Origin of the sequence: Halorhodospira sp. M38 (assembly GCF_022227985.1) — a bacterium.
GTDB classification, from domain to species: Bacteria; Pseudomonadota; Gammaproteobacteria; order Nitrococcales; family Halorhodospiraceae; genus Halorhodospira; species Halorhodospira halophila_A.
This window is the reverse complement of the sequence record NZ_JAJNQP010000020.1, coordinates 1-42,720: the sequence shown is the minus strand read 5'-3', so window position 1 is coordinate 42,720 and position 42,720 is coordinate 1. Positions and strand designations below refer to the sequence as shown.

Annotated in this window: 34 protein-coding genes and 1 pseudogene; 17 read left to right on the top strand and 18 right to left on the bottom strand. The window is 70.2% G+C overall.

Annotated features, from left to right (window positions below; all coding sequences use genetic code 11):
* From LRA98_RS10860 to LRA98_RS10825, 8 genes and pseudogenes are all read right to left on the bottom strand, one after another.
* Positions 1–267: pseudogene (locus LRA98_RS10860) on the bottom strand (TonB C-terminal domain-containing protein); the annotation flags it as partial.
* Positions 268–277: 10 nt separating this feature from the next.
* Entirely contained in the window at positions 278–694 is a 417-nt protein-coding gene (gene tolR, locus LRA98_RS10855; protein ID WP_201172989.1) for a protein TolR, read from the bottom strand.
* A gap of 59 nt (positions 695–753) precedes the next feature.
* A complete protein-coding gene (tolQ, locus tag LRA98_RS10850) occupies positions 754–1,452 on the bottom strand; it encodes a protein TolQ (protein WP_201172987.1) in 699 nt (232 codons plus the stop codon).
* A 120-nt stretch (positions 1,453–1,572) separates the two neighbouring features.
* Entirely contained in the window at positions 1,573–2,613 is a 1,041-nt protein-coding gene (ruvB, locus tag LRA98_RS10845) for a Holliday junction branch migration DNA helicase RuvB (protein WP_201172985.1), read from the bottom strand.
* Positions 2,614–2,615: 2 nt separating this feature from the next.
* Complete coding sequence (gene ruvA, locus LRA98_RS10840; RefSeq protein WP_201243146.1) at positions 2,616–3,230, bottom strand: Holliday junction branch migration protein RuvA; 615 nt, start codon at positions 3,228–3,230, stop codon at positions 2,616–2,618.
* A complete protein-coding gene (gene ruvC / locus LRA98_RS10835) occupies positions 3,227–3,730 on the bottom strand; it encodes a crossover junction endodeoxyribonuclease RuvC (RefSeq protein ID WP_238634041.1) in 504 nt (167 codons plus the stop codon). Before ruvC ends, ruvA begins: the two co-directional genes overlap by 4 nt.
* 3 nt (positions 3,731–3,733) lie before the next feature.
* The gene (locus LRA98_RS10830; RefSeq protein ID WP_238634040.1) at positions 3,734–4,477 is read right to left on the bottom strand and encodes a YebC/PmpR family DNA-binding transcriptional regulator; all 744 of its coding nucleotides are present in this window, start codon (positions 4,475–4,477) and stop codon (positions 3,734–3,736) included.
* 83 nt (positions 4,478–4,560) lie between these two features.
* Complete coding sequence (locus LRA98_RS10825; protein ID WP_238634039.1) at positions 4,561–6,294, bottom strand: AMP-binding protein; 1,734 nt, start codon at positions 6,292–6,294, stop codon at positions 4,561–4,563.
* Positions 6,295–6,427: 133 nt separating this feature from the next.
* On the opposite strand from LRA98_RS10825, the gene pabB reads away from it, so the two are divergent.
* On the top strand, positions 6,428–7,756 hold the full coding sequence (pabB, locus tag LRA98_RS10820) for an aminodeoxychorismate synthase component I (protein ID WP_238634038.1): 1,329 nt from the start codon (positions 6,428–6,430) through the stop codon (positions 7,754–7,756).
* On the opposite strand, the gene LRA98_RS10815 is transcribed toward pabB, so the two are convergent.
* Complete coding sequence (locus tag LRA98_RS10815) at positions 7,740–8,585, bottom strand: HDOD domain-containing protein (RefSeq protein ID WP_201172968.1); 846 nt, start codon at positions 8,583–8,585, stop codon at positions 7,740–7,742. The genes pabB and LRA98_RS10815 overlap by 17 nt on opposite strands.
* Before the next feature lie 141 nt (positions 8,586–8,726).
* Between LRA98_RS10815 and phaR the strand changes: the two genes are divergently transcribed.
* Positions 8,727–9,257, top strand: coding sequence for a polyhydroxyalkanoate synthesis repressor PhaR (phaR, locus tag LRA98_RS10810; RefSeq protein ID WP_201172965.1), 531 nt, complete (start codon positions 8,727–8,729; stop codon positions 9,255–9,257).
* 278 nt (positions 9,258–9,535) lie between these two features.
* On the top strand, positions 9,536–10,282 hold the full coding sequence (gene phbB, locus LRA98_RS10805) for an acetoacetyl-CoA reductase (protein WP_238634037.1): 747 nt from the start codon (positions 9,536–9,538) through the stop codon (positions 10,280–10,282).
* 368 nt (positions 10,283–10,650) lie between these two features.
* Here the strand turns inward: phbB and LRA98_RS10800 are convergent, their stop codons facing one another.
* The 3 genes from LRA98_RS10800 to LRA98_RS10790 are packed head-to-tail and all read right to left on the bottom strand — an operon-like array spanning position 10,651 to position 13,995.
* A complete protein-coding gene (locus LRA98_RS10800) occupies positions 10,651–11,691 on the bottom strand; it encodes an alpha/beta fold hydrolase (RefSeq protein ID WP_238634036.1) in 1,041 nt (346 codons plus the stop codon).
* A complete protein-coding gene (locus LRA98_RS10795; protein ID WP_238634035.1) occupies positions 11,691–12,476 on the bottom strand; it encodes a poly(R)-hydroxyalkanoic acid synthase subunit PhaE in 786 nt (261 codons plus the stop codon). Before LRA98_RS10795 ends, LRA98_RS10800 begins: the two co-directional genes overlap by 1 nt.
* Positions 12,477–12,528: 52 nt before the next feature.
* Positions 12,529–13,995, bottom strand: a complete 1,467-nt coding sequence (locus tag LRA98_RS10790) for a M48 family metalloprotease (RefSeq protein WP_238640840.1) — start codon at positions 13,993–13,995, stop codon at positions 12,529–12,531.
* A gap of 97 nt (positions 13,996–14,092) precedes the next feature.
* On the opposite strand from LRA98_RS10790, the gene LRA98_RS10785 reads away from it, so the two are divergent.
* The gene (locus LRA98_RS10785; protein ID WP_201172930.1) at positions 14,093–15,190 is read left to right on the top strand and encodes an AI-2E family transporter; all 1,098 of its coding nucleotides are present in this window, start codon (positions 14,093–14,095) and stop codon (positions 15,188–15,190) included.
* 30 nt (positions 15,191–15,220) lie between these two features.
* Here the strand turns inward: LRA98_RS10785 and LRA98_RS10780 are convergent, their stop codons facing one another.
* Positions 15,221–16,555 (bottom strand): PhoH family protein, encoded by a 1,335-nt coding sequence (locus LRA98_RS10780; protein ID WP_238634033.1) that lies wholly within the window; start codon positions 16,553–16,555, stop codon positions 15,221–15,223.
* A gap of 45 nt (positions 16,556–16,600) precedes the next feature.
* Complete coding sequence (locus LRA98_RS10775; RefSeq protein WP_201172925.1) at positions 16,601–17,128, bottom strand: glycine cleavage system protein R; 528 nt, start codon at positions 17,126–17,128, stop codon at positions 16,601–16,603.
* Positions 17,129–17,288: 160 nt separating this feature from the next.
* Here LRA98_RS10775 and dapA point away from each other — a divergent pair, with 160 nt between their 5' ends.
* The 11 genes from dapA to LRA98_RS10720 all read left to right on the top strand — a co-directional run bounded on the left by dapA (position 17,289) and on the right by LRA98_RS10720 (position 35,511).
* On the top strand, positions 17,289–18,176 hold the full coding sequence (gene dapA, locus LRA98_RS10770) for a 4-hydroxy-tetrahydrodipicolinate synthase (protein WP_238634032.1): 888 nt from the start codon (positions 17,289–17,291) through the stop codon (positions 18,174–18,176).
* A gap of 20 nt (positions 18,177–18,196) precedes the next feature.
* Positions 18,197–18,772 carry an outer membrane protein assembly factor BamC gene (bamC, locus tag LRA98_RS10765; RefSeq protein ID WP_238634031.1) on the top strand — a complete coding sequence of 192 codons (576 nt, stop codon included), beginning with the start codon at positions 18,197–18,199 and terminating at the stop codon, positions 18,770–18,772.
* 2 nt (positions 18,773–18,774) lie between these two features.
* Positions 18,775–22,674: a phosphoribosylformylglycinamidine synthase gene (purL, locus tag LRA98_RS10760; RefSeq protein WP_238634030.1), complete on the top strand. Its 3,900-nt coding sequence runs from the start codon at positions 18,775–18,777 to the stop codon at positions 22,672–22,674.
* A gap of 96 nt (positions 22,675–22,770) precedes the next feature.
* The gene (gene galU, locus LRA98_RS10755) at positions 22,771–23,664 is read left to right on the top strand and encodes a UTP--glucose-1-phosphate uridylyltransferase GalU (RefSeq protein WP_238634029.1); all 894 of its coding nucleotides are present in this window, start codon (positions 22,771–22,773) and stop codon (positions 23,662–23,664) included.
* Between the two features lie 26 nt (positions 23,665–23,690).
* On the top strand, positions 23,691–24,680 hold the full coding sequence (locus LRA98_RS10750) for a quinone oxidoreductase family protein (RefSeq protein ID WP_238634028.1): 990 nt from the start codon (positions 23,691–23,693) through the stop codon (positions 24,678–24,680).
* Between the two features lie 334 nt (positions 24,681–25,014).
* Positions 25,015–26,010 carry a ubiquinone anaerobic biosynthesis protein UbiU gene (ubiU, locus tag LRA98_RS10745; protein WP_201242979.1) on the top strand — a complete coding sequence of 332 codons (996 nt, stop codon included), beginning with the start codon at positions 25,015–25,017 and terminating at the stop codon, positions 26,008–26,010.
* A 19-nt stretch (positions 26,011–26,029) separates the two neighbouring features.
* Positions 26,030–26,941, top strand: a complete 912-nt coding sequence (locus LRA98_RS10740; protein ID WP_238634089.1) for a U32 family peptidase — start codon at positions 26,030–26,032, stop codon at positions 26,939–26,941.
* Positions 26,938–27,402, top strand: a complete 465-nt coding sequence (gene ubiT, locus LRA98_RS10735) for a ubiquinone anaerobic biosynthesis accessory factor UbiT (RefSeq protein WP_201169863.1) — start codon at positions 26,938–26,940, stop codon at positions 27,400–27,402. Before LRA98_RS10740 ends, ubiT begins: the two co-directional genes overlap by 4 nt.
* Before the next feature lie 93 nt (positions 27,403–27,495).
* Positions 27,496–32,334 (top strand): NAD-glutamate dehydrogenase, encoded by a 4,839-nt coding sequence (locus tag LRA98_RS10730; protein WP_238634090.1) that lies wholly within the window; start codon positions 27,496–27,498, stop codon positions 32,332–32,334.
* Between the two features lie 15 nt (positions 32,335–32,349).
* A complete protein-coding gene (locus tag LRA98_RS10725; protein ID WP_238634091.1) occupies positions 32,350–33,144 on the top strand; it encodes an alpha/beta fold hydrolase in 795 nt (264 codons plus the stop codon).
* 72 nt (positions 33,145–33,216) lie between these two features.
* Complete coding sequence (locus LRA98_RS10720; protein WP_201169856.1) at positions 33,217–35,511, top strand: NADP-dependent malic enzyme; 2,295 nt, start codon at positions 33,217–33,219, stop codon at positions 35,509–35,511.
* Positions 35,512–35,610: 99 nt separating this feature from the next.
* Here the strand turns inward: LRA98_RS10720 and LRA98_RS10715 are convergent, their stop codons facing one another.
* From LRA98_RS10715 to hemC, 4 genes are read right to left on the bottom strand one after another with little or no spacing between them, the layout of a single operon-like run.
* Positions 35,611–36,933 (bottom strand): heme biosynthesis HemY N-terminal domain-containing protein, encoded by a 1,323-nt coding sequence (locus tag LRA98_RS10715; RefSeq protein ID WP_238634092.1) that lies wholly within the window; start codon positions 36,931–36,933, stop codon positions 35,611–35,613.
* Position 36,934: 1 nt separating this feature from the next.
* Positions 36,935–38,560, bottom strand: coding sequence for a uroporphyrinogen-III C-methyltransferase (locus LRA98_RS10710; protein ID WP_238634093.1), 1,626 nt, complete (start codon positions 38,558–38,560; stop codon positions 36,935–36,937).
* Positions 38,557–39,351 carry a uroporphyrinogen-III synthase gene (locus tag LRA98_RS10705; RefSeq protein ID WP_201169846.1) on the bottom strand — a complete coding sequence of 265 codons (795 nt, stop codon included), beginning with the start codon at positions 39,349–39,351 and terminating at the stop codon, positions 38,557–38,559. The genes LRA98_RS10710 and LRA98_RS10705 overlap by 4 nt, the downstream gene beginning before the upstream one ends.
* Positions 39,348–40,280 carry a hydroxymethylbilane synthase gene (gene hemC / locus LRA98_RS10700; RefSeq protein WP_201169844.1) on the bottom strand — a complete coding sequence of 311 codons (933 nt, stop codon included), beginning with the start codon at positions 40,278–40,280 and terminating at the stop codon, positions 39,348–39,350. The genes LRA98_RS10705 and hemC overlap by 4 nt, the downstream gene beginning before the upstream one ends.
* 220 nt (positions 40,281–40,500) lie before the next feature.
* Here hemC and argH point away from each other — a divergent pair, with 220 nt between their 5' ends.
* Together argH and rsmA are read left to right on the top strand one after the other, a co-directional pair.
* Positions 40,501–41,898, top strand: coding sequence for an argininosuccinate lyase (argH, locus tag LRA98_RS10695; RefSeq protein ID WP_201169842.1), 1,398 nt, complete (start codon positions 40,501–40,503; stop codon positions 41,896–41,898).
* Positions 41,895–42,692, top strand: coding sequence for a 16S rRNA (adenine(1518)-N(6)/adenine(1519)-N(6))-dimethyltransferase RsmA (gene rsmA, locus LRA98_RS10690; RefSeq protein WP_201169840.1), 798 nt, complete (start codon positions 41,895–41,897; stop codon positions 42,690–42,692). Before argH ends, rsmA begins: the two co-directional genes overlap by 4 nt.
* The last annotated feature ends 28 nt before the right edge of the window (positions 42,693–42,720 follow it).

Here is a 42,720-nt window from a genome sequence, read left to right as displayed (position 1 = left end):
CTCCGGTTCGGGCTCTGGTTCCGGTTCGGGCTCCGGTTCCTGACGCCGCTCCATCTCCGCCTCCACGGCGGCGCTATCCACCGCGGTGGCCTCGATGACCGGGCCGTCGAACGAGGGGGCTTCGGGGGTGCGGGTGCAGGTTGCGAAGTTCGCACCCACCACCGTGAATACCGCCACATGCCCCAGGGTGGAGTAGATCACAAAACGCGACGGGCTGCTCGCCAGCCGGCGCGGCAGTCTGGGGGTTGGCACTCTCAGCCAGCGCATGGGCAGGGCCTCATCCCGCGTCGGGGGCCGGGCCGTTGTCCGGTGGCTGACTCATCAGTCCCACACTCGGCACCCCGGCTGCCTGGAGTTCGGCCATCAGGGCCACGACCTCGCCGTAGGCCACTTGCTGGTCGCCGCGCAGTAGCACGCGTCGCTCCGGATCGTCGCTCATGATCCCGCCGACCTGCTCCAGGAGCTCTCCCCGGGAGAGGGGCTCCTCAGGGTCGTCGGCAAGGTTGAGGTAGACCCGGCCTTCGGCGTCGACACTGACGATCAGTGGCTCCGCTTCGTCCTCGTCCAGCGGCGAGCTGCTCACCTGCGGCAGATCCAGGTCGACGCCGTGGTAGAGCAGCGGTGCGGTGACCATGAAGATCACCAGCAGCACCAGCATGACGTCGATGTACGGGACGACGTTGATCTCCGACATTGGCCGCCGACGGCTGCGGCGTGTCCCGGTCGGTGTCACCCGTGCCAAGGCGTGCCCTCCTACCTGGCCGGCGCCGCGCCGGCCGCATGCGTATGCCGCTCGAGGATGCTGGTGAACTCCTCGACGAAGGTCTCGTAGCGGTTGGCGAGCCGCTCGGCGCGGTTGGCGTAATGGTTATAGGCGATGACCGCCGGAATGGCCGCGAACAGCCCCAGGGCGGTGGCGATCAGGGCCTCGGCGATGCCCGGCGCCACGGTGGCCAGGGTCGCCTGCTGTTGCCCGGCCAGGGCGCGGAACGAGTTCATGATGCCCCACACGGTCCCGAACAGCCCCACGTAGGGGCTGACCGAGCCCACCGTGGCCAGGAACTGCAGGTGGCGCTCGGCGTTGTCCAGTTCGCGGCTGACCGATACGCGCATGGCGCGATGGGCGGCCTCGACCACTGCCGCCGGCGGGGCTCCGCTCTGCTTGCGCATGCGCGAGAACTCCTGAAAGCCGGCGCGGAAGATACGCTCCATGCCGGCGTGCTCGCCGGGGCCCTCGTCGCTGAGCCGGCGGTAGATCTCGGCCAGGTTGCCGCCGGCCCAGAACTCCTCTTCGAAGCGGATGGCGGTCTGCTCGGCGCGCTTGAGGATCAGGCGCTTGTAGAGGATCAGCGCCCACGAGGTGATCGAGGCGAGGATCAGCGACAGCATCACGGCCTGCACCAGCAGGCTGGCGTCGAGGATGAGACGGATGACAGAGACGTCGGCGGTCATGGTTGTCGTTCGCGCTGGCAGGGCCGGAGGATCGAATTTAACGACAGCTAGTTACAGAAACAAGTTCCACTGGAATGACAAGTGCCGGGGCGTCGTCGCCCGGTCCGCGCTCCCGGCGAGCTACCCGAACAGGTCGCCGGAGCGGGTTGGTTGCCCGGGCACACCGAGCAGGGTGTAAGCGTGCTCGGTAGCCACCCGGCCGCGCGGGGTGCGCATCAGGTAGCCCTCCTGGATCAGGTACGGCTCGACCACGTCCTCCAGGGTGCCGCGCTCCTCGCCGATGGCGGTGGCGAGGTTGTCCAGCCCGACCGGGCCCCCGCCGAACTTGTGGACCACCGCCTCGAGCAGGCGCCGGTCCTGTTCGTCGAGGCCGTTGCGATCGACGTCGAGCAGCTCCATGGCGTCCGCGGCGACCTGCTGCGTAATCCGCCCGTCGGCCCGCACCTCGGCGAAGTCGCGCACCCGGCGCAGCAGGCGGTTGGCCACCCGGGGCGTGCCGCGGGCTCGGCGGGCGATCTCAGCGGCGCCGTGCGCCTCGGCGCTGACCCCCAGTCGGCCGGCCGAGCGCTCGACGATGCGCGTCAGCTCGTCCACCGGGTAATAGGCGAGGCGCTGCACGATGCCGAAGCGGTCGCGCAGCGGCGAGGTCAGCAGGCCGGCCCGTGTGGTGGCCCCGACCAGGGTGAACGGTGGCAGGTCGAGCTTGATCGAGCGCGCTGCCGGCCCCTCGCCGATGACGATGTCGATCCGGAAATCCTCCATGGCCGGGTAGAGCACCTCCTCGACCACCGAGGAGAGCCGGTGGATCTCGTCGATGAACAGGACGTCGCCGGGCTCGAGGTTGGTCAGGATGGCCGCCAGGTCACCGGGGCGGTCGAGGACCGGTCCGGAACTCTGGCGGAGGTTGGCGCCCATCTCGGTGGCGATGATGTTGGCCAGCGTGGTCTTGCCCAGCCCCGGCGGGCCGAAGAGCAGGGTGTGGTCCAGCGGTTCGTTGCGCCCCCGGGCGGCGTGAATGAAGATCTCCAGCTGTTCGCGCACCCCGGCCTGGCCGACGTACTCGTCCAGGCTCACCGGGCGCAGGGCGCGCTCCAGCGCCGCCTCTTCGCCGTTGCCGGCAGCGTCGATGATGCGCTCGGGCGGTCCGTGTTCGTCGCTCATGATCACCCCCCTCGCGGCACGGCGCGCTGAAGCGCACGCCGGATGATCGCTTCACAGCCAAGGCCCGGCTCGGCCGCGCCGCGGGCCATGCGCGAGGCTTCGGGCGGTTTGTAGCCCAGAGCGACGAGGCCCTCAACGGCCTCGCCCACCGGGTCATCCCCGCCTGCGGGCTGGTCGGCCTGCTGCGTGGCGGTGCCGGCGCCGCCGGAGGCGATGCCTTCGAGTCGGTCGCGCAGTTCGACGATGAGTCGCTCGGCGGTCTTGCGGCCGATTCCCGGTACCTGAGTCAGCCGTTTGGGGTCGTCGTCGCGGACGCAGCGGACCAGCTCCTCGCCGTCGACACCGGAGAGCAGGGCCAGGCCCAGCTTGGGCCCCACCCCGGAGACCCGGATCAGCCGCCGGAACAGGTCGCGCTCGGCGCGCGCGCGGAAGCCAAACAGGGTCTGCCCGTCCTCGCGGACGCTGAGGTGGGTATGCAGAATGACCTCCTGGCCGGTCTCGGGGAGGGCCTCGATGGTGGACAGCGGTGCCTCGACCTCGTAGCCGAGCCCGTTGACCTCGACCACCAGGGTGGGGGGGCGCTTCTCGAGCAGGGTACCGCGCAGTCGGGCGATCATCGCGGGGCTCCGGAGGCGGCCTGCGCCAGCGGCGCGCTGCGGTGATGGGCGTGGCAGAGGGCGGCGGCCAGAGCGTCGGCGGCGTCCTCGGCCGGGTTGGTGCGCAGACGCAGCAGCGCCCGGACCATGTAGCCCACCTGGCCCTTGTCGGCGCGGCCGCTGCCTGCGACGGCCTGCTTGATCCGCGCCGGCGCGTACTCGGCCACCGGCAGTCCGGCGTGGACGCAGGCGGTCAGCGCGGCGCCGCGGGCGTGCCCGAGCTTGAGCGCGGTGTCGGCGTTGCGGTGGACGAAGACCTGCTCGAGGGCGACCTCGTCGGGGTGGTGCTCGGCGATCAGCCCGGCCAGGCCGTCGAAGATGCGGCCCAGTCGCTCGGGCAGTCCAGACTGCCGGGGCAGGCGCAGCGTCCCCTCAGCCACCAGGCGACAGGGTCGGCCGTCGTCGACGATCCCGTAGCCGGTGACCCGCGAGCCGGGGTCGATGCCGAGGATGCGGGTCATCGCCTAGCCTTCTTCGTAGGCCTCCGCCGGCAGGTCGGCGTTGGTGTAGACGTGCTGCACGTCGTCCAGATCCTCCAGGCGCTCGATCAGCTTGGCGGTGCTGCGGGCGTTCTCGCCCTCGACCTGTACGGTCAGGTCCGGGCGCTGGGTCACGTCCGCCTGGGCCGGCTCCAGCCCGGCTTGGATCAGCGCATCGCGCACGCCCCGGTAGGCCTCCGGGGTCGTGAGCACCTCCAGCGAGCCGTCGTCGTTCTCTACCAGGTCATCGGCGCCGGCCTCCAGGGCGACTTCGAGCACTTGGTCGCTGTCCGTGCCCGGGGCGAAGATCAGCACACCGCGCTCCTGAAAGAGATAGGCGACCGAGTTGTCGGTGCCCATCTTGCCGCCGTGCTTGCTGAAGGCGTGGCGAACCTCGGAGACGGTGCGGTTGCGGTTGTCGGTCATGCAGTCGACCATGATCGCCGAGCCGCCGGGGCCGTAGCCCTCGTAGCGGATCTCCTCGTAGGCCTCCGCCTCCTCCAGGCCGGCGCCCTTCTTGATGGCAGCGTCGGCGCGGTCCTTGGGCAGGTTCACCGCGAAGGCGCGGTCCAGGGCCAGCCGCAGCCGCGCGTTCATCTCCGGGTCGGGCCCGCCAAGGCGCGCCGCGACGGTGATCTCGCGGATGTGCTTGGTGAAGATCTTGGACCGTTTGGCGTCCTGCGCCCACTTGTGGCGCTTGATGTTGGCCCACTTGCTGTGTCCAGCCATGGATCCTCTACAGGCTTGTTCGTCGGGGGGTCGCTCGAGCGCGTCAGGATACCACGCCCGCCGGGTTGGCTCCGAGGAGCCGCTTACGCCGCGGCCGGCTCGATCACGGCCCGGGCGTCCTCGCGCAAGTCGCGGCGCAGTAGCTTGCCCACGGCGGATTTGGGTAGGGCGTCGCGGAAGATCACCCGCCGGGGTACCTTGTAGTTGGTCAGCTGCTGCCGGGCGAAGTCGATCAGCTCCGGCTCGGTGAGTTCCTCGTCGCCGGGTGTGACCACGAATGCGACCACCGTTTCGCCCGCCTCGCCCCGCGGCGCGCCGACTACGGCGACCTCGGCCACGGCCGGGTGCTCGGCGAGGGCCTCCTCGACCTCATTGGGGTACACGTTGAAGCCGGAGACGTCGATCATGTCCTTCTTGCGGTCGACGATGTGGATGTAGCCGTCGCTGTCCATGTAGCCGATGTCACCGGTGTGGAACCATCCTCCGCGCAGTGCCAGGCGGTTCTCCTCGGGGCGTTGCCAGTAGCCCTCGAACACCTGCGGGCCGCGGCCGACGATCTCGCCGGTCTGGCCCTGGGGGGCGGGCTGGTCGTTGTCGTCGACGATGCGCACATCCGTGCCGGGCAGTGGAACCCCGACACTGCCCAGGCGGTTTTCGCCGTGGGGCGGGTTCACCGCCAGGACCGGGCTGGTCTCGGTCAGTCCGTAGCCTTCGAGTGGGGTGTGGCCAAGGAGCGACCGCCACTGTTCGGCGGTGCTGCGGTGCAGGGCGGTGCCGCCGGCGATGGCGAAATCCAGGTGCCTTGGCGGGTTGTTGCGGAACCACTCCGCCTGCAGCAGGCCGTGGAAGAGCAGGTTGACCGCCGAGAACTTGCTGACCGGGAACTGTTCGAAGGCCTTGCGCAGCTTGTCCACCGGTCGCGGCGAGGGGCAGAGGATGTTTCGGCAGCCGTAGTGGTGGAAGGTCAGCAGATTAAAGGTGAAGGCAAAGATGTGGTAGAGCGGCAGCGCGGTCAGGACCACGTCCTGCCCCGGGCGGATGGCGTCGCCGGCCATGGCGCTGATCTGGCCGAGGTTGGCGAGGATGTTGCGGTTGCGCAGCTCTGCGCCCTTGGGTAGCCCGGTGGTGCCGCCGGTGTACTGCAGCAGGGCGAGGTCGTCGGCGCCGCGCTCGGGCCAGGGCTGCGGGCCCAGGTGTTCGCCGCGGCTCAGGACCGCCCCGAGCCGGCGGGCGTTCGGCGGTGCTGCCGGGATCTCGCGCTTGGCCCGCAGCACGCCGTGGACCAGTCCGCGTTTGAGCCAGGGGAAGAGGTCGGCGATGCCGGTCAGCACCACTTCCTCGACCGCGGTTCCGGTCAGGGCGCCGGAGAGCTTGTCGGCGAAGAGATCGACGATGACCAGCACGCGTGCGCCGCTGTCGCTCAGCTGGTGCTGCATCTCCCGCGGGGTGAAGAGCGGGTTGATGTTCACCAGCACCGCGCCGGCGCGCAGAGTGCCGAAGACGGCGATCGGGTAGGGGAGGGAGTTGGGCATCTGGAGCGCCACCCGGTCGCCGGGGCGGATCCCGGCTTCGGCGATCAGCCAGGCGGCGAAGCAGTCGGCCAGGCGGTCGACGGTGGCGAAATCCAGGCTGGCATGCAGGCCGTTCTCCAGGCAGGCGGTGTAGGCAGGCAGCCGCGGGGTTTGCTCGGCCCGCCGCCGGGCGATGTCCGCCACCGTGGTCAGTTCCTGCAGCGTCGGGTCGGTGCCGTGACGGGTGCCGTAGCAGCGCTCCCAGGGGCGGGCATCGTAGAATGCGGCGGCGCCTTGATCGCTCATGGTTCTCCTCCGTCGACCGTAGGTTTTTTTGTCGTTGTGAGGTTAAACGATCTGATCTGTCCGGAGCACCATCACTGTGTCTGCACCCCTGCGAATCCGAACCCTGCCGTACATCGCTGATGGACCCGCGGCCATGCGCGCGCTTGGCGGCGAGGCGTGGTCGGCGTGGCTCGATTCGGGCCACGGTGGCTGCGCCGGAGCGCGCTACGACATCCTCGTCGCCCGGCCGACGGTTACCCTGGTCGCCGCTGGCGGGCAGACCACCATCCGCCGCGGCGGGCGAGTGGAGCGCCGCGGCGGCGATCCGCTGGCGCACCTGGCCGCCGAGCTCGATGCCCTCGGGCCGCTGCCGGTCGATGGCCGCTGGCCGTTCACCGGCGGCGCAGTGGGGTATTTCGGCTACGATCTGGGGCGGCGGCTGATGGGGGTGGGGGGACCGGATCCCGGCATGCCCGAGATGGCGGTGGGCATCTACGAGCAGGCGGTGATCACCGACCATCATCACGGCTGCAGCATGGCGGTGGGGCGGCGCCTCGATGAGGACTGGTTGGCCGATATGGCGCGGCGTTGGGAGGCGGGTGGCAGCGTGCAGCCGTGGTCCACGGCCGGAGCGCTCCGGCGCGAACCGGAGGCCGACGGGTACGCCGCCGCCTTCCGGCGGGTGCAGGCGTATTTGCACGCCGGCGACTGTTATCAGGTGAATCTGGCCCGCCGCTTCTCGGTGCCCTACCGGGGCGATCCGCGGGCCGCCTACCTCGCCCTGCGCGCCGCTTCGTCGGCACCGTTCGCGGCGTGGCTGCGCTTCCCCGGGGGCGATGTGCTCAGCCTGTCGCCGGAGCGTTTCCTGCATCTCGATGGCGATGGGGGAGTGACCACGGAGCCGATCAAGGGCACCCGGCCGCGGGCGGCCGATCCGGCTGAGGATGCGGCGGCCCGGCGTGATCTGTTGGGCAGTGCCAAGGACCGGGCCGAGAACGTGATGATCGTGGACCTGCTGCGCAACGACCTGGGCAAGGGGTGCGCGGTGGGCAGCGTGCGGGTGCCCTCGCTGTGCCGGGCGGAACGCTTTGCCAGCGTGCACCATCTGGTCAGCACCGTGACCGGGCGCCTGGCGCCGGGGCGGTGTGCCACCGATCTACTGCGTGACTGCCTGCCCGGCGGTTCCATCACCGGTGCGCCGAAGCGCCGGGCCATGGAGATCATCGCCGAGCTCGAGCCGGGGCCGCGCGGTGTTTACTGTGGGGCCATCGGCTACCTGGGGCTGGACGGGCGCATGGACACCAGCATCGCCATTCGGACCGCCACCTGTCGCGGCGGGACCATGACCTACTGGGCCGGCGGGGGCGTGGTAGCGGACTCCACCGCCGAGGCCGAGCTGCAGGAGACGGAGGACAAGGCCGCCGGCTTCCTGTCACTGGCCGAAGGCGGAGGGCCCGCGGCGGCGGTCAGTCGTCGCCGCTGAGCAGCTGCGCGAAGGCTGCCAGGGCCTCGTACTCCTCGCGGCAGGCGGTGCTCACGCGTTCGAGTTTGCGCTGCGGGATGGGCGGGGCGTCGGCGCACTGCTCCGGATCGAAGCCCCGTTGCAGCCACTCGTTGGCGAACCGGATGGTGGCCACCAGGTCCGCGTGGGGGCCCTCGTAGCGGTCGCGGTGGGCGTTCTCGGTGGCGACGGCGATCGGCTCGGGGATCGACCACTCGCGCAACAGCAGTGCGCCGGCCTCGCCGTAGTCGCAGCCGAGCGCCTGGTAGGTCAGTCCGGCCAGCGAGCGCTCCGGGTCCGCCTCATGTTCGGCGAGGATCTCATCCATGGTCTGCGGGAAGATGTGGACCAGCAGGAGCAGGCCGATGCTGTGCAGGACGCCGCCCAGATAGGCGGCGTCGCGGCTCTCGCGCGGCGCGGCATCGGGGGCGAGGCGGGCGGCACAGAAGGCGGTGCCCAGGGCCTCGTGCCAATAGCGCTGCAGCTGGAAGTGTGGGCACTGGGCGGTCCGGAAGAGTTCGTTGAGCAGCAGCGAGGTGGCGAGCACGCGTACCCGGTTGAGCCCGATGCGCATGATCGCCTGCTCGAGCGAGTAGACGGTCTCGCGCCGGGAGAAGAAGGCGTAGTTGGCGATGGCCACGATGCGCGCCGCCAGGCCCGGCTCGCGGGCCAGGGTTTCGGCGACATCACTGATGTTGACCTCGTTGTGGCTGGTGGCCACAAGGATGTCGTGAGCGACGTAGGGCAGGGCGGGCAGGGTCTCGGAATCACCCAGCCGCTCCAGTGTGGCCACCCGGTCGGCGTTGCCCATGAGAAACCTCGGTTGCGGTTCGGTGGGGCCAGCCTGGGGGGCGGGCCAGCGCCGCGTGAAAGTTCTCCGCCATGTTAGCAACTCGCTTGACACTCTACGCACCGCAGCATAGGGTTCGGTTGCCCGCGCCGGAGGCCCTGAATGTCAGATACCCGGATCATCAAGAAGTACCCCAACCGCCGCCTCTACGATACGGCGATCTCGAGCTATATCACCCTGGCCGACGTCAAGCGCCTGGTGCTCGAGAGTGTCGACTTCCAGGTCGTCGACGCCAAGACGCGTGAGGACATTACCCGCAGCATCCTGCTCCAGATCATCAGCGAGGAGGAGGAGGAGGGCGAGCCGATCTTCTCCAGCCAGCTGCTGGCCCAGTTGATCCGGGCCTACGGCGGCAACATGCAGAACATGCTCACCAGCTATCTGGAGAAGAGCCTGGAGCTCTGGGCGGATCAGCAGCGCGTCTTCCAGCAGCGTACCCGCGAGTTCATGGACCATAACCCCATGAACATCATGACCCAGTTCGCCGAGCGCAACCTGGCCCTGTGGCGCCAGATGAGCGGGATGGACAGCAGCCGCGACGAGGAAGGCAGCCGTGACGAGGAAGGCAGCGGCGGGTTCGAGGATCCGCCCGCCTCCAACCGGGGCCCCGGTCGCCACCGCCAGGATCAGTAAAGCGAATATCAGTAAAGCGAATAACTGACCCCGCGAAGGCTTTCCGGCTTTCCAGGGTGTCCTGTGCCGGGTGATTTCGCAGGTCTCCCGTAACCCCTCCAGATTCCGCCCTGCGCCGTCGTTGGCCGGGCTCGCCGGCCCGCGTTGACACTCGCTGCGGCGCAGCATAAGCTTCTTAGGCGCAGCGTATGCTGCGATGCACAAAAGTGGTGCAGCGCGGCATCCGGCCGTGCGCCCGCTGCGTGCAAGTCCAATGCAGAAAAGCGAGGAATACCGATATGGCAGGTCGTTTGGCCCTGGTAACCGGAGGCAACGGTGGCATCGGCACCGCTGTCTGTCGCGAACTCGCCGCGCAGGGATATCGCGTGGTCACCACCTGCGTGGACGCCAAGGCGGAGCGCGTTGAGGATTGGCAGGCGCAGCTGCGCGAGGAGGGCTACGAGGTCGGCTACGTCGAGTGCAACGTGGCGGATTACGAGTCCTGCCAGCGCATGGCCGAACAGATGAAGCAGGCCTACGGCGAGGTGGAGGTGCTGGTCAATCTCGCCGGCATCACCCGTGACGCCTTTTGCCACAAGATGGAGCACCAGGACTGGCAGGATGTCATCGACATCAACCTGGACAGCGTGTTCAACGTCACGCGCCAGTTCCTCAACGGCATGCGGGATCGCGGCTTCGGGCGCATCGTCAATGTCGCCTCGGTGAACGGTCAGACCGGGCAGTTCGGTCAGGCGAACTACTCCGCGGCCAAGGCCGGCATGCACGGCTTCACCATGGCGCTGGCCAAGGAGAACGCACGTAAGGGTGTCTCGGTGAACACCGTCTCACCCGGGTACGTGGCGACGAGCATGACGGCGGCGATCCCGGAGAACGTGCGCGAGCAGATCGTTTCGCAGATCCCGGCGGGCCGCATGGCCGAGCCCGGTGAGATCGCGCGGGTGATCGGCTTCCTGGTAGCGGACGAGTCGGGCTACATCACCGGCGCCAATGTGCCGGTCAACGGTGGTCAGTTCTGCAGCTTCTGAGCCGGTTTGGCCCGCCCCGGTGATCAGCGATTGCTCAGGGGCGGGCAGTATTTGACAGCCCAATGTGACGGGGCTATCATGTTGCGTAGCAACAATGCCGCGGCCCACCCGGCGCGCCGGACTCCGGCGGCCAGGCGCCAAGCGGGCCTGCGGTGAGGCTCCTGAAGGAGCCAAAGTTTTGTTAGCCGGTCTCCTCCTGGCGGCGTCTCCTCCCCGGAGACAATTGTCGCCAACTCCTTGCCCCCTCTCTGAGGGGGTTTTTTTTTGGGCGCAGCCCCGGCTCAACCGCACCCGGTATGGGCTGGAGATTGTGGTGACGCCGGGCGTCGGCTGCAAGCATTCTCGATGCGGCGCTGCATCATCGGCGTCTACTCCGCCAGCCAGGCCACGATCCGTGGCAGGAGTTCGGCGTGGGCTCGGCGGCTGATGAACACGCCCAGGTGCCCTCCGGGAAAGGCCAGTTCGCCGTAGTCCGTTGAGCCGATGTGGTCCCGCAAGGCGCGCGCGGCATCGGCCGGGACCAGGTGGTCCTGTTCGGCGTAGACATTGAGGGTCGGGTGCTCGATGTTGCCCAGGTGCACCGGCCGACCGTTAAGGGTCAGCGTGCCACGCAGCAGCCCGTTGCGCTGGTAGCACTCGCGGCCGAATTCGGCGAAGGCGGTGGCCGCCTGGTCGGGGCTGTCGTACATCCAGCGCTCCAGGCGCAGGAAGTCGTGGAGGGCCTCCGGGTGGCCGGCCAGCTCGGGCAGGTCCATGTAGCGCTGGGCGAGCAGGCGGTAGGGCTTGAGGGCGACAAACACGCCGTTGAGCCACTCCGCGGAGATGTTGCCGAGGGTTTGTGTCGCCTGGTCGAAGTCGACCTCCTGAGCCATGCGGCTGAGGTTGTCCCCGGGGGTGTGGAAGTCCACCGGGGTCACCAGGTTCACCAGCCGGTGGACGCGATGCGGCTGCAGCGCGGCCAGACACAGCGCGAAGACGCCGCCCTGGCAGACGCCGAGCAGGTCGGGGGAGGCGCCCTCGCTGGTGGCCACCTCTGCGGCCGCCGCGGCAAGGAACTCGTCGATGTAGTCCGCCAGGCCCAGGAAGCGGTCGGCGCCCTTCGGGTAGCCCCAGTCGAGGAGGTAGACCGGGTGGCCGGCCCGGGTCAGGGCGGCGATGAGCGAGCGGCGCTCGGTGAGGTCGAGGATGAAGGGGCGGTTGACCAGCGAGTAGACGATGAGCACCGGCCGCTGGCCGGTGCTGCGCGCCGGGGCGTACCGGCGCAGGTGCATGCCCGGCCCCGGTTCGGCGTGGAGGGTGAAGGGGGTTGCGCCCCGGGTGTCCACGGGTAGCTCGGCCCCCTGCTCGAGGGTCTCGATCAGGCGGCGCTGCCAGTCGGTCAGGCCGCTGCCGGGTGGGCTCTCGGCCATCACTGCTCCCGTCGCCCTGCTGTGCGTTCGGCCCGCAGGGCCTTCACCTCTTCGCGCAGGCGTGCCACCTCTTCGCGTAGGGCGGCCAGCTCGTCGCCCTGCGCCGTGCGGCGCTGGCCGCGCTCGAGCTCGACCAGGCGGCGCTGGGTATCGAGGAAATCATCCCGGTTGGGCAGGTCCAGGGTGCGCAGCCCGGCGTCGAGCTGCTCTTGGTAGCGGCCTACGAGTTCGGTGGTGGCGTTGGTCAGGCGGCCGAAGGCCGAGGCCCACTGCTGTGAGGCCAGGGTCTGCTCGTAGCAGGCCTCGCTGTCGGTCAGCCACCACTCGTAAAGCGCCCGGTAGCTCTCCGGCAGCGACTGCTGTGGGTCCTGTGCGGCTGTCTGCAGGTGCTGCTCCAGGGTGTCGAGCCCAGTGCGGGCCGATTCGAGCAGGATCCGGGCGCACTGGGCGTGGGCGTGCAGGTAGCGGTCCAGGGCGATCTGCAGTCCCTGGGTGCGCTCGAGGCCGTGCTGCCAGGGGCCGAGCCGGGCGAGGGTCTGCAGCCACGGCGCCAGCCAATTGGGGTGTTCGTCTTCGGGGGGGTCGCCTGTTCTGGCCGCGCCGGGCACGGTGTTCAGGCCGGCCAGGGTGGTGTCGAGCTGGGCGCGCAGGCTGCCGAAGGCGGCCGCGCAGGCCGGCCCCGGCGTGCCACCGTCGGCCTCCAGCGCGCGCCAAAGCACGCCGACGGGCGTGGCATCGCTCATGCGTAGGATCCAGTCGCTGTCGAAGGCTTCGCCGGACGCCATTAGCGCGCTCCCAGGGTGCCGCGGCAGTCTACTAAGTCCGCGGAACCACTGGCTAGTCCGCGCTGCGCTGCGTCCAGCGTTCCTTGAGCGCCTCGGCGCGGGCGCGCTGGTAGCGATCCTCGCCGGCGTGGCGAATGGCGTTGTTCAGTTGAGCCACGGCCAGGTTCTGCTCGCCGCGGGCGCGATAGTGCTCGGCCAGGGCGATGTAGCCCTCGGCCTCGCGCCCGGACGCGTGGGCGGCGTCGGCGAGCAGGCGGAGCAGCTGGGGCGATCCGCCGGACCCGCGGGCGGCGCGGGCCAGCACCCGGCGGGCCTGTTCGGCGTCGTCGGTCGCCAGCAGGGTCTCGGCCAGGCGGTAGGTGGTGGCCCAGCTGCCCGGGTAGAGGGAGCGGGCCTCACGGTAGGTGGCCAGCGCCTGCTCGGTGTCGCCGGCGGCGCGCAGGATCTCGGCGCGGCCGAGGAGCACGTAGAGCCGCTCGCCCTCAATGGCGCTGAGGCTGTCGAGCAGTGACAGGGCCTGGGCGTGCTGGCCCGACTCGCGGGAGAGTGCCAGGGCCAGGCCGTAGAGGGCGGCGGCCCGCGCGGTCGGGTTGTCGGCACTGCGCCGCAGCTGGTCCTGCATGAACGCCACCGCGCTGGTGCTGCGGTCCTCGTGGGTGAAGACCTGCTGCCGGGCGCGGATGAAGGCGTGGTGGCCGCTCTCATAGATGGCGCCACCCTCGAGGCGTTCGGCCAGGCGCTGCGCCTCGTTGAGGCGCCGCTCGGTCAGCGGGTGAGTGCTGAGATACTCCGGCGGATCCTCGGCGAAGCGGGAGGCCTCGGCCAGACGCTCGAAGAATCCGGGCATGCCGTGCGGGTCGAGACCCGCCGCGACCAGATTGTGCAGGCCGACCCGGTCGGCCTCCTGCTCGTGGGCGCGGGAGTGGCTCAGCTGCTGCTGGATGGGGGCGGCGATGCCGGCCATGGCTGCGGCGCTGCCTGCCTGAGGGTTCTGCGAGCCGACCAGAATGGCGGCCAGGACCGCGGCGGCGGTCTGCAGATTGAGCTGCTGCGACTGGGCGTACTGCCGGGCGATGTGGCGCTGTGTGACGTGGGCGATCTCGTGGGCGAGCACGCCGGCGAGTTCGCTCTCGGTGCGGGTTTCGCGGATCAGCCCGGTATGCAGCCCGATGAACCCGCCGGGCAGGGCGAAGGCGTTGATCTGGTCGTCCTCGACCAGGAAGAAGCTGTAGCCGAACCCCGGCTCGTTGCTGTGCGCCGCCAGGCGCTGCCCGAGGTTCTGCAGGTACTCGTTGGTCTCCGGGTCCTCGTGCAGCGGCAGGTGCTGCCGGACCTGGCGCATGATTTCGGTGCCGAGTTCGCGTTCCTTGTGCACGGGCAGGGCTTCGGCGCCGGGTACGCCGAGCTGCGGCAGCTGGACGCCGTCCGCCTGGGCCGGCTGCAGGGCCGGGGCGGTGAGCAGTAGCGCAGCCAGCAGCAGGGCCGAGGCCGTTCGGAGGAGGCGATCGAGCATGGTCATATGATGAGACCGGGCGCCGCGGATGCGAGTTCCCGCGGGCGCAAGGATGATCCGGCTACGTTATCATCAATGCGCGATCCGCGAAGGAGATGCGCCCTTGGAGCTGATACGTAGCTGGCTGCGCCGCACATTCAACGATCCTCAGATCGCTGCCTTCATCATCCTCATGGTGGTCGGCCTAGGGGCGCTGCTGATGCTTGGCAGCATCCTTGCGCCGGTGATCGCCGCCGTGGTCATCGCCTATCTGCTCGAGGGCGTGGTGCGGGCGTTCGAGCGCTTTGGGGTGCCCCGGATGCTGGCGGTGGTGATCGTGATCCTCTTCCTCACCACCTTCCTGATCCTGGTGCTATTCGCGCTGATCCCGCTGCTCTACCGCCAGGTGGGGCAGCTGGTCGATCAGTTGCCGGCGATCCTCGCCCAGGGGCAGATGCTGCTCCTGCAGCTGCCCGAACACTACCCGCAGCTCTTCTCCGAGGCTCAGATCCGCGAGATGCTGGATACCGCCCGGCGCGAGATCACCGATCTGGGGCAGCGGGTGGTGGCCTCGGTGACCGTGCAGTCGCTGATGATCCTCGGCACCCTGGTCATCTATGCCGTGCTGGTCCCCTTCCTGGTCTTCTTCCTGCTCAAGGACAAGCGGCTATTGCTGCAGTGGGTCAGCAACCATATGCCGCGCCACCGCGCCTTCGCCTCGGAGGTCTGGCTCGACGTCGATCAGCAGATCGGCAACTACGTCCGCGGCAAGTTCATCGAGATCGTGATCGTTTGGGCGGTGACCTACATCACGTTCTCGGTCCTCGGTCTGCCGTTCGCCATGTTGTTGGCGGTGGCCACCGGGTTGTCGGTGATCATCCCTTATATCGGCGCCTTCGTGATGACCGTGCCGGTGGCGCTGATCGCCTACTTCCACTTCGGGGTCAGTCAGGAGTTGGTCTACGTCCTGGTGGCCTACACGATCATTCAGGTCCTCGACGGCAATGTGCTGGTGCCGCTGCTCTTCTCCGAGGTGGTCAACCTGCACCCGGTGGCGATCATTGTCTCCATCCTGGTCTTCGGCGGGATCTGGGGGTTCTGGGGGATCTTCTTCGCCATCCCGCTGGCCACCTTCATCCAGGCGATCATCAAGGCCTGGGTGCGACGGCGCAAACCGCCGGATGAAGAGTCCGCGGGGGTTGAGGAGGAGCTGGTGCCCTGAGCCGGGCGGGTTCCCCGTGGCCGCGGCGGGTCAGAGGACGTCCGAGGCGTAATCGGCCAGCCGCGAGCGCTCGCCCCGACGCAGGGTCACGTGGCCGCTGTGGGGCCAGTCCTTGAGGCGGTCGACCACGTAGGTCAGCCCCGAGGTGCTCTCGGTCAGGTAGGGGGTGTCGATCTGGCCGATGTTGCCGAGGCAGATCACCTTGGTGCCGGGGCCGGCCCGGGTGATCAGGGTTTTCATCTGTTTGGCGGTGAGGTTTTGCGCCTCGTCGAGGATGACGAACTTCTCCAGGAAGGTCCGCCCGCGCATGAAGCTCATCGAGCGGATGCGCACCCGGGAGTGGAGCAGGTCGGCGGTGGCCGCCCGCGCCCAGTCGCCGCCAAGCCCGCTGTCCGGCGCGCTGAGCACCTCCAGGTTGTCCATCAGCGCCCCCATCCAGGGGGTCATCTTCTCCTCTTCGGTGCCCGGGAGGTAGCCGATCTCCTCGCCGATGGCCACGGTGGCCCGGGTGGCGATCACCTCGCGGTAGCGGCCCTGGTCCATGGTCTGCGCCAGTCCGGCGGCCAGGGTGAGCAGGGTTTTGCCGGTGCCGGCGGCGCCTAGCAGCGAGACCAGGTCGATCTCCGGATCCATGAGCAGGTGCAGGGCAAAGTTCTGCTCGCGGTTGCGGGCCCGGACACCCCAGACCGCGTTGCGTTCGCGGAAATCGGCCACCGGCGCGAGCACGGCGTGCCGGTCCTCGAAGCCGCGCACCACACCCTCGAAGCCGTCCTCGGCGTAGAGGCACTGGTTGACCCGCCACACGGTGTCCTCGGGCACCGGTACCCGGTAGCCGCGCTCGTGGGCGCGGGCCCGTTGCCACACGTCCGCCGGGATGGCCTCGACGCCCGTCGGCAGCAGATCGACGTCGTCGATGACCCGGTCGCTCTCGTAGTCCTCGGCGGCGATGCCGGCCACCTGGGCGCGGATGCGCAGGTTGATGTCCTTGGAGACCAGGACCGGGGTCTGCGCCCGGCCCTGGCGCAAACGTCCGGCGGCGGCGAGGATGGCCGAGTCGCCGCGGCCGTGGCCCTCGGTCTCGAAGAACAGCCGCCCGGACGGCTCGCCCGGGGCGCCGCTGCCCAGGGCGACGCCGTCGTGCAGAGAGCCGGGGGTGTGGCCGGCGAGCAGGTCGTCGAGGAAGCGGCTGACCTGGCGGGCGTTGCGCGCCACCTCGGAGAGCCCCTCTTTGGCGGCGTCGAGTTCCTCGAGCACCGCCGAGGGCAGGCAGACGTCGTGCTCCTCGAAGTGGAACAGTGCGGTCGGGTCGTGCACCAGGACCGACGTGTCGAGCACGTAGATGCGTTCGGCGAGCGGCTGGTTCATGGCGGTTTCATCCCCGTGCCGGGGTTGCTTGTTCCGGGGCGACGGCTACTTGGCCGGCTCCATGATGGCGTCCAGATTGAACTGGTCGCAGAAGTCCATGAACTCATCGCGCAGGCTGGCGATGTGTACGCCGGCCGGGACGTCCACGGTCAGGTAGACCGAGAACATCGGAGTGCCCGTGTGCGCCGCCGCGTAGCTGGCGGTGTTCATGTCGCGGATGTTGATCTCGCGCGTGGCGAAGAAGTTGGCGAGCTCGGCGACGATCCCCGGGTGATCGAGGGCGACGACCTCCACCGAGTAAGGCAGCAGCTGCTCACCGGTGCTAGCCGGCTCGGTGCGCTGGATATGGATCTCCAGGCCCATACGCCGCGCCGAGTGGGGCAGGCTGGTCTCGAGCTTGGCCAACTCGTTCCAGCGCCCGGAAACCATGAGGATCATGGCGAACTCGCCGCCGAGCACGCTCATGCGGCTGTCGGCGATGTTGCAGCCGGTTTCGGTAACCGCGCCGGCCAACTCGCGCACGATGCCCGGGCGGTCGTGCCCGAGGGCGGTGATGACCATCAGGTTGTGCATCGCACTGCTCGCCCTGCTTGGGTGTGCGGCGGCAGTCTAGCACGGAACTTGGCCTGGATGGGGCGCGCCGCCCGGCGTCATCCTTGCTTGGCGCCGCGCACCCCGCTTAGTACCATGAGTCCCTTGCCGATCTGACTCGAGACCGATGACGGAGGTGGTGATGTTCCGCGGCAGCATGGTGGCGATGGTCACCCCGATGAAGGCGCAGGATGGAATTCGGGACGCCGTGGACGAGAAGGCGCTCAAGCAGCTCGTCGAATTCCACGTCGAGCAGGGCAGCGACGCCATCGTGGCCGTCGGCACCACCGGCGAGTCGGCCACCCTCGATTACGAAGAGCACCGGGACGTCATCCGCGCCACGGTGGAGGCCGCTGCGGGCCGGATCCCGGTCATCGGTGGCACCGGCGCCAACTCGACCTGGGAGGCCATCGAGCTGACCCGCAGCGCGATGGAAGCCGGCTGTGACGCGGCGCTGCTGGTGGTGCCCTACTACAACAAGCCCACCCAGGAGGGGCTGGTTCAGCACTTTACGGCCATCGCCGAGGCGGTGCCGATCCCGCAGATCCTCTACAACGTGCCCGGGCGCACCGGCTGCGACATGCTCCCCGAGACCGTCGCCCGCCTGGCCGATCTGCCCAACGTGGTCGGCCTCAAGGAGGCGCAGGGTACGGTCGAGCGCGCCGAGGAGGTGATCCGGCTCTGCGGCGATCGGCTGGATGTCTTCGCCGGTGACGACTTCAACGCGCTGGGCATGATGCGCGTCGGCGGCAAGGGGGTCATCTCGGTGAGCGCCAACGTGGCGCCGCGGCAGATGCGCGAGCTCTGCGCCGCCGCGCTGAGTGGCGACATGGAGAGCGCCGAGGCCATCAACGAGCGGTTGACGCCGCTGCACCAGGCGATGTTCTGCGAGCCGAACCCGGTGCCGGTCAAGTGGGCGGTGGAGCAGCTCGGCATGGCCGACTCGGGTATGCGGCTGCCCATGACCCGCTTGACCGACGCCGGTCAGGCGCGGGTCCGGCAGGCGATGACCGACGCCGGTCTGCTGTGAGGGGAGCGACCGCCAGGGGCGTGCGCTGGCTCCCGGTGGCGCTGCTCGCCGCCGGCCTGCTTGGCGCCTGTGCCACCGACCCGCTGACCCGCGACGAGGCCGAGTACCCCGACCACCTGGTCATCCCGCCGGATCTGGTCGGTGAGCCGGATCCCGCCGCAGCGGAGCCGCCGGCCGCGGAGCCGGACGCCGACGAGGAGCTGCCGGTGGACGTCGAGCGCACCATCCCCTCGCGGCTCACCGAGGTCGACGGCGATCCGCGGCTCGCCTTGGGGATGGGGATCAATCAGGCCTGGACCGGTACCGGCGCCGCGCTCAATCGTCTGGATTTCACCGTGCTCGAGCGCCAGCGCGACGAGCTCTACTACCTGATCCGCTACGAGCCGCGGGCGGACGAGGAGATCGAGCAGCCCGGCCTGTTCGCGCGCTGGTTCGGCGGGGCCGAGCGTATCGACACCGCGCCGCAGCGCTTCCGTATCCAGATCGCCCGTGAGGACGGGCAGGTGGTGGCCAGGGTCTTCGACGAGGACGGCGAGCCGGCCGCACAAGCGGTCGCCGAACGGCTGCTGACCCTGCTCGATCGCCAGCTCTACTGACCATGTTGCAGATTCCCGGAAAACGCGCCCTCTCCCCCTTCCGCCTCGACAAGCTGCGTGACGAGCTGCGCACCGCCTGTGCGGCGGTGCACGCCGTCGACGCCATGCACTGCCACTTCGTGGCCACTGAACGGCCCCTTTCCGAAGCGCAGCACGAGGTTCTGCTGCAGCTGCTCGACTACGGGGCCGACTACCCGGCGCCGGCCGGTGCCGACGGCGAGGTGACCACGCTTCTGGTGGTGCCGCGCCCCGGCACCGTTTCGCCGTGGTCGAGCAAGGCTACGGACATCGCCCGCAACTGTGGGCTCAGCGATGTCGAGCGCATCGAGCGTGGCACACTGTTTCGCATCATCAGCGACGGCCCCCTGACCGGGGCTGCGCGTCAGGCCGTTGTTGCGGCGATCCACGACCCGCTGACCGATGCCGTGCTCGACGGCCCGGAGGAGGCCGAGGCGCTGTTCCGGGACAGCCAGCCGCGCCCGGTGGCCGAGGTGGACGTTCTCGGTGGCGGGCGTCAGGCGCTGGTCCGCGCCGACGCCGAACTGGGCCTGGCGCTGGCCGAGGACGAGATCGACTACTTGCTCGAGAGCTACGACGGCCTGGGGCGCAACCCCACCGATGTCGAGCTGATGATGTTCGCCCAGGCGAACTCCGAGCACTGCCGGCACAAGATCTTCAACGCCGACTGGGTCATCGACGGCGAGGCGCAGCCGCAGTCGCTGTTCGCCATGATTCGCCGCAGCCACGAGGCCCGCCCCGAGGGCGTGCTCTCGGCCTACAGCGACAACGCCGCCGTGGCCGCCGGCTTTGAGGCCCGGCGCCTGCACCCGGGCGCGGACGGGGCCTATCGCGAGCACCCGGAGCCGGCCCATCTGGTCATGAAGGTGGAGACCCACAACCACCCCACCGCCATCGAGCCCTTCGCCGGTGCGGCCACCGGCGCCGGCGGTGAGATCCGTGATGAGTCGGCCACCGGCATCGGTGGTCGCACCAAGGCGGGGTTGACCGGGTTCTCGGTGTCCAATCTGCGCATCCCCGGCTTCCGGCAGCCCTGGGAAGGGCCCGAGGCGCGGCCGCGGCGGATCGCCTCGCCGCTGGCGATCATGCTCGACGGCCCCCTGGGGGCAGCCGGCTACAACAACGAGTTTGGGCGGCCGGCGCTGAGCGGCTACTTCCGCACGCTGGAGCTCGCCGCGCCGGCGGCCGGCGGCGGCGAGCAGGTGCGTGGCTACCACAAACCGATCATGATCGCCGGCGGCATGGGCAACATCCGCGACGATCACGTCCATAAGCGCCATCTGCCTGCGGGGACGCCGGTGGTGGTGCTGGGCGGACCGGCCCTGCTCATTGGGCTGGGCGGCGGGGCGGCCTCGTCGGTGGCCAGCGGCAGCGGCGACGAGGCGTTGGATCTCGCCTCGGTGCAGCGCGACAACCCCGAGATGCAGCGGCGCGCGCAAGGGGTGCTGGACGCCTGCACGGCCCGCGGCGACGGCAATCCGATCCATTCCATCCACGACGTGGGCGCCGGCGGCCTGTCCAACGCCATCCCCGAGATCCTCGACGATGCCGACCGCGGCGGGCGCGTCGAGCTGCGTACGATCCCCATCGACGACCCGGGCATGTCGCCGCTGGAGATCTGGTGCAACGAGTCCCAGGAGCGCTACGTCCTGGCTGTGGACCCCGAGCGGCTGGCCGAGTTCGAGGCGCTGTGCGCCCGCGAGCGCTGCCCCTACGCCGTGGTGGGTGAGACCACCGATGCCCGCGAGCTGGTCGTCGGCGACGGCTACTTCGACAACACGCCGGTGGACCTGCCCATGGAGCTGCTCCTGGGCAAACCACCCAAGATGTTGCGCGATGTCCGCCGCCGGGCTGTGGCCGGAGCGCCGCTGGATCTGGGCGGGGTGACCGTGGTCGAGGCGCTGGAGCGGGTGCTGCAGCTGCCCGCCGTCGCGTCCAAGGAGTTCCTGATTACCATCGGCGATCGGACCGTCACTGGGCAGGTGGTGCGGGATCAGATGGTCGGCCCTTGGCAGGTGCCGGTGGCCGATTGCGCGGTCACCGTCTCGGACTATCGCGGCTATGCCGGCGAGGCCATGGCGGTGGGCGAGCGGCCCACAGTGGCCATCCTCGACGCCCCGGCCTCCGGTCGGCTGGCCGTGGCCGAGGCCCTGACCAACCTGGCCACTGCCGGGGTGGGGCGGCTTGCTGCGGTGAACCTCTCCGCCAACTGGATGGCTGCCTGCGGCCACGACGGCGAGGACGCCGCGCTGTATGACACGGTGGCCGCCGTGGGTCGGGATCTCTGCCCGGAGTTGGGGGTGGCCATCCCGGTGGGGAAGGATTCGCTGTCCATGCGCACGGTCTGGGAGGAGGCCGGCGGGCAGCGCTCGGTAACGGCGCCGGTCTCGTTGGTGGTCTCTGCCTTCGCCCCGGTTGCCGACGTGCGCCGGGCGGTGACACCGCAGCTGCAGTCGCAGCCCGAAACCGTGCTGGTGGCGCTGGAACTCAGTGGTGATCGGCACCGGCTGGGCGGCTCGGCCCTGGCGCAGGTCTACAGCTGCACCGGCGAGCGTCCGGCCGATCTGGACAATCCGGCTGCCCTGCGCTGGGCCTTCGACCATGTGCAGGGTCTGCTCAGCGAAGGGCGGATCCTGGCCTGCCACGATCGCTCCGACGGCGGCCTGCTGGTCACGCTCTGTGAGATGGCCTTCGCCGGGCGGTGCGGGCTCGAGGTGGATCTGGACGCCGTTTCCGGCGAGGGCCCGGACGGGATCCTGTCTGCCGCTTTCAGCGAGGAGCCTGGCCTGGTCCTGCAGCTGACCGCTGCCGAGGCCGATGCCCTGGAGTCCGCCGCCGCCGATGCCCCGCAGGGCGTCCGGGTGCGCCGGCTGGGGCAGCCGCGTGCGGACGATCGGGTGGTGGTCCGCGGCGCGGGGGGTGCGCTGCTGGATCGGCCGCGGCGGGAGCTGCAGCGGATCTGGGCCGAGACCAGCTACCGGATGCAGGCCCTGCGCGACGACCCCGAGTGTGCCGCCGAGGCCTTCGATGCCGTCCCGGACAGCGACGACCCTGGTCTGAGCGCCACCCGCGCGGCCTTCGATCCTGCCGAGGACGTGGCGGCGCCGTACATTGCCACCGGGGCGCGGCCGCGCGTGGCGGTGCTCCGTGAGCAGGGGGTCAATGGCCATGTAGAGATGGCGGCGGCTTTCCACGCCGCCGGTTTCGAAGCCGTGGACGTCCACATGAGCGATATCCTCGGCGGCCACGACGATATGAGCAGCTACCACGGGCTGGCCGCCTGCGGTGGCTTCTCGTTCGGCGATGTCCTCGGTGCCGGGGGCGGCTGGGCCAAGAGCATCCGCTTCCACGACAGCGCCCGGGAGGCCTTCCAGGCCTTCTTCCACCGCCCGGACACCTTCACCCTGGGGGTGTGTAACGGCTGCCAGATGCTCGCCCATCTGCGCGATCTCATCCCCGGCGCCGCGGCCTGGCCGCGGTTCGTGCGCAACCGCTCGGAGCAGTTCGAGGCCCGCCTGGCACTGGTCGAGGTGCTGGAGTCGCCATCGGTCCTGCTGCGCGGCATGGCGGGCTCGCGTCTCCCGCTGGCGGTGGCCCACGGCGAGGGGCGCGTCGATTTCAGTGCCGGCGACGAGGCAGCGGCACAGGCCGTGTTGCGCTATATCGACGGCAGTGGGCAGCCGGCGCAGACCTATCCGGCCAACCCCAACGGGTCGGTCGGCGGTCTGACCGGTTTCACCAGCGAAGACGGTCGGGCGACCATCCTCATGCCCCACCCCGAGCGGGTCTTCCGGAGTGTCCAATACTCCTGGCACCCGCCCGAGTGGGGCGAGGACGGGCCCTGGCTGCGCATGTTCCGCAACGCGCGGGCTTGGGTTGGCTGACGTCGGCCCCCACCTCGACCGGTAGTGAGTGCCGGCCGTGCCCCGGGGCGCGGCTGGCGGACAGGGAATGACTGAACAACGTCAGGAGGTCGAACCGTGAGCGCCAACCACCCGATCCGTACCGTCGTCTTCCCGGTGGCCGGCCTCGGCACCCGCTTCCTCCCGGCCACCAAGGCCAGCCCCAAGGAGATGCTGCCGGTGGTCGACAAGCCGCTGATCCAGTATGCGGTCGAAGAGGCGGTGGCCGCCGGCGCCGAATACCTCGTCTTCATCACCGGTCGCACCAAGCGTGCCATCGAGGATCACTTTGATACCGCCACGGAACTCGAGCGCGAGCTGGAGGCCAAGGGCAAGGAGAAGCTCCTCAAGCTGGTCAAGGACACGGTGCCCAAGGGGGTCAGCTGCATCTACATCCGCCAGGGCGAGGCCCTGGGGCTGGGGCATGCGGTGGCCTGCGCGCGCCCGGCGGTGGGGCGGCGCGAGCCGTTCGGCGTCATCCTGGCCGATGACCTGATCAATGCCGGTGAAGATGCTCCGGCGCTGGCGCAGATGGCCGGGGTGGCCGCCGAGCGCGGGGGGTCCGTGCTCGGCGTCGAGCGCGTGCCGCAGGCCGAGACGGACAAGTACGGGGTGGTCGAGGGCGAAACGGTGGCCGATGGCGTCACCGCCGTGCGCGGCATGGTGGAGAAGCCCCGGCCCGATGAGGCCCCCACCAACCTGGCAGTGGTCGGGCGCTACATCCTCTCGCGCAGCATCTTCGATCACCTTGAGCGGACGGCGCCCGATCACCGCGGCGAGATCCAGCTGACCGATGCCATCGTCTCGATGATGAGCGAGGAGCCGGTGTACGCTTACGAATACGCCGGGGAGCGCTACGACTGCGGCAGCAAGCTCGGCTACCTGCAGGCTACCGTGGCCTACGGGCTCGAACACCCGGAACTCGGTCCGGATTTCCGGACCTATCTCGAAGGGCTGGGGCGTCACACCTGAGCCGCCCCGGCCGACAGGAGGACACCATGCCCCGTGCCGTCCGCATCCAGCAAACCGGTGGTCCCGAGCAACTGCAGGTGGAGGAGGTCGAGGTACCCGCCCCGGGAGCCGGCGAGGTACTGCTGCGCCAGAGCGCCTGCGGGGTCAATTTCATCGACTGCTACCACCGCAGTGGTCTGTATCCGCTACCGCATCTGCCCCACGGCATCGGCGTGGAGGCCTGCGGGGTGGTCGAGGCGGTCGGCGAAGGGGTCCGCGAGGTGCAGGTGGGCGAGCGGGTGGCCTACGCCACGCCACCGCCGGGGGCTTATGCCGAGGCGCGGGTCCTGCCGGCGGAGCGGCTGATCCCGGTCCCCGACGAGGTCGATGACCTGGTGGCCGGCGGCACCCTCCTGCGCGGCCTGACCGCTTGGCTGCTGCTGCACCGTACGTTCACGGTCCGGCGCGGGCACACGCTGCTGATCCATGCCGCCGCCGGGGGCGTGGGGCAGATCCTCTGCCAGTGGGCCGACGCCCTCGGGGCGACGGTGATCGGCACCGTGGGCGATGAGGAGAAGGCGCAGGTGGCCGCGGAGCACGGCTGCCACCATCCGATCGTCTACACGCGGGATGATTTCCGCGAGAAGGTGGAGGCGATCACCGGCGGCCGGGGGGTGGACGTGGTCTACGACTCGGTGGGGGCGGCCACGTTCGAGGGCTCGCTGGATTGCCTGCGTCCGCTGGGGCTGATGGTCAGCTACGGGAACGCCTCCGGGGCGCCGCCGGCGATCGAGCCCGGGCTGTTGGCGCTGAAGGGGTCGCTGTTCCTCACCCGCCCGGTGCTGTTCCACTATGTCGCCGACCGCCACGAGCTGCTGGCCGGGGCCTCGGCGTACTTCGATGCGCTCACCCAGGGGGTGATTGAGCCGCGGGTGGGGCGGCGCTACCCGCTGGAGAAGGCGGCGCAAGCCCACACGGACCTGGAGGCCCGGGCGACCACCGGGGCCACGGTACTCGATCTCGGCGCAGCGGGTTGACCCCGGCGCGGGGGATGCCCCGGGTCCGCCGGCATCGAACGAGCGCGCCCCTGCGGGGTTCCCTGCGCTGCTCACCGGCGCGGGGCCGCTCGCTTAACTCGCGGCGCTGCCGCGCCGCTCGGACAAAACCTCGCTGACCAGCGCGAACCGGCAAAGGTTCGCGCTGGCCCCCCGCGACGGCTGCGCTGCTCGGCGCGCTCAATGACGCCGCACCCGGCAGGGGCCATCCCCGCAATCCGCGCGGCTCGGCGCCATTCAGGTGTAGCGGCAGGCTTCGCTCAGGCCGGCGATCGGTTAGAATGCATCGGTTAGTCGGTGAGCGACGGAGGAACCCATGGAACTGCTCTGCCCGGCCGGTAACCTGACCGCCCTGCGCGCCGCCGTGGACAACGGGGCCGACACGGTCTACATCGGCTTCCGGGATGCGACCAACGCACGCCACTTCCCGGGGCTCAACTTTACCCCGGAGCAGGCCGCACGGGGCGTCGAGTACGCCCATCAGCGGGGCGTGCGCGTCCTCGTCGCCGTCAACTCCTACGTCCAGGCCGGTGGATGGGCGCAATGGCAGCGCTCCATCGACGAGGCCGCCCGCATCGGCGCCGACGCCGTCATCGTCGCCGATCTGGGCCTGCTCGAGTACACCGCTGAACAGTGGCCGGATCTGGGCCTGCACCTCTCCGTCCAGGCCTCGGCGACCACCCCCGAGGCCCTCGACTTCTACAAGCGCTGCTACGGGGTCAGCCGCGCCGTGCTGCCGCGCGTGCTTTCCATCCAGCAGGTCGAGGCCCTGGCCGGTGATACCGACGTCGAGCTCGAGGTCTTCGGCTTCGGCTCGCTGTGCGTCATGGCCGAAGGGCGCTGCCTGCTCTCCTCCTACGCCACCGGCGAATCGCCCAATACCGTGGGGGCGTGCTCGCCGGCGTGGGCCGTGCAGTGGCAGGAGACCCCCCAGGGCCGCGAGGCGCGGCTCGGTGGGCTGCTCATCGACCGCTTCGCGCCCGACGAGCCGGCGGGCTATCCGACCATCTGCAAGGGGCGCTACGACGTCGAGGGGGCCTTGGAGCACGCCTTCGAGTCGCCCACCAGCCTGGAGACCGCCGAGCTGTTGCCGCGGCTCAAGCGCGCCGGCATCCACGCGGTCAAGATCGAGGGACGCCAGCGCAGCCCGGCCTACGTGGGTAAGGTGACCCGCATCTGGCGACAGCTCATCGACCGCATCCCCGAAGCCGAGGGCGACTACACCCCGGACCCGGCGCAGGTGGCGGCCCTGCGCGAGTTCTCCGAGGGGGCCACCACCACCCTCGGCCCCTACGAGCGCAACTGGCAGTGACCGGCGAGAGGGCAAGCCGATGAAGATCGCGATCGGGCCGATTCTCTACCACTGGCCGGCGGCCGATATCCGCCGGTTCTACGACGGGTTGCGCGGGCGGGTCGATACCTTCTACCTGGGTGAGACAGTCTGCGGCCGCCGCCGCGAGCTGCGTCCCGAGGAGTGGATCGGTCTCGGCCGCGAGCTGGCCGAGGAGGGCCACGAGGTGGTGCTCTCCACCCTGAGCCTCGTCGAGGCGCGCTCCGAGGCGTCGGTGGTACGTCGGCTGTGCGATAACGGCGAGCTGCGGGTCGAAGCCAACGACTTCACCGCGGTCAGCGAACTGGAGCGCCGCGGCCTCCCCTTTGTCGCCGGGCCGACCCTCAACCTCTACAGCGGTCGCGCCCTGCGTGCCATGCAGCGCGCCGGCGCGGTGCGCTGGGTGCCGCCCATGGAGTTGCCCGGTGACTCCCTGCGCGGGGTGCTCGGCGAACTCACCGAACTCGGCGGCGAAGCCATGGAGACCGAGGTCTTCGCCTACGGCCGCCAGCCGCTGGCCTTCTCGGCCCGGTGTTTCTCGGCCCGGCACTACGACCGCCCCAAGGACGACTGCGGCTTTGTCTGCGGTCACCACCCCGAGGGGTTGCCGGTGACCACCCGGGCCGGGGAGCCGTTTCTGGTCATCAACGGTATCCAGACCCAGTCCTGGGGCTGCGCCAATCTGCTCCCGGCCATCCCGGACATGCAGCAGATGGGCGTGAGCGCGGTGCGCCTTTCACCACGCCCCGGTGCCATGGACCAGGTGGTGGCCGCTTTCCGGTCCGCGATCGCCGGCGAGCCGGCGACGCTGCACGAGCCGGAGCCGGGGCAGCAGTGCGACGGCTACTGGTGGGGCGAGGCCGGACACACCCGCAAGGCCCCCGAGCCGGGGATGGCGGAGGCAGGCCGATGAAGAGACCGCAGCTCGATCAGGCCCTGCCGCTGCTACTGGCACCGCTACGCTTCGTGCCCGGGCCGGTCAATGCCGCCGTGGTGCCGGCGGTTCTGCAGCAGGTGCTGGCGGACGCGCTGGCCGACGGCGAGCTGGAGATCCTCGTCGACCGGACGCTGGCGTTGGAGGTCACCGACGCCCGGCTGGCCTACGGCTTCACCCTCCGCGATGGACGACTGGCCACGGCCGAGCCCGCTGGGGCGGATGTCACCATCCGTGGAGATGCCGCCGCGTTCCTGGCGCTGGCCGGCGGCGCTGCCGACCCGGACATGCTCTTCTTCCGCCGGCGGCTTAGCGTCGAGGGCGATGTTGCCCTGGGCTTGTCGGTGAAGAACCTGCTGGAGAGCTACGAGCCCCGCCACCGGTTGCCCGGGCCCCTGTGCCGCGCCCTCGAGGCGGCCGCTGCCCAGGTCAAGGTGTAGCGGCCGCCTCCCTGGCCGCGGTGCCCCCCGAGCCACTACAGTGGAGTGGCGCGCCCCGCGGGGTGGGGGTGCTGGCGGACAGAGGGGCAGGTGATGAGCGGTGCTGGTGAGCGGGGTTGCGGCGGCAACGACGATCCGCGTCGACGCCTGGGCGAGCGGATCGGCAGGCGCTGGCCCCGACAACAGGCGGACGATCTGGCGCGCTTCGTGACGCGCTATTACGCCCGGGTCGCGGCCGAGGATCTCGAGGATCGGGATCCCGAGGACCTCCTCGGCGCCGCCGTCGCCCACTGGCGCCTGGCCGGGCGCCGGCCGCCAGGCCAGGCGGCGATTCGCGTCTACAACCCGGACCCGGAGCAGCACGGCTGGGAGAGCCGTCACACCGTCGTCGACCTGGTCGTCGATGACCGTGCCTTCCTGATCGATTCGGTGACCATGGCCCTGCAGCAGCAGGGGCTCGCCATCCACCGTTTGTTCCACCCGGTGCTCGCCGTGCGCCGCCAGGAAGGGGGCGAGGGCGTCGCGGCGGTGGACGACGCGGATGCCCCCCTGACCGCGTTCATGCACTTCGAGGTGGATCGGCGCACCGCCCCCGAGGAGCTTGATGCCCTGCATCGGCGACTGCAGGCCGTCCTCGACGACGTCGCCACCGTTGTCGACGACTGGCGCGCGATGCGCAGCCAGCTCCTGGCTGCCGCCGACGAGCTCCAGGAGTGTCCGCCACCCGGGCTCGCCGCCGCAGACCGGGCCGAGGTGGACGCCTTTCTGCGTTGGGCGGCCGAGCACCATTTCACCTTCATCGGCTACCGGGCCTACCGCCTCGAGCAGGCCGACGACGGCCTCTGCCTGGTGCCGGAGCCGGACCGGGCCTGCGGCATCCTGCGTCACGCGCCGGCGACCCCCTCGCTGCGCTTTGCCGCTCTGGCCCCGGAGGTGCAGGAGCGCGCACTGGAGCCCGAGCCGCTGATCCTGACCCAGACCAACGCCCGCTCGCCGGTGCACCGTCCCGGCCCCATGGACTACCTCGGGGTCAAACGTTTCGATGCGCAGGGGCGGGTGGTGGGCGAGCACCGTTTCCTGGGTCTCTACACCTCGGCGGCCTACTACCGCAGCGCTCAGGAGATTCCGCTGCTGCGCCGCAAGGTGGCCACGGTCCTTCAGCGCGCCGGTTACCCGGCCGAGAGTCACGCCGGTAAGGCGCTGCTCAACATCCTTGAGACCTACCCGCGGGACGAGCTCTTCCAGATCGAGGTTGACGAACTCGAGCGCATCGCTCGCGCCGTGCTCCACCTGCGCGAGCGCCCGCGGGTGCGCCTGCTGGTGCGCTACGATCCCTGGCAGCGCTTCGCCTCCTGCCTGGTCTACGTCCCGCGGGAGCGCTACGACACGGCTAATCGGCGGCGCATCCAGGCCCGCCTCGAGCAGGCCCTGGGGGCGCCCGAGAGCGATTTCAGCGTCCAGATCGGCGAGTCGCTCCTGGCGCGCATCCGCTTCATCCTGCCCCTGCCCGGGCGCGGCGTGCCCGATGTCGACCTGTGCGCTCTCGAGGGGCGTCTGGCCGAGGCCGTGCGCTCGTGGGCCGACAGCCTGCAGGAGGCTCTGCACGAGCGGCTCGGCGAGGAACAGGGCAGTCGCCTGGCGCAGTGCTACGCCGACGCCTTCCCGGTGGCCTACCAGGAGGGGGTGCCCGCCCGGGTGGCGGCCCAGGACGTAGAGCGGATCGAGCGCGTGAACCGCGGCGCGGGCCCGCAGATGGTCCTCTACCGGCCCGTGGAGGCCGGTGCTGGGGCGCTGCGCTTCAAACTCTTCCACGGGGCACGCCCGGCCAGCCTTTCCGACGCGCTGCCGGTGTTCGAGGACATGGGCCTGCGGGTGGTGGACGAGCAACCCTTCGAGGTCGCCGCCACCGGTGCTCCGGTCTGCTGGATTCACGATTTCGGTCTGTGCTGGCAGGGGGTGGGGGGGTGCGACCCCCAGGCGGTGGGCGAGCGTTTCCGCGACGCCTTCGGCGCCGTCTGGTCACAGGCGGCCGAGAGCGACGGCTTCAATCGCCTGGTCCTGGCCGCTGGCCTGGACTGGCGCGAGGTGGCTGTGCTGCGTGCCTATGCCCGCTATCTGCGTCAGATCGGGAGCACCTTCTCCCAGGCCTACATGGCCGAGACCCTGGCGGCGCATCCGCGCATCGCCGCGCTGCTGGTGGCCCTTTTCCACGCCCGCTTCGACCCCGGACGCGCCGACGCCGAGCGGGTCGCCGGCGAGGCGGCGGCCATCCGCGAGGCGCTGCAGGGGGTGGCCAGCCTGGATCAGGATCGGATCCTGCGCCAGCTGCTGGCGGCGCTGGAGGCCACCGCCCGCACCAACCACTACACCGCCGCGACAGGGGCGCCGCTGGCCCTCAAGCTGCATCCGGCCAGTATCCCCGACCTGCCGCGGCCGGTGCCGTGGGCGGAGATCTTCGTCTATGCCCCGGCCTTCGAGGGGGTTCACCTGCGCGGCGGCGAGGTGGCCCGCGGCGGGCTGCGCTGGTCGACGCGGCGCGAGGATTTCCGCAGTGAGGTGCTCGGGCTGATGAAAGCGCAGATGGTCAAAAACGCCGCTATCGTGCCGGTCGGGGCCAAGGGCGGTTTCGTGGTCAAGGATTTGCCCGGCGCCGGGGCGGCGCAGCGTGAAGCGGTCCGCGACGCCTACCGGTCCTACATCGAGGCGCTGCTCCAGGTTACCGACAACCTCCGCGACGGCCGGGTGGTGCCGCCGGAAGGGGTGCTCCGCTACGACGGTGACGACCCCTATCTAGTGGTCGCGGCGGACAAGGGTACGGCTAGCTTCTCGGATCTGGCCAACAGCGTTTCGGCGGCCCACGGCTTCTGGTTGGACGATGCCTTCGCCTCGGGTGGCTCGGCCGGTTACGACCACAAGGCGATGGGCATCACCGCGCGCGGTGCCTGGGAGTCGGTGCGGCGGCACTTCCGCGAGCTTGGTCGCGATGTCCAGCGCGAGCCTCTGACAGTAGTCGGCATCGGCGACATGTCCGGCGATGTCTTCGGCAACGGCATGCTCTGCTCCGAGCAGATCCGCCTGGTGGCCGCCTTCGACCACCGGCACGTCTTCATCGACCCGCAGCCGGACGCGGCGCTTGCCTACACTGAGCGTCAGCGGCTGTTCGCTCTGGAGGGTTCTAGCTGGGCGGACTACGATCCGGCGCGGATCTCCACCGGCGGCGGCGTCTATCCGCGCAGTGCCAAGTCCGTCTCGCTCTCCTCCGAGGCGTGCCGGGCGCTCGGCATTGAGACCGCTGAGCTGACCCCGGACCAGCTCATCCAGGCTGTGCTGCGCGCCCCGGTGGATCTGCTCTGGAACGGCGGCATCGGTACCTACGTCAAGGCCCGGGAGCAGAGCCACACCGAGGTCGGCGACAAGGCCACCGACGGAGTGCGAATCGACGCGCGTCAGCTGCGCTGCCGCGTGGTGGGCGAGGGCGGCAACCTGGGCTTCACCCAGGCGGCGCGGGTGGAGTACGCCGCCGCCGGCGGCCGGATCAACACCGACGCCATCGACAACGTCGGCGGTGTGGCCTGCTCCGACCACGAGGTCAATATCAAAATCCTGCTTAACGAAGCCCGCGACGACGGCGAACTCACCGGCCGTCACCGTGATGCGCTTCTGGCGGAAATGACCGAGGAGGTGGCGGAACGGGTCCTCGAGACCTGCCGCGCCCAGGCCGGCGCCCTGAGCCTGGCCGAAGCCGAGGCCACGGCGCGGCTCGATGAGCACGCCGAGCTGATGCGCCGGCTCGAGCGTGACGGCGTTCTCGATCGGACCCTCGAGGGGCTGCCCGACGATGAGGCACTGGCCGAGCGGGCCGCGCAGGAGTTGGGGCTGCTGCGGCCCGAACTGGCGGTACTACTGGCCTACGCCAAGATCGTCGTCCAGCGCGAACTGCGCGCCTCGGCGCTGCCCGGTGAGGCGTTCATGGAGCCGTTGCTGTTCGACTACTTCCCGCCGGCGCTCGGCGAGCGTTACGCCGAGCGCGTCCGCGGCCACCGTCTGCGCCGGGAACTGGTGGCCACCGCCGCCGCCAACCGGGTGGTCAACCGCATGGGCGAGACCTTCTGCGCGCGGCTGGCCGCGCGCTCGGGCTGCGAGGTGGCGGAGGTAGTGCGGGCGTGGTTCGTGGCCGAGGCAATGTTCGCGCTCGACGCCGCCTGGGAGGGTGTCGAGGCGCGGGCGAGCGAGGTGGACCACGGCGTGGTCACCGGCCTGCTCCAGGGGGTGCGAGAACTCCACGAGCACGCGACGCTGTGGCTGCTGCGCAACCTCGGTGCCGGGCTCGGGGACGCCGAGGGCGGCGCCGCGGCTGCGGTATCTCGCGTGCGGCCGAGCCTGCAGCGGCTCAACGAGCACCTCAGCGATCTGCTGCCCGCCGCTCGGGCGGAGGCTCTGGCGGCCGAGGGAAAGCGGCTCGAGCAGGCCGGCCTGCCGCCGGGGCTGGCGCGGCGGATGGCGACCCTGCCCGAGCTCTACCCGGCGCTGGACTGGGTGAAGGTGGCAGAATCCACCGGGGCCGACATCCTGGCCATCGCAGCCAGCCACTTCCGTCTGGTCGAGGGCCTCGGCCTGGCGGGTCTGCGTCGGCGGTTGGAGCGGCTCGAGGCCCATGACGGTTGGCAGGTGCGCTTCCGCGAGGGGCTGGTGGCGGATTACGATCTCCAGTTGCGCGGCCTGACGGCGCAGCTGGTGGCGACCCGCGGCGCCGATCCGGCGGCCGTCGACGGTTTCCTGGGCGAGCGGCGCGTGGCGTTGGAGCGCCTGCAGACCGTGCTGGCCGAGGTGCAGCAGAGCGCGGCGCCGGGCGGCGCCGTCCTGGCCGTGGCCGTCCAGGAGCTCAAGGCGCTGGTCCAGGTGGGCGATGCCCGCCGTCTCCCCGAGTCCTGAATCATACGAGGTCCTATGCGCGAACCGGTGCAACTCTCCCTGACCACCCGCGGTGCGGGGGCGCCGCTGCTCCTGCTCCACGGCCTCTACGGCAGTGGCGGCAACCTCAACCGCTTCACCCGCCGCTTCGCCGCTGACTACCGGGTGTTGACCCCGGATCTGCGCAACCACGGCCGGTCACCGCATCGGCCGGGCATGGACTACCCGGCACTGGCCGCCGATGTGGAGGCGCTGCTCGATCGCGAGGGTTTTGAGCGGGTGGCCGTGCTGGGCCACTCCATGGGCGGCAAGGTGGCCATGACCCTCGCCCTGACCCGGCCTCGGCGGGTGGCGGCGGTGGTCGCCGCAGACATCGCTCCGGTGGCCTACCGGCACGAGCACGCCACCGTGATCGCCGCCCTGCAACGGGTCGATGTGGCCGGGGCCGCCAGTCGGCGCGAGGTGGATGCCGCCCTGGCGGCCGAGATCACGTCGCCGGCGGTCCGCCAGTTCCTGCTGACCAACCTGGTCCCTGCCGCCGGGGGTGGTTACCAGTGGCGTATCCCGTTGCAGCTCCTCGCCGAGGCGGTGCCGGATATCCAGGGTTTTCCGGATCTGGCGGGTACTTATGACGGCCCGGCACTGTTCCTCTATGGAACGGCCTCTGACTACTTCGACCCGGTCCGGCACCGGGATGCCGCGGCCGGGTATTTTCCGGCGGCCGAGTTCGAGGCCCTGGAGGGCGCTGGTCACTGGCTGCACGCCGAGCAGCCCGAGGCCTTCGCGGCTGCCGTGGAGCGTTTCCTGGCGCGGACCTACCCGGCCCGGTAGGCCCGGCCACCCTGGAAGCAAGCATCAAGCTCACCCTATACTGGGCTGATTCAACACCCCAAGGGAATTTATATGTCCGACGACTTCAAAGAAGCCGCCCTCGAATACCACCGACAGCCAACCCCTGGCAAGATCGAGGTCATCCCCAGCAAACCGCTGGCTAACCAGCGTGACCTCGCCCTGGCCTACTCGCCCGGCGTGGCCTCGGCCTGCGAAGCCATTGTCAACGATCCCCGCGAGGCGGCCGCCATGACCACCCGGGGCAACCTGGTGGCGGTGATCACCAACGGCTCCGCCGTCCTCGGACTGGGCAACATCGGTCCGCTGGCGTCGAAGCCGGTGATGGAGGGCAAGGGCGTCCTGTTCAAGAAGTTCGCCGGCATCGATGTCTTCGATATCGAGGTCGACGAGCCGGACGCCGAGCGCTTCGTCGACATCGTCTCCGCCCTCGAGCCGACCTTCGGGGGCATCAACCTGGAGGACATCAAGGCGCCGGAGTGCTTCGAGATCGAGGAGGCCCTCAAGCGCCGGATGAACATCCCGGTCTTCCACGACGATCAACACGGCACCGCCATCATCACCGCCGCGGCCATCCGCAACGGCCTGCGCGTGGTGGGTAAGCGCCTGGAGGACGTCACCCTGGTCTGCTCCGGTGCCGGGGCGGCGGCTATCGCCTGCCTCGACCTGCTGGTGGCCATGGGCCTGCCCAGGGAGCAGATCACCGTCACCGATCGAAAGGGCGTGGTCTATAAGGGGCGCAAGGAGTACATGGATCCGCGCAAGGAGGGCTACGCCCGGGAGACGGCCGCGCGGAGCCTGCGTGAAGTGATCGAGGGTGCGGATATCTTCCTGGGCCTGTCGGCACCGGGGGTGCTCAACGCCGAGATGGTCAATCTGATGGCCGATCGGCCGATCATCATGGCGCTGGCCAATCCGGTCCCCGAGATCCTCCCCGAGGAGGCGCGGGAGGCCCGTCCCGATGCGGTGCTCGCCACCGGCCGCTCGGATTATCCGAACCAGGTGAACAACGTCCTGTGCTTCCCATTCATCTTCCGTGGGGCGCTGGACGTGGGCGCCAGCGCCATCAACGAGGCGATGAAGATCGCCGCGGTGGAGGCCATCGCCGACCTGGCCACCGAGGAGTCCTCCGAGGAAGTGGTGGCGGCCTACGGGGGGCGGCCCTGGAGCTTCGGGGCCGACTACCTGATCCCCAAGCCGTTCGACCCCCGGTTGATCAGCCGCGTGGCGCCGGCAGTGGCCCACGCCGCCATGGAGAGCGGGGTTGCCTGCCGGCCGATCAACGACTTCGAGGCCTATCGGCTGCAGCTGCAGCAGTACGTGTTCCAGTCGGGCCTGGTGATGAAGCCGATCTTCGAGCGCGCCCGCGAGCAGCCCAAGCGGGTGGTCTACACCGACGGCGAGGAGGAGCGCATCCTGCGCGCCGTGCAGCTGGTCGTGGACGAGAATCTGGCGCGGCCCATCGTGGTCGGGCGGCGGCGAGTGGTCGAGAAGCGGCTGCGTCAGCTCGGCCTGCGCGTGCAGATCGACGAGGACTTCGAGCTGGTCGACCCGGAGGGCGACCCGCGCTACCGCGACTACTGGCAGGCGTACTACCACCTGATGGCCCGCCGCGGTGTGACCCCGGCGCGGGCACGGACCGTGGTGCGCACGCGCAATACCGTCATCGGTGCGCTGATGGTCCACTTGGGCGATGCAGATGCCCTGGTCGGCGGTATCGAGGGGCGCTACCAGCGGCAGATGCAGCATATCCAGGACGTTATCGGTCGACGCCGTGGGGTGCGGAACCTGGCGGCCATGAACGTGCTGATCATGCCCAAGGGGACTTTCTTCCTGGCGGACACCTACGTCAACCAGGATCCCAACCCCCACGAGATTGCCGAGATGACCCTGCTGGCCGCCGATGAGGTGCGCCGTTTCGGAACCACGCCGAAGGTGGCCCTGCTCTCGCACTCGAACTTCGGGACCTCGTCGCAGCCATCGGCGGAAAAGATGCGCCACGCCCTGGAGCTGATCCAGGATCGGGACCCGGCCCTCGAGGTCGAGGGCGAGATGCACGGCGATGCGGCGATCTCCGAGGAGGTGCGGCGGCGCATCTTCCCCGATGCGCAGCTGGAGGGCGAAGCGAACCTGCTGATCATGCCCGGGCTGGACGCCGCCAACATCTCCTTCAATCTGCTCAAGGCGACCACCGACAGTGTCTCGGTGGGGCCGATCCTGCTCGGGACCGCCAAGCCGGCCCACCTGCTAACGCCGTCCTCGACGGTCCGGGCCATCGTCAACCTCACCGCCCTGTCGGTGGTCGAGGCGCAGATGACCGAGGCTGTGGACGCCGGGAAGCAGACGTAGCGCCGGGGCGGCGGCAGAAGGGGGTACGAAAAAGGCCCCGGGCCACTCTAAGTGGCCCGGGGCCTCTCGTTTGCCCGCCGGTCGCCCGCAGCGTGGGTGTCAGTCGTTGCGGGGTCGCCCCTCGGTGTCGTCGCCGGGGGCGTAGTCGGGGGGGGCGTCCGAACGGCCCTCCTCGAGCTCCGGCGCCGCCGGGCGCTCCGGGGCGGGCCCCGGCAGACCAGGGAGGGCGTCGCTGCCGGCGCCGGAGAGGTCCATGGCCAGGCGATAGGTGGCCCGGGCCCCGTCGTAGTCCCCCAGATGCTCCTGCAGGGCACCGAGGGTGCGCAGGTACTCCGGCCGGGCCGTCTGGTCCACGGCGGCCTGCAGGTAGTCCCGGGCCCGGTCCCACTGCTCGGCCTGCAGGGCCAGGATGCCCGCGGCGTAGAGGGTCTTCGGATCGTCCCGGTGGGCTTGGATCCAGCCCTCGGCCTTCTCCAGCCGCGTCGCGTAGGTGGCGGTGTCGTCGGCCGGCAGGCGAGCGTAGCGCTCGAGCAGCTCGGGGTTCCACTCCTTCTGCAGCTGCTTCTGGATGAGCTCCTCGGCGCTCTGTACCTCCCCGAGGGTGATCAGCCCGTCCACGTAGGCGCAGAGCACCTCGGGATCCTTGCGCAGGCCTCGGCTCAGGTCCTGCCACGCCTCTTGCAGGGCCTGCTTGTCCTCGCCGGAGGCCCGCGCCAGGCGCTCTCGGGCCACCCAGCGGTTGAGATCGAGGAGTTCGTTCTTGGGCAGGATGCCTTGGCGGTCGATGCGCGGCAGCAGGGGCTCGAGCCGCTCCCAGTCGCCCAGGGCGCGACAGCAGCCGATCATCAGCTCCAGGGCCCGGCGATGCTTGGGCTCCTTATCGAGGACGGCCGACACGCTCGCCTGAGCCTCTTCCCACTGCCCCGATTCGGCCTGCAGCTGCGCCTGGAGCAGCCGGACCGCCAGGTTGGCGTCGGGCCCGCTCTTCTCGGCCGTGGTCAGGTAGCCGTCCCGCACCTCGCGGGCGCCCCGGCGCTGGGCGGCGATCGCCGCGGTCAGGTAGTTCACCAGGGGCGCCTCGCTGCGCCGGGCGCTGTGCACCAGCTGCTTTTCGGCGGTGTCGTAGTCACCCTCGGCAAAGCGCAGCAGCCCGGAGGTGAGTTCTGTGCGGGCCGACTCCTGCCGCCGCTGGCCCTGCCAGCTACGCAGCCGGCGCGGCATGCTCCACAGCCGCCCAAGGGCGGCCAGGGCCAGGTAGAGCAGGAGGACCAAGAGCCCCAGGACCACGGCGGAGAAGAGCAAGCTCATCTCCAGCCGCCAAGGCCCCACGGAGAGCATCACGTAGCCCTCCTGCTGGTTGAAGTACAGCGCCGTAAGTACGGCACCGGCCAGGATCAGTAGGTAGATGAACAGGCGGCGCATGTCAGAACGGCTTCACTGGTTCAAGGAGGGGTTCGATATCCGGCAGGTCGTGCCGGATCGGCTCGTCGGCCAAGTCCAGTAGCTCGTCTCTGGCCTCGGCGACGCGCTCGTCGTCGGTGTCGAAGCGGCGTTCCAGCCACCCGGCGGCCCGCTCCAGCCCGGCGCGATAGCTCTCTTGGTCGCCGCTGTGCAGTGCCAGCAGGACGCTCTCCAGCTGCAGACGCAGCCCCTCGCGCAGGAAGTACTGCTGCTCCGGGGTGAGGAGTTCTTCCAGCTCCTCCTCGTGTTGCACCCGGACCAGCTCACCGAGTCCCTCGCGCAGGCGGCTCCAGGCCCGACTCAGAGCGCCCCGCCAGCCCTCCTCGGCTTCGTCGAGCTCCGGCAGATCCGGGGCCACGCCCTCGCCCGGATCGCCGGTGAGGGCAAGGTCATTGATCTCGTCCATGCGCGCAGTGATGCGCTCGCGGATGCCGCCAATATCCGGGCCGGAGTAGTCGAGCAGGGCGTCGATGGCCTCGCGGATGGCTTGGCGCTCCGGGATGCTCTCGCCGCCGAGTTCGGCCAAGAGGCCGTCGGCGCCCCGCAGGGCGGCCAAGGCGGAATCCACGTCGTGGTGGTGGCGGACCCGGTGGATGGCAATCTGCGCCAGGTAGCCGGCCTCGGCCTTCAGCCAGCCTTCCTCTTCCTGCTCGCTGCGCGCCCCGAGGCGCTCCATGTCCTCGTCGAGCCCCTCCTGCGCCGCAGCAAGTTCCTCGACCCGCTCTTCAAGGCGGGACTCGATCTCGTCCATGCGCTCGGTCAGTCGCGCGTCCAGATCCCCCAGCGCGGCCTCGCCGACGCCCTCCGCATCGCCCAGCTCATCGAACCGGGCGGCCAGATCGTCCACGCGGGACTCCAGTGACGCCAGGCTATCGGCGGTATCGTCGCTGGCCTGCTTGGCTGCCTCGACGTCCGCGGCGAGGGCGTCGAAGTCCTCCAGGTACTCTTCCAGGCGGGCGGCGGCCTCGGCCTGCTCGCGTGCCTTCTCAAGGGTCTCGTCGAGCTCGGCATCGCGCTCCTCCTGGGCGGCGACGCGCTCGTCGAGCTCTTGCTGAGCGGCCTGCAGTTCCTCGTAGAGCTGATAACCGTAGACGCCCGCAGCAACGGTGCCGCCGCCGAGCAGAACGATGACGAACCACAGGGTGAAACGGCTGCGCGGTTCGGGGGTGGAACTCAGCCGACTGCCACCGCCTCCGTCGCTGCCGCCGCCACTTCCGGAGCCGGACTTGCCGCTGTCCTGCTCCTTACCCTTGTGGTCCTCCTTGCCTTCCTTGTCGTCGCCGCCGGAGGCTTGCTCCTGGCTCGATTGGGTGCTCGCGGCGGCGCTGCTGGAACGTTCCTGGCCGGTGGCGTCGCTGCTGCTGCCCGCCTCGCCCGGCTGTTCACCGGGCCGGGTATCGCTCTGGCCACCGCCGGCGCTCTCCTGGCTGCTGCTGCCGGTGGCAGCGCCGGGCTGGGGGGCGGGCTGCCCTGGGCGGGCATCGCCGCGACGCGGGCTATCACCGCTGCGCGATTCGGAGGAACTCTGCGCGCCGCGGTTCGGATCCTCCGGGCGATTCCGGTCCTCCGGACGGTTGGGGTTGCTCATCTTCGCCTACTCCTGATCTCTGCCACGGCCCTGGCGGCGCGTGCGGTGGCCGCCGTGAGCTCTTCTTCCGCCGCGGTTGCCGCGATCTCGACATGTCCGGCGTGGGGGCTCGCCATGACCGCCACCCGGTCGCCGATGACGACCACCGCAGCCCGGGCGAGCCACCGTCGGCCACGGTCCCCGACGAGCTCCAGGAAGTTCTCCAGAACCTCGCCGCTGGTGGCGATGACGACCTGAACGCGGTCGGCCTCGGCGGCCGCGAGCAGCGGGGTGGGGTCGGCCGACGGCCGGATGCGTCGATAGACTTCCAGAAAACCCACCTCGGCGCCACAGTCGCGGAGTGTCTCGGCCAAGTGCGGCCGCCCTCCGACTCCGCGGACTATCATGACACGCCCCGAGCTGATGCTGCCAAGTTCCGTTTCCTCCAGCAGATCCTCGCTCGTGGCGCCATGGCGGGGGTAGAGCACCTCCTCGATGCCGTTGCGACGAAGTGCCTCGGCGGTGCCCCGGCCGACGGTGGCGCAGCGGGCGTGGGCGGCGGGGCCACCGGCGGCGCGGATGCGTGGCAGCCCGTGGTCGACGGCGTTCTGACTGACGAAGATCAGCCAGTCGGCGCCGGCGGCCTGCCGGGCTGCCTCCTGCCGTGCCGCGTCGTCCGGCTCGGCGGCGATCTCCAGGGTGGGAAACCGCCACACCTCGGCGCCGGCCTCCTCCAGGGCGTGAGCGAGACCCTCCGCCTGGTGGGCGGGTCGGCTGACGACGACGCCGGTGCCGTCCAGGGGCCCCGTCATGGCTGCTCGGCGAGGGCCTTGAGGATGCGGTCGGCCCCGCGGGCGAGTAGGTCGTCGCCCAGCTGGCGGCCCAGGTTCTCGGCATCGGCGGCGGGGCCGCGGATCTCGCCCCGGATGACTTCGCTGCCGTCAACGGCGCCCACCAGACCGCGCAGGTGGACCTCGTCGCCGTCGAGCTCGGCGTAGCCGCCGATGGGAACCTGGCAGCTGCCCTCGAGCCGGGCGTTCATGCCCCGCTCGGCGCTGATGCGGATGCGGGTGGGCTCGTGGTTGAGACCCTCCACGAGTTTCATGACCCGCTCGTCGCCCTCCCGGCATTCGATGCCGAGCGCACCCTGGCCCACCGCAGGCAGGCTCTGTTCCGGCGTCAGGCGCCCGGCGATGCGGTGCGTCAGCTCCAGGCGGTCGAGCCCGGAGGCGGCCAGGATGATGGCGTCGTAAACGCCATCGTCGAGCTTGCGCAGCCGGGTCTGGACGTTGCCGCGCAGGACCTCGATGTGCAGGTCGGGCCGGCGGTCCATGATCTGGCATTGACGGCGCAGGCTCGCCGTACCGACCCGGGCGCCGTGGGGGAGCTCATCCAGGTCCGTGTAGTGGTTGGAGACGAAGGCGTCCCGCGGATCGGCCCGGTCCGAGACGGCGGCCAGGGCGAAGCCGTCGGGCAGGCGCCAGGGAATGTCCTTCATCGAGTGCACGGCCAGATCGGCGTCGCCGCGCAGCATGCCGTCCTCGAGTTCCTTCATGAACAAGCCCTTGCCGCCAATGCGCGCCAGCGGCTGATCGAGGATCTCGTCGCCGCGGGTGGACATGGGGACCAGCTCCACCTCCAGGCCGGGGTGCAGGCGCTGCAGTTCGGCGGCGATGTGCTCGGCCTGCCACATGGCAAGCTGGGAACGGCGGGTGGCGATTCGCAGGGATTCAGCGGCCATTACGGTCCATCCTGACTGGTTAGACTCGGAGAAAAACACGCTAAAGTGTCGTCGCAATGCCGCCCCGGTTTCAACCTGTTGTCGCCGATAGTGACGCCGCAGGGGGCGCGCGCGACGGCCGCTCGGCACTACAATGACGGCCGCGCCGGCGCCCCCGCCGGGCGGGACGACCGGCTTGAGACCCTTTCCGCCCACTGAAAAGCGATCGTGAGCACCCGCTATGAGCCAGAAAGACGCAGCCCCCGGCCAGCAGCTGTGGACCGGCCGTTTCACTGAGGCGACCGACGCATTCGTCGAGCGCTTCTCGGCCTCGGTGCAGTTCGATGCCCGCCTCGCCCTGCACGACATCCAGGGCTCCGAGGCGCACGCCCGCATGCTTGCCGAGCGCGGTGTGCTGACCGAGGCCGAGCGCGACGCCATCCTCCAGGGCCTGGCCGAGATCCGCCAGGAGGTGGTCGAGGAGCGCTTCCCCTGGTCGCCGCAGCTCGAGGATGTCCACATGAACATCGAGCACCGGTTGACCCAGCGCATCGGCGAGGCCGGCAAGAAGCTCCATACCGGCCGCTCGCGCAACGACCAGATCGCCACCGACGTGCGTCTCTTCCTGCGCGAGGCCATCGACACCATCCGCGCCGAGCTTGCCCGCTTCCAGAACGGCCTGGTCGATCTGGCCGAGCGCGAGGCCGACACCATCATGCCCGGCTTCACCCACCTGCAGGTGGCCCAGCCGGTGACCTTCGGCCACCACATGCTGGCCTGGTACGAGATGCTCGAGCGCGATCGCGACCGGCTGGCCGACTGCCGTCGCCGGCTCAACCAGTGCCCCCTGGGCGCCGCGGCGCTGGCCGGGACTTCGTTCCCCATCGACCGCGAGGCGACCGCCCGCGAGCTGGGCTTTGATGGGCCGACGCGCAACTCCCTGGACTCGGTCAGTGACCGCGACTTCGCCATCGAGTTCTGTGCCGACGCCAGCCTGGTCCTCGTGCACCTCTCGCGCATGGCCGAGGAGCTGGTGCTGTGGACGTCGCAGCAGTTTGGCTTCATCGACTTGCCGGATCGCTTCTGCACCGGTTCGTCGATCATGCCGCAGAAGAAGAACCCCGACGTGGCGGAGCTGGTGCGCGGCAAGGCCGCCCGGGCCCAGGGCAGCCTGGTTCAGCTGCTGACCCTGATGAAGGGCCAGCCGCTGGCCTACAACCGGGACAACCAGGAGGACAAGGAGCCGCTGTTCGATGCCGTGGATACGGCCCGTGATGCGCTCACCGCCTTCGCCGATATGGTCCCGGCGCTGACCGTCAACCGCGAACGCTGCCGCGAGGCGGCCCGGGCCGGTTTCGCCACCGCCACCGATCTGGCCGATTACCTGGTTCGCCAGGGGCTGGCTTTCCGCGACGCCCACGAGGTGGTCGGCCGTGCCGTGCGCTACGCCACGGAGGCCGACCGCGACCTGGCCGAGCTCAGCCTCGAGGAGCTGCGGCAGTTCTCCGCGGCCATCGGCGACGACGTCTTTGCGGTCCTGACCCTCGATGGCTCGGTGGCGGCGCGTTCCCACATCGGCGGCACGGCGCCGGAGCAGGTCCGTGCCCAGGCCCGTGCGGCCCGGGAGCGCCTGGCTTGAGCCACCGCCCGCGTAAGCGTTTCGGGCAGAACTTCCTGCGCGATCCGTCGGTCATCCAGCGCATGATCACGGCGATCGCCCCGCGGCAGGGGCAGACGCTGCTGGAGATCGGCCCCGGCGAGGGGGCACTGACCGAGCCGCTGCTCGAACGCCTGGGCAGCCTGACGGCGGTGGAGCTCGACCGCGATCTGGCGCCCCGGCTGCGCGAGCGTTTCGGCCCTGCCCTGACGGTGATCGAGGGTGACGCCCTGGAGCTGGATCCGGCCGGGCTGGCTCCGGCCCAGGGGCGACTGCGCGTGGTGGGGAATCTGCCCTACAACGTCTCGACGCCGATCCTGTTTCACCTGCTCGCCGCCGCGGACACCATCGAGGATCTGCACCTGCTCCTCCAGCGGGAGGTGGTGGATCGGATGGTGGCGCCGCCGGGGAGCCGGACCCGGGGGCGGCTGTCGGTGATGGTGCAGTACCGCTGCCGGGTGGAGCGCTGCTTCAACGTGCCGGCCGGGGCGTTCTTCCCGGCGCCGAAGGTGATGTCGTCGTTTGTTCGCCTCGTCCCCCACCGTCCGCTGCCGGCGCCGGCCCAGGACGAGGCGTGGCTGCAGGAGGTGGTGACGGCGGCCTTCGCCGGGCGGCGCAAGACGCTGCGCAACAGCCTCAAGGGGCGGGTCGCGGAGGCGGCGTTCGAGGCGGCGGGGGTCGATCCCGGGGCGCGGGCCGAGACGCTCTCGGTGGAGGCCTTCGTGCGCCTCGCCGATGCCGCACGGGGCGCACCGGAGACCGCCGCAGGGCGGTGAGAGGGAGTCGTACTGACTGACGGTGCTT

Excerpts from the sequence above, each read along its gene's own strand:
- LRA98_RS10775 (WP_201172925.1), bottom strand. The coding sequence starts at position 17,128 with ATGCACAACCTGATGGTCATCACCGCCCTCGGGCACGACCGCCCGGGC.
- tolQ (WP_201172987.1), bottom strand. The coding sequence starts at position 1,452 with ATGACCGCCGACGTCTCTGTCATCCGTCTCATCCTCGACGCCAGCCTG.
- ruvB (WP_201172985.1), bottom strand. The coding sequence starts at position 2,613 with ATGAGCGACGAACACGGACCGCCCGAGCGCATCATCGACGCTGCCGGC.
- LRA98_RS10825 (WP_238634039.1), bottom strand. The coding sequence starts at position 6,294 with ATGAGCGATCAAGGCGCCGCCGCATTCTACGATGCCCGCCCCTGGGAG.
- ubiT (WP_201169863.1), top strand. The coding sequence starts at position 26,938 with ATGAAGAGACCGCAGCTCGATCAGGCCCTGCCGCTGCTACTGGCACCG.
- LRA98_RS10705 (WP_201169846.1), bottom strand. The coding sequence starts at position 39,351 with ATGACGGGGCCCCTGGACGGCACCGGCGTCGTCGTCAGCCGACCCGCC.
- tolR (WP_201172989.1), bottom strand. The coding sequence starts at position 694 with ATGTCGGAGATCAACGTCGTCCCGTACATCGACGTCATGCTGGTGCTG.
- LRA98_RS10780 (WP_238634033.1), bottom strand. The coding sequence starts at position 16,555 with ATGAACCAGCCGCTCGCCGAACGCATCTACGTGCTCGACACGTCGGTC.
- LRA98_RS10750 (WP_238634028.1), top strand. The coding sequence starts at position 23,691 with ATGCCCCGTGCCGTCCGCATCCAGCAAACCGGTGGTCCCGAGCAACTG.
- LRA98_RS10740 (WP_238634089.1), top strand. The coding sequence starts at position 26,030 with ATGAAGATCGCGATCGGGCCGATTCTCTACCACTGGCCGGCGGCCGAT.
- LRA98_RS10720 (WP_201169856.1), top strand. The coding sequence starts at position 33,217 with ATGTCCGACGACTTCAAAGAAGCCGCCCTCGAATACCACCGACAGCCA.
- argH (WP_201169842.1), top strand. The coding sequence starts at position 40,501 with ATGAGCCAGAAAGACGCAGCCCCCGGCCAGCAGCTGTGGACCGGCCGT.
- ruvA (WP_201243146.1), bottom strand. The coding sequence starts at position 3,230 with ATGATCGCCCGACTGCGCGGTACCCTGCTCGAGAAGCGCCCCCCCACC.
- LRA98_RS10730 (WP_238634090.1), top strand. The coding sequence starts at position 27,496 with ATGAGCGGTGCTGGTGAGCGGGGTTGCGGCGGCAACGACGATCCGCGT.
- hemC (WP_201169844.1), bottom strand. The coding sequence starts at position 40,280 with ATGGCCGCTGAATCCCTGCGAATCGCCACCCGCCGTTCCCAGCTTGCC.
- ruvC (WP_238634041.1), bottom strand. The coding sequence starts at position 3,730 with ATGACCCGCATCCTCGGCATCGACCCCGGCTCGCGGGTCACCGGCTAC.
- LRA98_RS10800 (WP_238634036.1), bottom strand. The coding sequence starts at position 11,691 with ATGGCCGAGAGCCCACCCGGCAGCGGCCTGACCGACTGGCAGCGCCGC.
- ubiU (WP_201242979.1), top strand. The coding sequence starts at position 25,015 with ATGGAACTGCTCTGCCCGGCCGGTAACCTGACCGCCCTGCGCGCCGCC.
- LRA98_RS10795 (WP_238634035.1), bottom strand. The coding sequence starts at position 12,476 with ATGGCGTCCGGCGAAGCCTTCGACAGCGACTGGATCCTACGCATGAGC.
- LRA98_RS10715 (WP_238634092.1), bottom strand. The coding sequence starts at position 36,933 with ATGCGCCGCCTGTTCATCTACCTACTGATCCTGGCCGGTGCCGTACTT.
- LRA98_RS10830 (WP_238634040.1), bottom strand. The coding sequence starts at position 4,477 with ATGGCTGGACACAGCAAGTGGGCCAACATCAAGCGCCACAAGTGGGCG.
- LRA98_RS10815 (WP_201172968.1), bottom strand. The coding sequence starts at position 8,585 with ATGGGCAACGCCGACCGGGTGGCCACACTGGAGCGGCTGGGTGATTCC.
- LRA98_RS10790 (WP_238640840.1), bottom strand. The coding sequence starts at position 13,995 with ATGACCATGCTCGATCGCCTCCTCCGAACGGCCTCGGCCCTGCTGCTG.
- LRA98_RS10725 (WP_238634091.1), top strand. The coding sequence starts at position 32,350 with ATGCGCGAACCGGTGCAACTCTCCCTGACCACCCGCGGTGCGGGGGCG.
- pabB (WP_238634038.1), top strand. The coding sequence starts at position 6,428 with ATGCGCGCGCTTGGCGGCGAGGCGTGGTCGGCGTGGCTCGATTCGGGC.
- purL (WP_238634030.1), top strand. The coding sequence starts at position 18,775 with ATGTTGCAGATTCCCGGAAAACGCGCCCTCTCCCCCTTCCGCCTCGAC.
- phaR (WP_201172965.1), top strand. The coding sequence starts at position 8,727 with ATGTCAGATACCCGGATCATCAAGAAGTACCCCAACCGCCGCCTCTAC.
- phbB (WP_238634037.1), top strand. The coding sequence starts at position 9,536 with ATGGCAGGTCGTTTGGCCCTGGTAACCGGAGGCAACGGTGGCATCGGC.
- dapA (WP_238634032.1), top strand. The coding sequence starts at position 17,289 with ATGTTCCGCGGCAGCATGGTGGCGATGGTCACCCCGATGAAGGCGCAG.
- LRA98_RS10710 (WP_238634093.1), bottom strand. The coding sequence starts at position 38,560 with ATGAGCAACCCCAACCGTCCGGAGGACCGGAATCGCCCGGAGGATCCG.